Raw genomic sequence first — 57671 nt, forward strand, 5'->3', positions numbered from 1 at the left:
GCCGCAAGGCGCACACATAAAAGAGCTTTGATATGGTTTAATACCAGTCAAAGCTCTTTTTTATGTTTCAATCTATTTATGATTTTTTTATCAGGAATTTCTGCTTAGCTGCAGCTGTAATTTTCAAGAAACTTTCTTGACCACTCTGCGTTATCCGGCGTACTATCCTCGATTGTCATCTGGATATAAGGCTTGTCTTTCTTTGCAAAATTCAGGATTGTATCATATTTCATGACTCCGGTTCCTGGTGCTCCGGAAACCACCTTATCGCCTTCTATTACAAAATCCTTCATATGGAGGACATCGGTATACTCTCCCAGATCCTCAATAGCTTCTTTTATCACCTTGTCATATTCACTGCTGTTCTCCACAGACAGCAAATTAACCGGATCAAGAATAATTCTTAAATTCGGGGAATTGATTGCTTTTAACACCTTAAGCGCCTGCTTGGAATTGTATACGATATGGCTCCATACCGGTTCGATTGCCATGATTACACCGAATTTTTCCGCACATTCCACTACCGGACGAAGGTTGGTAATAAATGTCTGAAGCGCTTCTTCTGTATGGGATGCAGGTTCAAAACGGTATTCTGCATTAGGGTTGCCTGTCTCTGTTCCCACTACGCTGCAGCCTAAGATGGAGGCAAAACGGAGGTGGGCAAAATAACGCTCCTGGATCTTCTTAATCTCTTCCGGATCGGGATGTGCCAGGTTTAAATAGCAGCCCAGAACAGCGATGTCCATATGATGCTCCGCAAATTTACTGCGCAGATATGAAGCAAATCCCGGTGTCAAGGCGGAATTCTCCACCGAATGATCCTCAATTGTCTTTGTCAGCGCCAGGTGTACACAGCAAAATCCCTGTTCGCCGGCTATTTTTAAACGTTCCTCTATGGTACCTGGTGCCACATCGTGTAACCGAATTCCAATCTGCATTGTGTTCTTCTCCTTTAGATGGTTTCGTAATGATTGATATTGCTTAATTCAAATGCTTCCCCTTCCTGTCCGGAAATATGAACATTTTCACAGATCAGGGTGTCCACATTGCTGATATAAAAGCCTTTTCTGGTGCATTCTCCCACTCCGCTTAACATGGCGGGAGCTCCTGACTTCGCCTCTTTTGCAAAGGAAATGTCAACGTTCTTAAATTCAATACGCTCAATCTTCTTCTCCGGAAGCCCATAGAGAAAGGAAGCAGCTACATGACAGTTAACCGCCTTTATATTGGTAAAGCGGAAGCGGCCGATCTCAGGCGTCCTGTCGTCAACCGGAAGCGGTTCCCGGCACTGAACGTATTCGGATTTGCCATCGGGATCACAGAAGTAAAATCCATTGACTACAAAGGGAGTCATCACATGATCCATGTCAATGTGGTCAAAGGTAATATCCGTAAGAACGGAGTCCTTCCCTCTTCCTCTTCTGGTCTTGATCCGCAGCCCCCTGTCCGTGTGACGGAACAGACAGCGTTCTACCCGGATGTTTTTCACACCGGCACCCACTTCGCTTCCTATGGTAACAGCTCCGTGACCGTTCTCCATCAGGCACTGACGAATGGTGATGTTCTCAGAAGGTGTCTTATATCTGCGTCCCATATAAATTTTACCTGACTTGATGGCAATGCAGTCATCACCCAGAGAAAAATGTAGTCCCAGTATCTCCACGTTCTTACAGGATTCCGGATCCAGACCGTCTGTGTTCGGGGAATCTGCCGGATTGCTGATACTTAAATTTAAAAACTTTAAGTCCTCACTGAAGTAGGGATGAAGAACCCAGGTCGGACTGTTTTTCAAAGAAAAGCCCAAAAGAGTGATCTTCCTGCATCTTTCTAAGAAAACCATGCGGGGACGGAATGCCCCCTTCATCACTCTTACATTGTCCCACCAGTTGTCAAAGGAAGCCTGTCCGTTGATGGTTCCCTCTCCATAGATTACAACATCTTCCACATCAATGCCGGTTATGATGCCTGCAAACATGGGAAGGGGATTGCCCTCCCAGGTACCCAGGTTATAATCGTCTTTTTCATCATAGCTTTCGATCATTCCGGGGAATCTGGGAAACTGATACCGGTCAGTAAGTGCAAGGAGCTCCGCTCCTTTGGAAAGTTCAATCTTTATATGACTCTTTAAAAAGAGACTGGTGACTTTGTATTTTCCTGCAGGAATTAAAACTCTTCCGTCTTTGGGACATGCCATGATTGCAGCCTGAATGAAAGCGGTGTCGTTCTGGATTCCGTCTCCAAGGGCTCCAGCTTCCCTGACATTGATTGTGACAAATTCATAATCCGTATGGAAGTTTACTTCTGCCTTTTCTCCATTTCTTTCCAGAGAAATATTATAATCCATATCCGGCTTTAAGTCAAACAAAGTAAACACAACCTGCTTTGTCTCTCCCCGGCTCTCACCATTTAAAAGAATCTGGCCCGGAGTGTCGAATTCATAAATTGTTTCCGTGATTGTCTCTATGGTTACAGAACGCGCTGTCTGAAATGCAACTCTTAATTCCATACTGTTAAACCTCACCTGTCAAGTTTTCCTGTGTTATTTGTTTTTTCTATTGAAAAAGAGCGCAGCAATTGCATACCACGCCCTCTTTTGACCATTAACCTTTTACTCCGCCTGCAGCAATACCATCAATGAAGGAATCCTGCGCACAGAAGAATACAATCAGAGAAGGAATAATGGAGATGAGTGACATCGCCAGAATTCTGTTCCACTGAAACCCTACATCACCGTCCATTGACATACGTAAGTAAATGGAGTTTGTGTATTTCGGCATGTCGGAAACATAAATAAGGGGTCCCATAAAGTCATTGGAAGTCCACATGAACTGGAACAGTGCAACAGATACCAGTGACGGTTTTAACATGGGAACAATGACATACCATAATGTTTTAAGTGAATTACAGCCGTCGATCTTGGCTGCCTCTTCCAGCTCCCTCGGCACACCTCTTAAAAACTGAACCAGCATGAATAAGAAGTATGTATCACCTGCAAATAAAGAAGGTATAACAAGAGGAAGATAGGAATTTGTCCAGCCCCAGTTGTTAAACATGATGTACTGTGGTGCATTTAAAACTACCTGTGGAAGGAACAGAGTGGAAATCATAAGAGAAAAAAGGATTGCTTTTCCCTTGAATTCAAACCGTCCGAAGCCATAAGCAGTAATGGTTGCTGAAATTACAGTGAAAATAACCTTGGGAACTACGATTTTATAAGTGTTTAAAAGCGATTTAATCAGGTTAATTTTCCCGCCGTAATCAACGAAGGCATTGGCATAACCGTCAGTAACCGGATTTTTAGGCCAGAACCATGCGCTGGTAAAAATCTCTGAGTTGGTCTTAAATGTCGCACCTACCATCCAGATCAGGGGATATACCATAATGAACCCGATTACGAGGAGAAGGGTATAACGGATCACTGTGCTTATTTTTCTTTTTGTCTCTTTCGTCATGTCATCTACCTCCCGTCTTCATCTGAGTAATATACCCATTTCTTCTGGCTTACAAATGCAACTGCCGTAAATGTCATGACAATCAGGAACAGAATCCAGGCCTGGGCACTTGCCATACCCATCTTATGACGAAGGAACGCATTGTTGTAAATAAGAATGGAAATCAGTGTAGTAGCACCGTTTGGTCCGCCCTTTGTTACAAGGAATGGTCCGTTGAATTCCTGGAATGCCTGACATAACTGAGTGATCAGGTTGTAGAAAATAACCGGTGTAATTAAAGGAACTGTAATTTTAAAGAACTGGGTCCATTTTCCTGCTCCGTCAATGGAGGCAGCTTCATATAAATCTTCCGATACACCTTTTAAGGCTGCAAGGAAAATTACCATGGCTGAACCAAACTGCCATACTCTTAACATGATGATAACAGCCAAAGCACCGTTGGCAGATGCCATCCAGTTGATTTTTTCTCCGCCAAGCGCAACAACAACCGCATTGATCAGACCGTCTGTATTAAATACAGCTCTCCACAAAATGGCGATGGCGATGGAGCCTCCCAGAATAGAGGGAATGTAATAAGCAGTTCTGAAAAAATTAACTCCCTTTAATTTGAAGTTCAGAATATAAGCAATAAATAATGCGAAGGTCAGCTTTAAAGGAACGTCAAAAATCGCATATTTAAAAGTTACCAGAAATGCTCTTGTAATATCAGAATCCGTAAAAATCTTATTATAGTTCATCATACCTGTTTTCGTTACGCCATTAAACAGATCGTAATTAGTAAAGCTATAGTACAATGAAGAGGCGAATGGATAAACTTTAAAAAGTATAAATCCAATCAGCCATGGCAGGACAAAGAAGAATCCCGCATTATCAGCCAGGAACTTACGTATACCCTTTGACTTCATAGTGCTCATACCTCCTGTTTATTAAAAATTATATGCTGCGCACAGATCATATCTTTTAAACCCGTACATGTATTCTTATCAATCCCCGCAATATTTTTCCATACAAGTTCCCCGAAATTACCGTATTTCTCTTTTTGAAGCACGCCAATGTTGCATGCTTTCAGAATGGAATAACCAATTTCCATAATTTCAGAAGAATTGGGGAGGTCTTTCATCTTCTCCTTGACTATAACCTTAAACAAATCCCTTAATTCCCTATAATATTCATAGATCTCTTCTGACATCTGAGCAATCGTATCAATCAGTGACACCAGATCATCTCCTGTAAACTGCTGTTTCTCCCGAAACATGGCCGCAATCTCATTATAATGCTCTTTTCTTTTATACTTTGTGTCATATGCTGTTATAAACGGCATAAGCTCCAAAGTCCACTCCGGGGCTTTCATGACATCTTCTATCTTTCGACTGTATTTTTCATTACCGGTTTGTTCCAAAGCGAAAAAATAAGCGGAATAATCCTGCGCCGGCAGACTGTCTGCCGTCCCTTCCGGGGCTTCCATTCTGCTTAACTGATCCATTACAAACTTTTTAAAAGCATCTTCTCCGGTTGCTTCATACATTTGTACTGCTCCCATAAGCTGATATGGTTTTAATGTCTCATTTCTGCATTCCATGACGTTTTGTCTGCCCTTTTCTTTATGGGAGCCGCCATAGAACTATGGCGGCTCGTATGAAATATGAATATCTTATCTTTTTAAAGACAATTAGTTCTCAAGTGTATCAGTTACACCCTTGATCAGTTCTTTTGCAGCAGTAGCAGAATCAGACTCTTTTGAGCTTAATTTGCCAAATACTTTGTAGTAAACGCCGTCTGGGTTAGCCTTTAAGTCATTGTGCTCAAATTTGCTGTCCAGAGTGAACTTGCTGTAATCCATAACCTTTGTATTTGCTTCAATGGTAAGAGGATCGCCAAGCTTGTTGTCCTGAAGGATCTTTAAACCGGCTGCTGAGCAGGGAATACCTCTTTCAGTAGAGCAGATCTTAACGCCTTCTTCATCATTTAACAGGAAGTTGATCAGCATAGCTGCTTCCTTCGGATGCTTGGAGTTTGCAGCAACTGCAAATGCCATGGAGATCTTTGTAAATCCGCCGTTGTTGTTGCCCATCTTAATGAACTCGCCAACTACGAATTCCTGACCAGGTTTGTTAACGCTGCCTTCCAGAGCTTTTTTGAACTTGGATGCAGAGGAATCCCACTCGAAGATACCTGCATATTTGCCGTCAATCCATTTTGCATTCTTGTCAAGAGAGTCAGCCATATCGCCGCTGATCGTAGCCAGAGTAGGAATTACGTGTTTCTCTTCCAGTCCTGTAATGAAGTCCATACCGTCTTTTACTTCGTCTTCGGTATAGTTCACTGTGCCGTCTTCTACCCAGTTCTTGCCGTATTTGGATTCCAGATAGTAAACCATAAGGATCATACGGTCATATTCGCCAAGTGCCAGCGGATACATATCAGGATCTTTTGCCTTGAATGCTTCTCCTGCCTTGTATAAGGAATCAAGATCAGTAGGAAGTGCAACACCAACCTCATCAAATGCTGTCTTGTTCCAGTAGAACAGACGGCCTGTTAAGGAAATCGGAACTGCCATTAATTTATTATCTACCTTGCAAAGGTCAAGGCTCTCCGGTGTGAACTGTTTTAAATCAAGAACATCGGAGTAATCCTCCAGGTTTGCGAAAGACTTTCCGCCCTGGCTGTAGGAATCAATCCAGTTCCAGTTAATCTGCATAACATCAGCCGCATTGCCGCCTAAAATATTTAAGGACTGCTTCTCTTCCCAACCGGTCCATGCACCATATTCTGGAGTTACAGTTATGTTTGGATATTTTGCCTGGAAAGCTTTGATTGCTTCTTCTGTTGCAGCATGTCTTGTGTCGCCGCCCCACCAGGAAAATTTCAGTTCTACCGGCTCTCCGGAAGTTGTAGCTCCTGCAGCTTTAGTTTCTGCTGCAGCAGTAGTAGTTTCTGCAGGTGCAGCAGTGGTTGTCTCAGCAGTGTTGCTTTTGCCGGACCCGCAGGCAGATAGAGACATTGCCATAACAGTCGCTAACCCCATTGCTGTCCACTGTTTGATTTTTCTCATCTTTTTCTCTCCTTTTTCTCTCCCTCATAAATGAGTTCTTTAAAAGTCAGTGTAAATGTTTCCGCATTCTGATGATAGATTTATGTATTTTGCGTAAGCGCTTACACAACACTTTTTTAATATTATAACACCTATTACCTTATAATTCATTTCAAATTCAGCACAAAACATTGCATATTTTGACATCCTATGATATTATTTTAGTAGTATTAGCCAAGGAGAATACACATAATGAAAGTACTTACTTCATATTCGGAAGGAATTGACCGCTGTTTTGAAAGCCATTATTTTTCCATTGCACATCTTCACAAAGAAAGCAGCGTTTTAAGCATGCACAGTCACCGCTGCTGCGAGTTTTATTTCTCCATAAGCGGCGGCCGTACTTTTTTAATTGAAGACAATAATTACCGCATAGAACCTGGCGATTTATTCATGATTAATCCCCGGGAAAAGCACCAGATCCTTCAGATGGATTCGTCCATTCCCCATGAACGGTATGCTGTTTTTATTGATCCGGAGTATTTAAAGACCATTTCCACCGACCTTACGGATTTGACCTACTGTTTTACACACCGTCCGGAGAATTTTTCCCACCGGATCCATTTAAGCCAGGGACAGCAGCGGAGGTTTACTTATTATTTTAATAAACTGGCTGTGGAAGATGGTTTTGGACATGACGTGGAAGAACGTTCGGCATTCGCAGAGTTCCTGGTTTTTTTAACGAAATGTGCGGCAGAAGCAGATCTGGGTGAACAGCCGTAAGAACAGAGACAGTATTTTAACAGCAAGGTGGCAGATATTATCACTTATATTCATCATAACATTGATTCTTCCTTAAGCATCGGGGAGATTGCTGCCCATTTTTATTTGAGCACCTCCTACCTTTGCAGGCTTTTTAAAAAAGGAACGGGAACCACCATTAACTCCTATATCACAACCAGAAGAATTGAGCTGGCCCAGACGCTGCTGGCAGGCGGTTACAGTGTGAATGAGGTATACAGCATGTGCGGCTTTAATGATTACAGCAACTTCTTTAAAGCATTTACAAAGAAGACGGGTATTTCACCGAAGAAATTCGCACAGAACAGTTTAAGTTAAAAAGGGAATGAGGCCGGCTGCCTCATTCCCTTTTTTATTCTATGACTGATACTGCCATCCGCACCGTTTCATCTCTGTATATGCAAGAAGGAACGGTCCTACTCCCTTTGCATCATCTTTTACCACCGGCTCAGACATATAATACTGGAATGTTCCGTCTCTTCTGTCCTTGCCTCCCAGACCTGCCACCAGACAGATTCCGCCTAAACTCATATTTCCTTCTTCCATATGAAGATAAGTTCTGCAGATTCCTTCAAATGCCTTCTTTCCGTATTCTGCATATGCTTCAGGCAGATAACCCAGGCGCACGCCTTTTAAGATCGCATAGGAGAAGATCGCGCTGCCGCTGGTTTCCAAATAGTTCTTCTCCATGCCGCCCAAGTTGACCACCTGATACCACATGCCGCTTGGGTCCTGGTAGTTTAACATGGCATCAATCAGTGACTTAAATGCATCTTTCATCTGCTGCAATGCCTGCTGCTCGTTATGATTGTCTTTATCCATGGTATCAAGAAGCGCCATGGAATACCAGCCCAGTGCTCTCAGCCAGAAATTCTGGGAAAGTCCGGTCACTTTATCACACCAGAACATCTCTCTGGAGGAATCATAGGCATGATAGTATAATCCCGTCTCAGAATCCCGCATATGCTTTGTTATATTGGCAAACTGGCGGTAAATATCTTCACAGTTTTTTCTGTCATTAAACCGGGTTTCATATTCCATATAAAATGGCTGGCACATGTAGAGACCGTCAAGCCACACCTGATTGGGGTAAATATTTTTATGCCAGAAATTTCCTTCTTTGGTTCTTGGCATCTTTTCAATCTGGCTGTAAACCAGGTCGATTGCCTTCCTGTACTTTTCCTTGCCGGTCAGATCATAAAGTTCAAACAGGGTTTTTCCTGCATTCACATTATCAATGTTCAGTTCTTCTACATCATATCCATCAATGGATCCGTCTTCCTTTACACGGTAGTCAATAAACGTATCTGCAAACTCCAGATATTTGGAATCCTTCGTAATGGAATACATCTCTAAGACCGCCTTGATCATGCAGCCGTCAATGTAATTCCAGCCGGCTTTCTCTCCCTGAAGAATCTTCTCAATGTTCCAGACCGGACGGTCCGGTGTGCTTTTTTCCATCAATTCATTGATATACCTTTCAATTACATCCATGGTTCTTTTCCTCTCTTCGTTCAATATCAATTTCAGCTTTGTCCATTGCGAACCTGTTTTTTATCATAGCATGGTTTTTCTAACTTGTCACTTATGAGATTGAAGTGTTATAAATGACTGTGCAATATCTATAATATATTTTTCCATTTTTATGAACTTTTTCTCTTACTTCTTTTCAGACTTATGATAAGATAATCTGGATTACATAAGTTTGGGCTGACAAAAAACAGTTTAGAAAAGGGAGTATTACAGACTATGAAGCAGTTTACAGAACAGATTAATATCACGAACAAGCAGGCCGGCAAAGAAAAATTAACTGCCGGCGCATCACTAAGTGCCTATCTCTTAGCCCCCGTTTCTGTTGCACCTGACCGCATGCGTCCGGCAGTCATCATCTGTCCGGGAGGCGGTTACGAACACCTATCTGACAGGGAGAGTGAACCCATAGCCATGCAGTTTTTATCTATGGGCTGCCATGCATTTGTTCTCCGCTACAGCATTGCTCCTGATTCCTTTCCCTATCCCCAGATGGAACTGGCCTGTGCTGTCTCTATGGTCCGTTCCCACGCAGAGGAATGGCTGGTTGATCCGGATAAGATTATTGTCTGCGGTTTTTCGGCAGGAGGTCATCTTGCCTGCAGCCTGGGAGCATTCTGGAATCAGGAGTTTTTATACGGGCCGTTATCGCTTACCCCTGAGAATATAAAGCCAGACGGCATGATTCTGGCGTATCCGGTAATCACTTCCGGTCCTTACTGCCACAAGGGTTCCTTCCTTAATTTATTGGGTTCAGATGCAGACGACGAAACACTGCGCCGCCTGGTCTCTCTGGAACATCAGGTCGGTTCCCACACACCGCCTGTTTTTTTGTGGCACACCTCTACCGACGATGCCGTACCGGTAAAAAACAGCTACTTACTGGCGGATGCACTCACGGAGCACGGAGTCAGCGTGGAAATGCACATCTACCCCACAGGCTGCCACGGACTGTCTCTGGCAAACAGTGAAGTTTCCGGCGATGACGGCCGCTGTATCGTGCCCCAGTGCCAGAACTGGATCTCTCTGGCTAAAACATGGCTGGAACATCTGTAAACATAGGTAACATCAAAAAGGCGGGACAACCGGAGTATCACTACTTCCGGCTGTCCCGCCTGTTCTATGAATTTCCGATTCTCATTAACGAACCAGCATCTTACTGATCTGATACTGATCTTCCGGAATATCCTTGGTCATTGCCAATGCTTCCTGAATATCGAAATCAACAAATTCTCCGTGCTTATAGCCTACTACGCGGTTGCTCTTACCTTCGCAAAGCAGTTCCACCGCTCTGGCTCCCATGATGGAAGCATACACGCGGTCTTTACAGGTAGGTGCTCCGCCTCTCTGCATGTGACCCAGAATGGTAGCTCTTGTCTCAATACCGGTAGCTGCCTCGATTCTCTTAGCCATGGATGAGGAATGACCAATTCCTTCTGCATTGATAATGATATGATGCTTCTTACCGCGTTTTCTGTTCTCAATAATGCGGTTAATCAATGCCTGCTCGTCTCCGTCATACCGCTCCGGCAGAAGAATATCCTCTGCTCCGTTAGCAAAGCCGCACCAGAGTGCAATATATCCGGCATTTCTTCCCATTACTTCAATAATGCTGCAGCGCTCGTGGGAAGTGGATGTATCCCGGACTTTATCAATGGCTTCCATGGCAGTGTTCACTGCTGTATCAAAGCCAATGGTGTAATCCGTACAAGCAATATCCAAATCAATGGTTCCAGGAAGTCCGATGGTGTTAATTCCAAGTGCAGAAAGCTTACCGGCACCGCGGAATGAACCGTCTCCGCCGATTACTACGATTCCGTCAATGTTATGTTTTTTACAGATCTCAGCACCCTTTTGCTGTCCTGCAGCTGTGGTAAATTCCTGACATCTGGCTGTATATAGAATGGTACCGCCCCGATGAATGATGTCCGATACACTGGTGCTGTTCATATCGACAATCTCTTCCTGCAGAAGGCCCGCGTATCCCCTCATAATTCCCTTTACTACCAATCCCTTATGGATTGCAGTTCTGACAACGGCACGGATCGCAGCATTCATACCTGGTGCGTCGCCGCCGCTGGTTAATACGCCAATGGTTTTCACTTGTTTTGCCATAGTAACTTCCTCCTGATTCACGGATATCTATATTTGTAAGTTTTACATTTCATACATGTTGTATTCTAATTCATTTTGCCAATCTTTTCAAGTTTTTTTTCTACAAGTCTGACATTTATTTCACCAAGTTTTTTGGTTAAAATATCAATAAGTCCATCGGAAGCATTTACATTCCAGTTGGACGGGAGCACTTTTTTGGCCCGTTCACTCTCCAGATAGATGATTACGGTATCACTGCCTTCTGATTCCCTTAACAGTTCAAGAATCTCCCGCTCCGACTTCACATACGTTTCCTTATCAGGGAATTTCAGCCACAGTTCTTTGGGTACTGCTGAAAATGGGATCACTCTCTCGCAGATCAGCTTGCCAACCGGATCATCTCCAATTGATGCCCTTCCCTGGATAAATACCTTGGAATCCTCTACAAACAGCTCTCTCTTACTCTCATAGTCCTTTGGAAATACAATGACCTCCACGGAACCAACCAGATCTTCCAGGGTTATGAATGCCATCATTTTATTGTTTCTGGTAGTTTTTACGGTTTTACCTGTAATCATACCACCAATGGTCACATAAGACCCGTCCTGCACATTGGTTTTCTGGGTCTCCTCATCAACAATAAAATCCACAGTGACTGCCGTAATGTGATTTCTCCATGTCTCCTCATATGCTTCCAGAGGATGGCCGCTTACGTAGATCCCAATAGTCTCTTTTTCAAAGGCCAGAAGGTCTTCCTTCTCAAACTCTCCCACCTCAGGAAATGTGATCTGGTAGTTGCTTTTTTCTTCCTCACCGGCAAGATCAAACAGGGTGATCTGCCCTTCCATGGAATTCTTGCGCTCCTTGCTTCTCTGGTCAAGAAGCTCGGGAGCAATTAAAAGCTTCTGCTTCCTGGTGCCGGGAAGTGTATCAAGTGCACCTGATTTGATGAAATTCTCCAGTGTCCGCTTATTAACCTCCTTGTTGCTCATCCGGTCTATAAAATCCTCCATATCGTGATAAAGACCGTTTTGCGTCCGCTCCGCCACAATCTGCTCCACAACGGATTTGCCTACGCTTTTAATGGCGGAAAGCCCGTACCGTATGGACTTGCCGGAAACGGAAAATCCGCTTTCTCCTTCATTGATGTCCGGCGGGAGAATGGAAATTCCCATCTGCCTGCAGCTTAGAATATACTCTGAAACCTTTGACACATTGTCCATAACAGAGGTCAGCAAAGCCGCCATAAACTCCTGTGGATAATAGTATTTTAAAAATGCAGTCTGATAGGATACCACTGCATATGCCGCAGCGTGGGATTTATTAAAGGCATATTTTGCAAAATCAATCATCTCATCATAGATATGATTGGCTGTCTTTTCGTCAATTCCATTGGAAACACATCCGGATACGCCTTCTGCCATATTCCCGTATACGAAGTTCTGGCGTTCTTTCTCCATGACGTAGGTTTTCTTCTTTGACATGGCACGGCGCACCAGATCGCTTCGGCCCATGGTATATCCGGCAAGGTCGCGGACAATCTGCATAACCTGTTCCTGATATACAATACATCCGTGGGTGGGGCTTAAAATGTGTTCCAGCTGAGGACAGTCATAAGTGATGGAATTCCGGTCATTCTTGCCTTTTAAGTATTTGGGAATAAAATCCATGGGACCCGGACGGTAAAGGGAAATTCCGGCGATAATATCCTCCAGATTCTCCGGCTTTAATTCCTTCATGAAGCTCTTCATCCCCGAACTTTCCAGCTGGAAGACCCCGTCATCCTTTCCGGAACCGATGGAATCAAGCACTGCCTTATCATTGTAATCGATCTGGTCCATGTCAAGAAGAATATCCCGGTTCTTCTCCACTGCCGCAACCGCATTCTGAATGACTGTAAGAGTCCGAAGCCCTAAGAAGTCCATCTTCAAAAGCCCCAGTTCCTCCAGTGTAGTCATGGTGAACTGAGTGGTTATGGTTCCGTCCGCAGCTCTGGACAACGGTACATATTCATCTACGGAGGTCCGGCTGATTACGACTCCCGCCGCATGCATGGAAGTGTGCCTTGGCAGCCCCTCCAGACGCATGGACATGTCGATTAAATATTTTACCTCAGGATCGTCATTGTATGCGCTGCGAAGGTCAGGGCTCTGTTTCAGTGCCTTTTCCAGTGTCATGCCAAGATCACCCGGTATCATCTTGGCAATGGCGTCACAGCGGGCGTAAGGCATATCCAGCACCCTTCCTACGTCTCTCACCACACCCTTGGCTGCCAGGGTACCAAAGGTAACAATCTGAACCACCTGATCCTTGCCGTACTTCTCCACCACATAGTCAATGACTTCCTGACGCCGTTCAAAGCAGAAGTCCACGTCTATATCGGGCATGGAGACTCGTTCCGGATTTAAGAACCGTTCAAAGAGAAGGTTGTACCGGATGGGATCAATGTCCGTGATCCCCAGACAGTAGGAAACGATGCTTCCTGCTGCAGAGCCTCTTCCCGGTCCCACCATGATGTCTTTGGATCTGGCGTAATGGATGAAATCCCAGACAATCAGAAAGTAATCCACATACCCCATGGAATGTATTACATCCAGTTCATAGGCAAGACGGTCCTTTAAGGTTCCGTCATCTTCCGGATAGTGGCGTTCAAACCCTTCCGTGCAGAGTTTATTTAAATAGGTCCAGGAATCAAACCCTTCCGGAACATCGTACTTGGGAAGCTTTGTTACTCCAAACTCAATCTCCACATTACACCGCTCTGCAATCTTGTGGGTGTTCTCTACTGCCTGGGTTGCATAGGAAAAGAGAGTCTTCATCTCCTCTTCTGATTTGCAGTAATACTGTCCGCCCTCATAGCGCATCCGGTTCTCATCTGCCACTTTCTTACCGGTCTGAATGCACAAAAGAATGTCGTGGGGCGTAGCATCCTCCGCATAGGTATAGTGGATATCATTGGTAGCTACCAGTTCGATTCCGGTCTCCCCGCTCATACGCACCAGGCCCTGATTCACGGTCTTCTGCATGGGGATTCCATGATCCTGAAGCTCAAGGAAGAAATTGCCCGCTCCGAATATCTCCTGATAGCGAAGTGCCGCTTCCTTTCCCTGCTCATACTGACCTCTGCCGATATAGCGCTGCACCTCTCCCGCCAGACAGGCGCTGAGGGCAATTACGCCCTCATGATACTTTCTTAATACTTCATAATCCACTCTTGGTTTATAATAAAATCCATCCACAAATCCTTTGGAAACAATCTTCATTAAATTCTGATAGCCCTGATTGTTCTCAGCAAGAAGTACCAGATGGTAGTAACGGTCTTCCCCGCCTGCAAGTTCTCTGTCAAATCTGGAACCGGACGTCACATACACCTCACAGCCGATTATGGGTTTGATGCCCGCATCCTGCGCGGCTCTGTAAAAATCAATCACACCATACATAACGCCATGGTCAGTGACTGCCATACTGTCCATCCCCAGTTCTTTTGCTCTGGCTGTCAGCTCCTTAATCTTGCAGGACCCATCAAGCAGGCTGTATTCTGTATGGACATGCAAATGTGTAAATGCCATCTGTCGTTTCTCCTTCTATCCTCATTTCTTCCATTATAGCATAAAAAGACAGCCCCTGAAAATAATTTGCACCAAATTAAAAAGGGAGATATATAAGAGGCGGAGCTTCCATTGTCAGGCAATGGGAGTCTCCGCCTCAAAAACACGTTATATTCCAGTTATTATTCCTGATTGCTTAAGTATTTCTCGATCTCACTGACCGCATGCTCTTCATCGGTTCCGTCAGCCGTAATTGTAATCTGCTCTCCGGCTGCAAGGCCGAGAGTCATCATACCCATAATACTTTTGGCATTCACTCTTTTTGATTCAATTTCAACATAAATGTTGCTTTCATACTGGCTGGCAACCTGAACCAGCATAGCAACTGGTCTCGCTTCCAAACCTGATGCAAGTTCCACGGTGACTGTTTTTCTTACCATAATTATCCTCCTCATTCCTCTGAACGGATCTGTTCCGTTCCGCTGCCCACGCCTGTCCCGCGCAGCCGCCCTGCTAAATCACAAAGCTTTCTAAGTCGGTGGTTCACTCCTGATTTGCCCACAGGAGGGTCCAGAGCTTCTCCAAGCTCTTTTAATGTTGCGTCCGGTCTTTCCAGTCTCTCTCTGGCAATCTCCGCTAAATTATCCGGAAGATTATCAAGTCCGATTGTATCTCTGATATATTCTATATCTTCTATCTGCTTTACCGCAGCTGATACCGTTTTATTAATATTGGCAGTCTCACAGTTGACCTGTCTGTTCACGCTGTTGCGCATGTCCTTTAATATCCTGATATTCTCAAGCTCCATTAAAGTGACCGGCGCTTCCATGACATTCAGTATATCAACAATCTGGTTTCCCTCCTTGATATAGACAACAAAATATCGCTTTCTCTTTACTATCTTTGCATCAAGTTCAAAGGTTGCAATAATTGATTTCAACTGCTCTGCTTTTTCTTCTGTGGCACATACGATTTCATAATGGTAAAACTTCTCCGGATCACTGATGGATCCTGATGAAAGGAACGCCCCCCGTATAAATGCTCTCCTGCAGCAGGACTGCTGGATCACCACGTTCTTCACTACATTTAAATTCTCTCCTACCTCTCCGTTCTCGTCAAGGAGCTTGGTCGCATGAAGCACACGAATGGCATCCTCATGTTCCCGGATAGTCACCGTATAGGTACGGTTCCTGTTTAAGTAGGCGTTTCTTCGAATAGAGACATCAGTACTTATATTAAATGTTTTTTTCAATAATGTAAAGTACTTTCTTGCAACTGCTACATTTTCCGTATGGATTTTAATCGTATAGCGGTCTTCTTCCGATATGATTATCTTACCGCAAAGGCTGATGATCGCAGCCATTTCCGCGATCTGACAATGTCTTGCCGGGCTGATCTGCCTGGAAAGCTCTTCTTTTAATTTGGAAGAAAATGACATATCTAGACCACCCTTTTTCCTGTATTATCCTTATCAATATCCCGGTGTTCGATTTTTATACCGAATTCCGCCCTGGACTTAAATTTCTCGTAAACCGCTTTCGCAATGGTTACGGAGCGGTGTTTTCCGCCTGTGCAGCCAATGGCGATCACCAGCTGGTTTTTGCCCTCCAGAACATAATTTGGAAGGAGAAACTCCAGCATATCATAAAGCTTGTTCAAAAACAGATCAGCGGTTCCATGCTGCATCACATAGTCCCGCACCGCTTTTTCTTCTCCCGTCCTGTTTCGCAGCCCCTCTACATAATAGGGATTGGGCAGAAATCTCACATCAAATACCAGATCAGCATCGGATGGAATTCCATATTTAAATCCAAAGGAAAGAACTGTAATGTATAAATTACGGTAAGATTCATGATTCATGAAAATCTTCTCCAGTTCCTGTCTCAGTTCCTTTGTGAGAAGTTTGCTGGTATCGATGATATAATCCGCTTCTTCCTTTAAAAATGCAAGCTTCATACGCTCTTTTTCAATTCCGCTGTCAATTCTGCCGCCTGCTGCGAGAGGATGGGCTCTTCTGGTTTCTTTATAACGCTTAATCAGTATTTCATCTCCGGCATCCAGGAAAAGAATCTCAAAGGGCACCCGGTTTCTGGACCATTCATCAAAAATCCGGTCTAAAACCGACAAATCTTCCCCGCTTCTGATATCAATTCCCAAAGCAGCGTTCCGGATTCCTTCCGGATTTTTAAGAGTAAGCTCTGCAAACGTCTCGATCAGCGGTATGGGCAGATTATCCACACAGTAAAATCCCATATCCTCCAGCATCTTGAGCGCCTGCGTCTTCCCTGCGCCTGACATGCCTGTCACAATTACAAGCCTCACTGTATACTCCTTTGCACCGTTAAAATTTACCCAGTGTCTTTACTTCCATCTCAAGCATCACTCCGGTTTTTTCGTATACCCTGTTTTTTATCTCTTCACATAAGGCTATAATGTCCGCCGCTGTTGCCTGATCCTTATTAATCACGAATCCGCAGTGTTTCTCTGAAACCTGGGCTCCTCCTACGGAAAATCCCCGAAGCCCTGCGTCTTCAATCAGCTTCCCGGCAAAATGTCCTTCCGGGCGTTTAAAGGTACTACCTGCACTTGGAAATTCCAAGGGCTGTTTTTCTTTTCTTCTGCGTGCCAGTTCATCCATACGGCTTTTAATAGAAACCGGATCGCCTTCTTTTAAGCGTATGGAAGCCTCGAACACAACATACTGCTTTGGTATAATGCAGCTGGTCCGGTATCCCAGGGAAAGTTCGCCTGCGGGAATCTCTCTGATGGCTCCATCCCCTGTGACCACTTTCACACTGCGAAGTACCTCTTTCATCTCCGAACCATATGCACCGGCATTCATGACTACGGCTCCCCCCAGAGTTCCCGGAATTCCGGCAGCAAACTCAAAGCCTGTCAGTGATGCCTTATATGCTTCCTGTGCGATTCTCGCCAGAGAAAGTCCTGCCCCGGCTTTTATCATCCCCATCTCCTGATTTACGTCACAGCTGTTAAAGCTGTCCATAGAGATAACCACCCCGTCAAAACCCTGATCCCCCACCAGAAGATTGCTTCCATTGCCTAATATGAAATAAGGCACTTCTTCCTGCTTACAGATTTTGACAACTGCTGCAAGCTCGTTCTCATCTCCAGGAGTTACAAAGCAGGCTGCCGGTCCCCCAACCCGGAAGGAGGTATGCCTTCGCATCTCTTCCCCTGCTTTTATATGGTTTTTATCGGCTGCACCAAGAAGTTTTTCATAAATTCCAGTCATCAGACACCTCAATCATCCTGTTTTCTTGATAAGTTTGCCTGGACGCGGTTGTATAATTCCTGTGCCGCGTTGTACCCCATCTTCTTCTGTCTGTAATTGACGGCAGCTGACTCAACGATAATGGCCAGATTACGGCCCGGACGAACGGGAATGGAATGGCATACAACCTGATTGCCTAAAAATTCCGTGTAATTGTCCTCGATCCCCAGTCTGTCGTACTCTTTATCCTTATCCCAGTCTTCCAGCTTAATCACCATATCGATGGACTGTGTGTCCTTTACGCTCTCCACACCGAACAATGTCTTCACATCGATAATTCCTATTCCCCGTAATTCAATAAAATGCCTTGTAATCTCCGGCGCACTTCCGATTAATGTATCATCACTCACCTTGCGGATCTCTACCACGTCATCGGTTACAAGACGGTGTCCTCTCTTAATCAGTTCCAGAGCCGCCTCGCTTTTACCGATGCCGCTCTCTCCCATAATCAGCACACCTTCACCGAAAACGTCAACTAAAACGCCGTGAATGCTGATACATGGTGCCAGTTTTACCTTCAGCCAGCGGATCACCTCTGCCATTAAATCAGATGTGGTTTTATCTGAAACGAGGCATGGGATTCCATAATGATTGCAAAGTGCCAGCATATCCTCATCCGGATTCTGGCTGCGGCTGTATACCAGGCAAGGAATCTGATAGGAGAGCAGTTTATCGTACATCTCCATCTTTCTTTCATGATTCATCTGGTTGATATATTCCTGCTCTACATATCCGATAATCTGAACCCGTTCATTGTCAAAGTGATCAAAAAAACCGGTCAGCTGAAGAGCCGGACGGTTTACATCCGGATGGCTGAGCACAATTTTCTCCGCATCGATCTCCGGCGTCATATTCCGGAGATTCATTTTTTCAATCAGATCTGTGATTGCTACTCCATGCATGGTGAAATGCTCCTTTTCATCTGTTTTTTTCATACTAACACAGATTTGGTGTTTTGAAAAGCAGTGGGCACTAATTATGAAAGAAATCGTATACGCTTTTTGCAGAACGGGAATTCATGCCCTCAGTGGCTTCCAGCTCCTCTAAAGTGGCTTCTTTCACAGCTTCCAGCCCCTTAAACCGGCGCATCAAAGCCTTTCTCCGCCCTGGTCCGATATTGGGTATATCGTCCAGAATGGATTTTACCTGCCCCTTGCTTCTTAAACTTCTGTGATACTCAATGGCAAACCGGTGGGCTTCATCCTGAATTCTTGTGATCAGTTTAAACCCTTCCGAATGCCGGTCAATGGGAATTTCCACATTGTTATAGTATAACCCCCTGGTCCGGTGATTGTCATCTTTTACCATTCCGCATACAGGAATGGCAAGCCCCAGCTGCTCCATAACCTCCAGAGCGATGTTCACCTGGCCTTTGCCTCCATCCATCATGATCAGATCGGGAAAACGGGTAAAGCTTCCAAGTTCTTCTTCTACACCCTTTTCCCTTAAGCTTTCCGCTTCCTGTAATCCATGGGAAAACCTTCTGGTCAGAACCTCATTCATGGAAGCGTAATCATTGGCACCCTTTACCCATTTTATCTTAAATTTCCTGTAATCATTCCGTTTAGGCCTTCCGTTTTCGTAAACGATCATGGACCCTACCGACTCAAAACCGCTTATATTGGAAATATCAAATGCTTCAATCCGTTTTACATCAGAAAGTCCAAGCAGACTTCCCACCTCATTCATGGCTCCTACTGTACGAAGCTCCTCACGCTTGATCTTTTCCTTATCCTGGGAAAGCACCAGAGCCGCGTTCCGTTCCGCCAGCTCCACGAGACGTTCCTTCTGCCCCTTTTTCGGTATGATGAGTTTTACCTTCTGTCCCCGTTTGGCAGACAGCCACTCTCCGATTACCTCTTCCTCCTCAAGCTGGGTCTGAACCCATATCTCTCTGGGAACAAAGGGGGTTCCTGAATAAAACTGCTTGACAAAGCTGGTTAAAATCTGGCCGTTGTCTTCCGCTGTCGCCACATTTACATGGAAATGCTCTCTTCCGATCAGCTTTCCTTCACGCACAAAAAAGACCTGGACCACAGCATCTTTTTCATCTTTTGCCATGGCGATGATATCCCGGTCTTCCATACCGCTGTCTGTGATCTTCTGTTTTTGGGCGATCTGCTTTACACTGGTTAATAAATCTCTGTATTCAATGGCCTTTTCATAATCCATCTCATCGGATGCAGCCTGCATCTTTTCTTCCAGCATGGCAATGACCGGCGCATATTTTCCTCCAAGAAAATCAAGTACCTGACTGATGGACTTCCCATAATCTTCCTGACTGATATATCCCTGGCAGGGCGCCTGGCACTGCTTGATATGATAGTTTAAGCAGGGTCTTTCTTTCCCGATATCTCTTGGCAGATTCCGGCTGCAGGTTCTGATCTGATACAGCTTATGGATCAGCTCAATGGTATCTTTTACCGCTCCTGCACTGGTATAGGGGCCAAAATATCTGCTTTTATCTTTTTTCATATCTCTGGAAAACAGGACCCGCGGAAATTCCTCGTACATCGTGACCTTAATGTAAGGATAGGTTTTATCATCCTTTAGCATGGTGTTATAACGGGGGCGGTGCTCCTTGATTAAATTGCATTCCAGCACAAGCGCTTCCAGTTCCGAGTCTGTTATAATGTATTCAAAACGAGCGATTCTCGACACCATCTGTTCGATCTTTGCCGTTTTATTTCTGCTGCTTTGAAAATACTGCCTGACCCGGTTTTTTAAGCTGATGGCCTTTCCTACATAGATAATTTCGTCCCGCCTGTCGTGCATGATATACACACCAGGCTGGGACGGCAGTTTTTTTAATTCTTCTTCTATATTAAATTCGATGTGGTCCACCTGGTACGAATCACCTCAATCTTGTTCCGTCGTATTTGATCTGCAGTTCCAGATAACGCTCCACTGCATAGTACTTTTCTTCCGGCTCGGAATCCGTCCTCCCGATCTCCATGATCTCACAGATGGCAAGCAGCTCTTCCGCCGTAAATTTGTCTTTACAGGTTTTTAAGACCTCCAGTTTCTCATGATACGTCTCCGCGTCAAGAAATGCAAGCAGATTTTTATTGGGACCGTGGTGTTCTTCTTTATTTGCCTCTTTTTCCCATTGGCTGACCGGCTCTTCCTGCAAAACGGATTCCTTTAAATCCACCCGTTCAAACCGGTACTTTTGAAGAACATCCGGATATTTCTCATGATCCACCTCACTGATAAACATGGAGAGAGGACGTACATAAACATCAAAGGTTCCGTACAGAGCCTGATATACCACCATCTTTTCTCTGGTTTCGGAATGAATCGCAACTGCTATCACCTGATACATCTTATCCTTAAAATGTTTGTAAAATTCTCCTGGTCTTGGTGTTCTCTCCATTGATTTCCTCACTTTTCATTCATTTCTGGAGCCGCCTGTCGTTACAATCACGACTGGGGGTTTATTCCTTTTTTCTTTTTTTTCTGAAGCTTCACCGGATTGTGTTTCCTGCCCGGTTGTCTCTTCTTTTGCAACCGCTCCTTCCAGACTCTTCTCAGCCTGGCTTTGGTCTTTGACAGAAGCGGGCTCCGTCTTAGCGGCTGCAGTTTCTGTCTCTTCCTCTTCTGTGCCTCTTAGCTGGGCAATCCTGGCCGCTTCCTTTTCTGCCTCTTCCTCAGACAGCAGGGCATCCCAGGTATATCGGTTGGAAGCGCTCCAAAGAATCCACTCATCATAACCTGCATCGTAAACTGCCTGGATCTGGTCTCTTACTTCCTTCTTCCCATAAGAAATGTGGTGATCCAGATAAGATGCCGTAAAATCCTGAAGCCACGGACGGACAACTGCCTGTCTGGCCCCCTCTGGTTTTGTCTTTTCCAGATCAGTCCTTGAAAGCTTTAAGGCTGCCCGGATCGTGTCATAAGGCTGGGTGTCCGGATGGTCGATTCCAAAATTGCCGTCACCGTAGTGGGACGGATAGATCATCGGGCAGATATAATCAAGATGGTTTGCCATATCACTGTAAACCTGTCCCACTGCCTGGGCATCCACATTACTGCCGATGATGGTTCCAAACACATCGGCTGATACCGGAATATTCCGGGCAGAAAGCTTCTCATAGGCATATTCAATGAATTCCGTTATAATATCTGTCTTGGAACGTCCCTGGGTATCCTTTTCGTCAAAAACCACCTGCTTCATGGAGCTGTCTGTAGCAAAGCGGATGTAATCAAACTGGACCTCGTCAAAGCCTGCCTCAGAGGCAGCTTCCCCTACCTCCACCAGATAATCCCAGACTTCCGTCCGGTATGGATTGACCCAGGCAAGTCCCTTATTATCTCTGTGCAGGCTTCCATCCTTGTTCTTTAAACTCCATTCCGGTTTCTGTTCCGCCAGATAGGGGTCTCTGAATGCAACCACCCGCGCAATGGTATAGATCCCTTTTGCCTTCAGCTGCGCCATCATGGCAGGCATATCCTGAATATACTTTTTTTCCGCTCCGATTTCCTTCACAGTGGGGGCATCGTCCATTACAAACGTAATTCTGCCGTCATCATTTTTAACGTCAATTACCACTGCATTGATCTCCGTACCCTCAATCTTATCAAGGATGTCCTGAAAGCCTGCCGATCCTGCCATATATCCGGAGATATAAATCCCCTTCACTTTCACCGGAGCTTTCTTCGGAAGCACCGACGCCTCCGCAGTTTCATCCTGCCTGTCCTCACTCACGCTTTCACTGGAACCCCCAGTCACCCCGTCACTGGATGGACCGGTCCCTGAAGTCTCTGGAATTCCTTTATATCTGCTGCATCCGGCTGCTACTAATGAGCATACAATTACTGCCAAAAGCCATCTTTTCATCGTTTCACTTTCACTTTCTTTATGGTTTTCAGTGTCTCATTGTAATAATTATTTAATATTTTACCACATTTTGTAAAATTTTCCAAATAAAAATTAATATTCCGGATGCAGCGGTATGCTGCGCGATTTAATAACCAGTAATTTCGTAAACCGGATACTCCCGGTCAAAATGATATCCAAGCTTTTCGGCAAGTGCCACAGAGCCCGGATTATGGGCATCCCAGCTGGGGTAAAGTCCTCTCTTTAAGCATTCCAGAATGAGCTTTGCGCCGCAGGAAAACGCCAGCCCCTGCCGCCTGTATTCTTTCTTTGTATCGATTTCAATTTCGATTCCGCCATGATAGACCGTATAGGAGGATGCGCCGGAAACTACCTCTTCACCCGAAAGAGCCACGACTCCGATTCCCCTTTTCCTGTAATCTTCATAGTCTGAAAACTGGGAGCATAAATCTCTGGACCAGTCCTGCTCCATCACCCGTCTGTAAAGCCCCTCGTCAATCATACGGAGGGAAAATGAAGGTGAAAGACTTTCCACCGCCCTGTTTAACAACTCTCTGTCAAAAACATCCGGCTCTTTTTTTATGGCGTAGCGGCTCCTTCTGCTGGCAGAAGATTTCCAGACCTTCTCAATGGCTTCTGACCACGCCTCATCGTTTGGAACCATAATGATAAAATCCGATTGTCTTCCTGATGGCTTATTTGCAATTAATTCTGCGTCCGGCTTCCCTGATAAAAAGCAGAAATCTCCGATAACAAGCTGCGCGGAGCAGGGATCTTTCTCCCTGTCAGCAAAGGCCCTTCCCATGACATTTTGCAGACAGGACCAGATGAGAGTTTCCTCCCAGCCGGAAAACAACGGCTGCAAAATGGATTTATCCTCAATTTCAATTACTCCCATATTCTCTCCTGTTCCTTATGGATGCTGTCTGCAGATACACGCCAGCTCGTGGTCATTGACAACTCCCACCGCCTGAAGATAGGAATAAATGGTTACAGATCCCACAAATGACATCCCTCTTTTTTTCAAATCTTTCGATATCCGGTCAGACAGGTCTGTTTTTACTGAAAAATTATCATCCTGGTTCACAATGATCTTCCCGTCTGTAAATCCCCATAAATAGTTTGAAAATGATCCGAATTCCTTTTGTATCTCCATAAATATGCGGGTGTTTTTCACCGCAGCCTCGACTTTTCTTCTGTTTCTGATTATGCCGGGGTTCTCCATCAGCTCATTTAACTTTTCTTCCTTATATGAGGAAACCTTTTCCGGATTAAATCCGTCAAAGGCCTCCCGGAACGCTTCCCGCTTTTTTAACACGGTAATCCAGGAAAGCCCTGCCTGAAAGGTTTCTAACAGAAACATCTCATACAGCTTCTGGTCGTCGTAAACAGGGACTCCCCATTCCTCATCATGATATTTCACGTAAATGGGTGATGATTCATCCACCCAAAAGCAGCGTTTCATCTCCATTATCTGGCAAGCACCTCCGGTCCATCCTCTGTAATTAATACGGTATACTCCCATTGTGCCGACAGGCTTCCATCTTTTGTATAGATCGTCCAGCCATCGGTATCGTCCTGCACCACATCGGCCTTTCCTGCGTTAACCATGGGCTCAATGGTAAAAATCATTCCCGGAACCAGAAGCATATCCGTTCCTCTTGTTCCGATGTGGCTGACCCACGGCTCCTCATGAAAGTCCAGTCCCACTCCATGACCGCCGATTTCTCTCACAACTGTAAACCCATTGGCATAGATGTATTCGGAGATCACGGCTCCGATATCTCCCAAATGCCCCCACGCTCTGGCTTCCTTTAATGCCAGATCCACGCTTTCCTTTGTAACGCGGACCAGCTTTTCGGCTTCTGCAGATACGTTTCCCATACAGTACATTCTGGAGGCATCTGCATAATAGCCGTCCACTATGGTGGTCACATCCACGTTAATGATGTCCCCTTCTTTTAAAATCCGTTTCGGATCGGGAATCCCATGGCAGACCACCTCATTAATGGAGGTGCAGACGCTCTTGGGATATCCCTCAAAGTTAAGGGGTGCCGGAATTCCGCCCAGACGAATGGTAGTTTCGTGAACCAGGGTATTTAAATCCTCCGTACTGATTCCCGGACGGATCTTCTCTCCCACCAGGTCAAGAATCTGATTATTAACAACGCCTGCGCGGCGTATTCCTTCAATCTGGGCCGGTGTCTTAATCATGGAATGATCCGGCACCTCGTCTCCCATAATTTCATAGTTCTCAAGCTTTCTGTCAAACTCTAAATGACAGGTTTTATATTTCTTTCCGCTGCCGCACCAGCACGGGTCGTTTCTTCCTATTTTAAACATATTTCTCCTCCTTCTTACTACAACGTTTTAACACGTTTAGAGCGTGTTGTAAAGAGTTTCTGCCAAATAAGGACAGATAAAAGCCATGGCATTTTTAAGGCTTCTATGTTACAATCTTAAGTATTGTGAAAATGAACAAGTTACGGAGGGACAAATGAAACCAGGATTTGATAACAACAAATATTTAACCATGCAGTCAGAACACATCAAGGAGAGGATCGGCCAGTTCGGGGACAAGCTCTATCTGGAATTCGGGGGAAAACTGTTTGACGACTACCACGCTTCCAGAGTGCTTCCAGGGTTTGAACCGGACAGCAAGCTTCGTATGCTGATGCAGCTTTCTGATCAGGCAGAGATCGTGATTGCCATCAGCGCCGCTGACATTGAAAAGAACAAGATCCGCCACGATCTTGGCATTACCTATGATGTGGATGTATTCCGCCTCATTCAGTCTTTTACCGACAAGGGGCTGTATGTGGGAAGTGTTGTTATCACTCAGTACTCCGGTCAGAAGGCAGCAGATGTATTTAAAGGGAAGCTGGAATCAATGGGGATTAAGGTATACCGCCATTATATCATTGACGGTTATCCTTCCAACATTTCGTTTATCGTCAGTGATGAAGGTTATGGAAGAAATGACTACATTGAAACCTCCAAACCTCTGGTGATCATCACCGCCCCGGGACCTGGCAGCGGAAAGATGGCAACCTGCTTATCCCAGCTCTATCACGAGAACAAGCGGGGAGTAAAAGCCGGTTATGCCAAGTTTGAGACCTTCCCCATCTGGAATATTCCGTTAAAGCATCCGGTGAATCTGGCTTATGAAGCTGCCACTGCTGATTTAAATGATGTGAATATGATCGACCCCTTCCATTTGGAAGCTTATGGGTTAACTACAGTAAATTATAACCGGGATGTGGAAATTTTCCCGGTATTAAGCGCAATATTTGAGGGAATCTATGGAGAATGCCCGTACAAATCACCTACTGATATGGGCGTGAATATGGCCGGACACTGTATTGTGGATGATGAGATCTGCAGGGAGGCCTCCCGTCAGGAAATCATCAGACGGTATTATCAGGCGTTGTCCCGGCTGGCTAAGGATATGGGCTCCAAAGATGAGGTCTATAAAATCGAGCTGGTGATGAAGCAGGCTAAAATCAACACGGAGATGAGAAAAACCGTAGTCGCTGCAAATGAGCTTGCGCAGAAAAACGGCTCTCCTGCAGCTGCACTTTCGCTGGGTGACGATACCGTTGTGACAGGCAAAACCACGAATTTACTGGGAGCCTCGGCTGCTCTTTTGCTGAATGCAGTGAAGGTTCTGGGAAATATCCCTCACGATGTCCATCTGATTTCTCCCTCAGCCATTGAACCGATTCAGAAATTAAAGGTTAACTATCTGGGAAGCAAAAACCCCAGGCTTCATACCGACGAAGTGCTGATCGCCCTGTCTGCTTCTGCAGCCACAGATGTGAATGCACAGATTGCGTTAGAGCAGCTTCCCAGGTTAAAAGGGACTGATGCCCACACGTCTGTCCTTCTTTCTGATGTAGATGTGAAAACCTTTAAAAGACTGGGAATCCACCTTACCTGCGAGCCAATCTATGAGCAGAAGAAAATTTACCATTAATATACATAGGGTTGTTTATTGATAAAAACAATCACTGCTGCTACACAGATAGAAAAACACGATTGGAAGTTCTGTATGCCCTATGTTAAGATTAATATAACAAATTTTACAAAGGGGCGTTTAATCATGGAAATGAAAAAAGAAGTCAGTGTACAGAAAATCAAAAAAGAGGCAGAGGAATTATTCCGCGGTGGATTCTTTTGTTCGGAAGCCGTCGTTTCTTCCATCCGGGACAACTTTGAACTTGATGTTCCAGATACGGTAATTGCCATGGCCTCCGGATTTCCCGTTGGAATCGGACGCTCCAAGTGCGTATGCGGTGCAGTGACCGGCGGCGTTATGTGTCTTGGACTTTTCTTTGGACGTACCAAACAGGGGGATCCAAAGGTGGAAAAGAACCTATTATTGGCCAATGAGCTTCACGACTATTTTAAAGCAGCCAATGGAAAGAATTCGCTTTGCTGCCGCGTCCTTACAAAAGAGTTCGATATGGCCAGAGGAGAACACAAGGAGCAGTGCATTGCGTTTACCGGAATGGTTGCAGAAAAGGTAGCGCAGATTATCATACGGGAATTTGATCTTGTAAATGTGGATGTGCTTGTATAGCGAGGTGATCATATGAGGTCCTTAATAAAACGTGTACCAATACCGATGTCCGGCGTTATGCTTGGGTGTGCTGCCCTTGGAAATTTACTTCAGAGTTATTCCGAAGGCATTCGTTATCTGTTTGGAGTCATATCCTTTTTGATTTTTACGCTGCTTCTATTTAAAGCAGTCTTGTATCCTAATGCGGTTAAGGAAGATTTGAAAAATCCAGTCATGATGAGTGTGTCAGCCACATTTCCTATGGGTACTATGTTGTTGTCTGTCTACATAAAACCATTTTTCAGTACGGTGGCTGTTATCATCTGGTTTTTAGCGGTCGCACTTCATCTTTTGCTGATTCTCTTTTTTACTTATCGGTTCATGAAAAAAGTGGATATGAAGAACGTATATGCAAGTTATTTTATTGTGTATGTAGGCATAGCCGCTGCAGGAGTCACAGCTCCGGCTTACCATATGATACTTATAGGAACAGCCGCCTTCTGGTTTGGGTTCATTAGTTTCATTGCTTTACTTGCACTGGTTGGATACCGCCATATAAAATATTCTGAAATACCAGAACCGGCACAGGCACTGTTTTGTATTTTCACAGCTCCTGGAAGCCTCTGTCTGACAGCCTATCTGCAATCGGTGGAGCAGAAAAGCCTGGTTCTTGTGACAGGGCTGGCTGTAATATCCTTAGTATTGTATGTAATGGTACTGGCTGGACTAATTCCTCTTTTAAAATTGCCATTTTACCCAAGTTATTCTGCCTTTACGTTTCCATTTGTCATTAGCGCCATTGCATCGAAACAGACTGCTGGCTTTCTTATGAAAAATGGAATCCAGGCCTTATACCTGCAGCCAGTTATATGGGTCCAGACAATCCTTGCTGTGCTGCTTGTCTGTTACACTCTTTTGCGATACTGTATGTTTTTATTACAGGTTAAGGTTTCACCTGTGAAAGCGCAAGCAGCTAATTAATATAAGTTCAGCCAACAATAAATAATAAACAATCATACAAAGAAACTTAGAAATAAACGAAGGACGTCCCCCCAGTCACAGCGGGAGGACGTCCTTTTAATTTGCATCATCTGAAAAGACACGGCTCATCACCATATCCTTGATTCCATCTTTATCCACTTCCAATGCTGCTGCCAGCTCACCATACAATAAATCCTCTGCCTTAGTAAAATAGAAATCATCCTTTGCAGTATTCTTTTTTCCCTCTGCAAGTCTCTTTCTCTTTTTCAAATACAGTGTCTTTACAATCTGCATCCATCCGGTACATTCACATTTCAGCATGATCTCTTTAAAAATCCCGTCCCGCTCTCTTTCATCCATTACCCAGATGACATCAATGCTGGGGATCTGATCAATGAGATCCATTGCTTCCTCCCTGGTTGCAGCGGCTCTGATGGTTGTTTTCCGGTTATCCACAGGCGTGTAGACGGCACTCTGGTGCTCCTCATATAGAGGCTTTAAGGTATAATAGGTCCTCTCCTCATCCGCCTCATACATGCGCAGATTCCCGATTTCCTTTACCTCACAGATCCCATGGCTGCCGAATACTACTAAATCATTTACCTGAAACATCATTCATTCCTCCTGTCAGAATACCAACACACTGTTACAAAAAAACTTTTTACGCTATATAACTAGTGTAACACTTTTAGAGGTGTTTTGTCAGTGTTTTTTGTTATTTTACACATTTTCGTGAAAAATAGCCAAGGAAGACCGGGACGTTATTAGTGCATTTTATATATTTATCAGAAAACAAATGCCCAAAACTGTCTGATTTTTAATACTGTCAGACAGTTTTGGGCATCTCTTTTGTCTCTTTAATTTTTACTTATTCCGGGCTGCCAGCTTTACAGCTGCACTTGCACCCACACGGCTGCATCCTGCTTCAATATAAGCCCTTAAATCTTCCAGCGTCCGGACTCCTCCGGCCGCTTTGATCTTCACATCCGGTCCGATGTACTTTTTAAATAATTCAATATCCTCCAGCGTCGCTCCGCCAGTCCCGAATCCTGTGGAAGTCTTGATATAATCTGCTCCTGCTGCAGTAACAGCCTTGCACATGGCAATCTTTTCTTCCTCTGTTAAATAACAGGCTTCAATGATAACCTTTAAAACCTTATCACCGGCTGCTTCCTTCAGTTTCGCAATCTCTTCCTCAACCTTTTTGTATTCACCATTCTTCACATCACTGATATTAACAACCATATCGACTTCCAAAGCTCCGTCTTCAATGGCTTTTTTCGTCTCCAGCACCTTGGATTCTGTCACGGAGTAGCCAAGAGGGAAGCCAACGACAGTACAAATGACAAGAGTTGGAAATTCCTTGTGCACACGGCTGATATAGCAGGGAGGGATACATACCGTCGCAGTTTTATATTCCACAGCCTCCTCACACAGCTCTTTTATATCTTCCCATGTGGCAAAAGCCTTTAACTGGGTATGGTCTACATAACTTAACATTTCTAAATCGGTCATCGTTTTATCCTTTCTATCCTATCAGGTTTTTCACGCCTTCTCTGGTTACTCTCGCATAAATAAGAGGCTCCGGCTCCGGCCTGCCGTCTGCAATGGTGACTGCTTTTACAAATTCTTCTTCTGCAGCATCAAACAGCTCCTGCTTTGAGGTGTAGAGCACAGCAATGGTCTCGCCTTCCTCCACTTCCTGACCCACCTTTTTCTTCAGCGCAATGCCTGCTGTATAATCGATGAGACTTTCCTTGGTAACTCTTCCTGCCCCCAGCATGGAAGACGCGATTCCGCACTGTTCTGTGTTCATATGGACCAGATATCCCTTCTTCACTGCCTTTACTTCCCGTTCAAAAGGTGCTTTTGCAAAAAGAGAGGGGTCTAAAATCACGGAGGGATCTCCGCCCTGAGCTTTCACCATGGCTGCCAGGCGGTTTAAGGCGCTGCCATCCGCTATGGCCTTCTCCGCCATAGCCATACACTCCTCCGGGGTTCCCTTACCTGCAAGCCATAGCATTCCGGAAGCCAGATTCAGACAGACTTCCGTTAAATCCTTTGGTCCCCTGCCTTTTAAGGTCTCTACGGCTTCAATCACTTCCAGGCTGTTGCCGATTAAATTGCCCAGGGGAATATCCATGTTTGTAATCAGAGCCATGGTCTTTTTTCCTGCATGCTCTCCGATTGCCACCATCTTTTCTGCCAGAGTGACAGAGTCTTCAAGCGTCTTCATAAACGCTCCGCTTCCCGTCTTCACATCAAGAAGAATACAGTCACTTCCTGCTGCCAGCTTCTTGCTCATAATGGAGGCTGCAATGAGAGGAATGCTTTCTACTGTTGCCGTCACATCTCTGAGTGCATACAGCTTTTTATCTCCAGGTGCCAGATTGCCGGACTGCCCGATCACAGACAATCCGGTAGTATTGACAACTTTAAAGAATTCTTCCTCTGTGAGCGTTGTTCTCATGCCCGGAATGGATTCCAGCTTATCCACGGTACCGCCTGTATGCCCCAGTCCTCTTCCTGACATCTTTGCCACTTTAACGCCGCAGGCAGCTACAATGGGTGCCACAACCAGAGTGGTCTTATCTCCCACGCCTCCGGTGGAATGTTTATCCACCTTGATCCCCTCAATAGGGGTTAAATCAACCATATCGCCGGAATGTGCCACTGCATCGGTGAGAATGGCCGTCTCTGTATCTGTCATCCCTTTCAAATATATTGCCATCAGCATGGCTGACATCTGATAGTCAGGGACCTCTCCTTTTACATAGCCATCTATCATGGAACGGATTTCTTCCTCTGTTAAGATTTCTCCGTTACGTTTCTTTGCAATTAAATCATACATCCTCATAGTTCTAAAACCTCCCTCGTTTTTTCAGTTGGAATTTAAATCTTTCTTTGTAAATCCCAGGGGAAGCAGTTCCTTTAATGTATAAGTAACGGTTTCATCTTCTGCTGCCAGGATTACTTTAAATTCATCCGGGTCACAGAATTCTGCCATCACCTGACGGCAGACTCCGCAGGGAGGGCAGATGCCTCCCTTTTCCCCTCTTTTATTACCTACAATGGCAATGGCATCAAACTCAGTCACGCCCTCAGACACTGCCTTGAAAAATGCAGTGCGCTCCGCACAGTTGGTAGGTGAAAAAGATGCATTCTCGATGTTGCAGCCAAGATAAACGGTTCCGTTCTTTGCAAGAAGTGCCGCACCTACCATAAAACCGGAGTAAGGAACATAAGCTCTTTTTTGTGCCCGCCAGGCTTCCTCTGTCAGCATCCTGACTATCGTCTCGTTAAGCTTCAATCAAACACCTCCTGCTATTTTGCCACTTCACCTAAAAAGCTGGTTCCGGCAATCTCTCCCTTTACTCCGAATAAATCCAGTACCGTCGCTGCAATATCAGCAAAGGTATCTCTTGTCCCAATGGAAACTCCTGCTTTGATTCCCTGTCCGTAAATCAGCATGGGGGTATACTCCCTGGAATGATCGGTGCTTGGGGTTCCCGGATCACAGCCATGATCCGCAGTAATAATCAAAACGTCATCCGGCTTCATGGCCTCCATAAACTGTCCAAGCTGAATGTCAAACTCCGTGGCTGCTCTGGCATAACCCTTTATATCGTTGCGGTGACCGTAAACCATATCAAAATCCACCAGATTTACAAAGCAAAGTCCATGGAAATCATCCTGCTGCGCTTTTAATGTCTGAATCATTCCATCAGTATTGTTAACAATGGATGTGGTTTTCTGTATGCTCTTTCCTGCGAAAATATCGTAGATTTTTCCCACTCCGATGGTATCAAGCCCTGCCTCTGCCAGGCAGTCCAGCATGGTAGTCTCAGGCGGAAGAAGGGAAAAATCGTGGCGGTGGGGCGTTCTTTTATAATCCGGATATTCGCCTGTAAATGGTCTGGCGATCACTCTGCCCACACCGTGCTTTCCTTTTAAAATCTCTCTGGCAATCCTGCAGTAACGGTACAGTTCTTCTAACGGCACCACTTCCTCATGGGCAGCGATCTGAAATACACTGTCTGCAGAAGTGTAAACAATTAAATCTCCTGTCTTAACATGCTGTTTTCCAAAATCCCGGATTACATCTGTGCCGGAATAAGGTTTATTGCAGAGAATTCCTCTTCCTGTCTGCTTCTTAAATTCATCTAGAATCTCATCAGGAAAGCCTTCCGGATAGGTTGGAAGAGGCTCCTCAGATATAATACCTGCAATCTCCCAGTGGCCGATGGTGGTATCCTTACCCTGGGACCGCTCGGTCATTCTGCCATAGGAGCCCGCTGGTTCTTTCTCTTTCTCACCGGCTGTTACACCGTCAATATTAAACATACCAAGCTTTTTCAGATTCGGCGTATGAAATTCCTCTGCTTTTGCGATGGTTCCAAGGGTATTGCTTCCCTCATCGTTAAACTTCGCAGCATCCGGGGCTTCGCCGATTCCAAAACTGTCCAGTACAATGATAAATACTCGTTTGGTTTCTGACATATTCATTCCTCCTGTTACGAAAAGGGATTGCTGTGCAATCCCTTTGTCACTACATCAAATTTTCTCAAAACGCTCTACATCTGTTACAAATATGGTAGCCCCGCCAAGCTCGACTGTCATGGGCATCATCATATATCCCGCCGATACTGACGCGATATTGGGTGCAGGAACGTTGCATGTAATTTTCTGGCGCTTTCCGCAGGTATCCTTGATCAGTGTGATGACTTCTTCTACCTGTCCGTCTTCGGTACCGATCATTAATGTTGAGTTGCCTTTTTTTAAGAAACCGCCTGTTGTGGCAAGTTTTGTGACACTGAACTGGTGTTCATTCAGAACGTCGGTCACCCGGTTTCCATCATCGGAACTGACGATTGCATAAACAATTTTCATATCTAACACCTCGCTGTCTTATTTGGCAAAACTTCATCCATTCAGATACCATTATTATAAATCATAATCAAAAAAATAGAAACAGCTAATCATAAAATAATTGCCAATTTTCTGTTAAATTTTCAGATTTTCCATCTTTTCTATCAGCTTTTTGTAAATCCGTTCCTTCATCCAGGGCTCGTTCACCGCCTCCAGACAATCGCTTAACGAGAACCAGCCGACTTTACTGTTTTCGTCTTCCTTGTTCCTGATCTGTTCTCTGTCATCCCCCTTCAATAAGTAGGTCACATTCAGATGCAGGTGGGAAGAGACGTAAGCTCCGTTCTTCTCATGACCGTCCACGGTCAGAATCTCAATGGAAAATATTTTATCTGTTACCGGTGTCACCGTCTTAATTCCCGTTTCTTCCCTGGCTTCCCGCACAGCAACAGACAAAAGATCTTTTTCTCCGTCTGCATGGCCGCCGGTCCATGCCCAGGAATGATAGATGTTATGATATGCCATCAGAACCTGATCCATGGTCTGGTTCACTACCCAGCCGGAAGCAGAGATATGAGCTGCCTCATTTTCCCGGAAGAAAATGTGATCTCCTTCCGATAAGCACTTAAGAAACAGCCTTTTATCCGCTTCTTCCTGTTCGTTGCAGGGTACAAACTCTTCCAGTTCCTTTCGTAACGTTCTTTCGTCCTTCATCCAATCACTGCCTCACTTTTCCTTTGATTATTTCAGTCATACTCCCTCCGTCTGCTGATATATTTAAATAGAACAACTTTATGGGAGGTACGTAATGGATCTTTCTGCACTTGTTTTTTCCGACAAATCCCCATGGCCCGATATTGAAATCGTAACAGCCAATGAACTTTATGCCACAGCCATGCTATCCAACATCGGTGCCTGCAATTCGGAAATGTCCGCAATCAGCTTATACGTTTACAACAGCATGATAACAAAACGGTATTTTTACGACATCGCAGAATGTTTTCACAGAATCAGCGTTGTAGAAATGCACCATCTCAATATTTTCGGTGAGCTTTGTATTATGCTGGGAGCAGACCCCCGGCTGTGGAGCTGGCAAAAAGGCCGCATGAAATACTGGAGCCCTGCCTGCAACCGTTATCCTACCAACATCAGCGCTCTGGTATCCAATTCCTTAAACGGAGAACTGGAAGCAATCAGAAAATACCAGTTACAATGCCAGTGGATTAATGACTTCCGTATCAAATCCATCTTAAACCGGATTATAGCAGATGAATTGTGTCATGTACAGATTTTCCGGCTTATTCTGGCTGAGTTAAACGATGATCCGTTTGAACTGCCTTACGCTTACCGAGTTTGTGAGGAGGACCGCACAAAAGACTGCGATCCCCCAAAACCATGCTGAAACCATTACTTAGGGAAGGTCTCATCCGCAGCACTGCGGATCTCCAGACCTTCCTGATACCCCTTTTCCATCTTGTGTCTCGCCTTTCTGTTTTCCACCGTATCAAACAGAATGGAAAAATCATAATCCTCCGGATACAGCTCTGCCGCCGCAACTAACAGCTTAATCCGTTTGTGGTTAATCCAGATTTTCTTATCCGGCATCTGAACCCGGACCACTCCCTTATCGTTCACCGCGGTGCAGACAATCCCCACTTTTTTATCTGGTAAAACAAGCACACTGTCTCCAATGGTAAATTTCGTCTGCATGGCGATCTGATTATCTGATGTCTTCTTTATCTTTTCAATTCGGGGACCGTTTGACCTTTTACGGGCTTCCCTGTTTCTGTCTGACTCCGGTTCTGTCTCCTGCATCCCATAAGCATACCGTTCTGCCCGTTTTATCATGTGCTCCGGCATTCCCAGCCTTCCTGCTATATATAAAGCGCAGCTCTCTCCCGCTTCTCCGATCTCCAGCCTGTATAAAGGTCTTAGGGATTCCCGGTCAAACGCCATTCGTGCATTGGTGATTCCCTCCGCCTCTTTCGCGTAAGTTTTCACTTCCGGATAATGGGTGGTTGCAAGAAATAAGCATCCGCATCTTCTTAACTCCTCCAGTATGGAGATTGCAATTCCCATGCCTTCTGCCGGATCTGTCCCCGACCCAAGTTCATCCAGTATGACCAGGCTTTCCCTGTCTGCCTTTTCAAGGATATCCAGTACATTTACAATATGGGATGAAAAAGTGGATAAATTTTCAGTTATGTTCTGGCCATCCCCGATGTCGCAGAGCACCTGGTTAAACAGGCTGAGCTGTCCTTCTTTGCATGGTATATGAAGTCCGCACTGGGCCATGATGGAAAATAAGCCTACTGTCTTAATGGAAACGGTCTTGCCTCCTGTGTTAGGTCCTGTTATAACAATTCCTCTGCCGTCTTTGCCCAGTTCAAAGTTTAAAGGAACCACCTGGTCCGGGTTCATAAACGGATGACGCCCTTCGGCAATCCGTATGATCCGTTCTGTATGAATCTCCGGCTCCACCCCGTTCATATCTGCACTGAGCTTTGCTTTTGCAAAAAGAAAATCCAGTTTCTCTAAAACCTGCATATTCTCTGTCAGGACTGGAAGCTGTTCTTCTACCAGGGCTGTAAGGGTATATAGAATTCTCCTGGTTTCATTCTCCTCTTCGATTCTTAAATTCTCCAGTTCTCCATTTAACGACGCTATGGCAGATGGTTCTATAAAAAGGGTGGAACCGGTAGAGGACTGGTCAATGACACTGCCCGGCACCGCCGGCTTATACTCCTTTTTCACCGGCAGGCATACCTTGCCGTTTCTGATGGTAATATAGGAATCAGAAAAATACTTTTTATTAGTCCGAAGCATGGTCTCAGCCTTTGTTCTCAGCTTCTCTTCCATTCGGACTATGTCCTGGCGAACGCTTCTTAAATACTTGCTGGCCGTGTCATCCACCCGTTTGTTCCTGATACTTTCATAAAGTTCCCTGGCGAGATCCTCTAAAGGATTTAAGTTCTCTTCATAATAGGCCAGACTCAGTTCTAAATATTTGCATCGGTTTAAGAAATCCTTATACCGTTTTACTCCTGTTAACATCGTTCCGATGAATTCCAGCTCCTCCGGCATCAAAAAACTTTCCTGCGTGACTGTTTTAAATATCGCCAGAAGGCCGTTCATGGCTACTGCCGGCGGCTGCCCCATACGGTCCAGGATCATTCTTGCCTGGGTCGTGTCCCGAAGATTTTTCCTTACCTCTGCTTCTTTTAATTCAGGAGTTAAATTCCTGATCCGCTCTTTTGCACCATCGGTATGTGCCAGTTCTTCCAATCTTTCTAAAATACGGTTAAATTCTAATATCTGAAATGTGTGATTCATGTTGTTCTCCCTGTTTCGTCTTTTTCAAGTTTCCAAAAGATTCATGGAGCAATCAGCCAGGCCTGTTTTGATACACAAAAAAGACCTGTAAGACTACAAATCCTCGTCTTACAGGTCTAAAATCCTGTCAGTCAGTTTTGTATCTTCATGGGCTAAACAGGTACACAAAACAAAGGAATGCAAAGACTGCCTTCCTGCCTGGGTATTCCTGTTCACATTATGATTCTGATTTACGCTCCATGATTTGACACAATTAACATAAACACACTTCCTGTTATCTTTGATAGTTTTACTATATCATAAATCCTGCAGTCCGGTCAATCTCTTTTTATTGTACCACTGTGCAAGCATGTGTAGTTCTTTTTCGTTTAAACAGTTTACCAAAGTTCCATCTTTCATCCGGCTTAAGCATTCCCCGTAATCCATCCAGAGTACGGATTCCACCTCGTCTTTCTGAAGCACAAGATTGTTCTCATCCACCGGTTTTTCATAAACATAGACATGACTGATTTCATGATTGCGAAATGGCCGTCCGTAAAAGACTGCTTCTTCCTGTTCCTCATGAAGTCCTGCATAGGAAAGTTCTTCCGGTGCGGCATCAATCCCCAGTTCTTCTGACAGCTCCCTGACAGCCGATATAAGGAAATCATCACCTGCCGGAATATGTCCTGCAGAAGAGATGTCATAGCAGCCTGGATAGGCATCCTTACCTGCGCTTCGTTTCTGCAGAAGCAAATCAAATCCGCTTTTATCATTGGGTCTTACTACCCATACATGGGAAGTTCCATGAAGCATCCCGTCCCGGTGCATCATAAAACGGGCCCGTATTCTCCCGGTAGTATTGCCGTTCCTATCCCGTTCCTCCAAAAGCTCTAACGGTGTTCCGTCTAACGAAGCGGCCTTTAATTCGTTTTTCCGATACTGCAGTTTCAGAGAAAAAAATGGAATCTGATCCTTTAGCAGTTCAAAAAAGATCCGGTCCCCTTCCCATATGGGAAGACTGTCGATTTCCTCAACCGGCACCCATTCAAGAACTCCCTCCTGACAATTAATAATTGAGCCCTCATAACTGTCAGCTGTATATAAAAACATATATTCATCAGGATACTGATCTGACACAAAGGTTATAAATCCCCTGAGTTTATAAGACAGCAGCGTCAGTCCGGTTTCTTCTTTTACTTCTCTTAAAAGACACTCTTCCGGGCTTTCCCCTTCTTCCAGATGACCGCCCACTCCCAGCCATTTGTCCTGATTGATATCATTTTTCTTCTTAATCCGGTGAAGCATGAGATAGCGCCCCTCATGTTCAATGTAGCAGAGGGTTGTTAAGTTCTGATGCGCCATATCTCTTTCCTCCTTACTTCTTCTCTGTTAAAACTGCGTTCTCATTGATATCTGCAGCCGTCTTTGTGATCTCTTCCCCTGAGGCCAGTACTTCCACCTGCACCACACAATTCGTTTTCTTTCCATCATAGATGACCGGAACCCGGTATGTGCCCGCTTTATTCCAGTCACACTGGCTGACATCAAAGGTGAAGCCGGAAAGATCGTAATTCTCTGTATTAAAATACCGCTCTGCCTGCAGATCCGGTGCTGTTCCAAGGGTAGTCTTTGCATAATACGTAGTTGCAGTATTATCATCAAAGATCGGCTCTGCTTTTCCCTTTAAGGTCTGGAACAGAAGAACCAGTACCAGTGCTAATACGATCGTTCCGAACAATGTAAAGTGTAAATGAAATTTCCTTTGCTTCATCTGGGCCTCCATACTGATATCCGCTTGTTTTCCCTGCGGTAGCTGCAGGGAACCTCTTGTTCCATGAAAAAAGCTGCGTTTAAGGCAGCGCAGTCCTATATTATATTACCATATAATTTCCATCCTGGCATCCACTGAATTATTACAATTTCATAAAATTATCGTAAAGAAGTTCCTTTCATGTCACTGTGTTACGGTGAAGTGAAAAACTCCCCGCTGGTTGTGGCAACCGGTGAGGAGTAATCAGTATTAATTATAAAATTTTATTTGTTTTAGCTGCGCTTCCGGCTGTCTGCATAATATCCCATAGCTTTACTTAAAAATGCGGATAATCCCTCTGCATACTGATCTATATTCTGAGTAAAGCGTGAGTCTGATATATAAAGCTGTCCCAGCCCTGCAAATGCTTCCAGGGTATAGGTAACACCAAAGTTCTCATTGAAAAAACGGTACATGTTATTGATCGCATTTTGTACCACTTCCGATTCAGGTGATTTCCTGCAAAGCTTTGCCAGCTCACGAAACATCTGATCCATATTTTCAAATACCTGATTCTGCTCCTCTTCGGTCATGGAGCCCAGCTTTTCATTGCTTTGGTCCACGGCTTCATTTCCCCAAAGACGTCTGGCTTCTTCTTCATAAGGGTTCTGTTTTTTCCAAAATCCATAAAATTTTTCCGACTGCGTCATTGTTTTATCTCCCTTCCATGATTTCATTGTGTCATCAAGAGTTTTCAGCATGGCATTAATACGCTTTCGTTCCTGCAGCAGACAGTCCCTTTGCAGTACAAACGCTTTTTCCCGGTCGAAATTGGGATTGGTAAGAAATCCCTTGATTTCTGTAAGAGTAAATCCGCATTCCTTGAAAAATAAAATCTGCTGCAGCAGATCTAAATCTTCATCGGAATAGTTCCTGTAACCGTTATCCGGATCACGGTCCGGACACAGCAGACCAATCTTGTCATAGTGATGCAAAGTACGCACACTGATACCGGTAATACCGGCTGCTTCCCTGGTGTTCATAGCAGATACCTCCTGACATATACAATCATAGAGTATGACGCAGCGTTGTAGTCAACCCTTTATTTCCTAATTATAAAAAAAGGAACCTCCCACCCAATAAATAATATCGGACTGAGCGAGCGGTTCATTTCAATTTCCAATTCAATTTTATAAATTTTTTATTGCCTTTAAATATGAGTCCATATGGTTTTGAAAAGCGTTTAACGTTTTGTCAAGAGATCCTGAACGGCATGCTTCAATAATTAACTTATGCTCGTCAAATTTTTCTTTCTTAGTGCCTAATGTAGAAATATCCTTATTCATTGCGATCAGCAATTGGAAATATTGGTTTTCTAAAATTTCAGCCCGTCGGAAACTCCTTGACTTTTTCCAGAAAAATTCATGGAAAGCCAGGTCATTTGAATTAAAAATAAAAATCTTTTCCTTGTCCTCAATGTCACTGTCACAATCCGGCTTCATCATATCATTATTTAATGTCTCCAGGTATTCTAAATCCTGCTCCTGCAGCAGGGATTTTTCAAAAATTATGGTAAGGATCTGCATTTCAAGTGGAATCCTTATAGAAAAGACCTCTGTAATATCCTGATAATCCATCTCAAGAATCTGACTCCCTTTCTTAGGAGAGAAAGTGAGGATCCCCCTCATATTAAGTTCTCTTAAAGCTTCTCTTATAGGAGCCCTGCTGATCTGTAGCTCTTCCGACATATCTGTTTCCACTAACCTGTCACCGCTTTTTAATTCTCCAGTCAAAATCTTGTTTTTTATATAGGTAACTACAATTTCACTTAGATTTGCCTTTGAATATGTAATCATATGGCTTATTCTATCGTATGAATTACTTATCATAATATCCACCTTTCAATATAGATTCTATCACTAACAGAATATTATACTATAGATGTAAGACAAATCATATGATTATTTAAATATTCTGACAATATTTTTTCGCAAAATTAACAAACAATTCCTGTGCAGGAGTTAAAATCATATCTTTTTTCTGCACACAAAAAATATTTCTGCTTAATAATTCCGATTCGACTTCCACAACGTTAATGAGTTTCAATTGATTGTATATCTGTACTGCTGCTTTTGAAACAAAAGAAATTCCCATTCCCTGTACAACTGCTTCAATAATTCCCTGAGTATTACTAAAATATGCGATCGTTTTTAAATCTTTTACCGAGAGACCATGCCTGATAAAGAACGCTTCCATCTCTGTTCTGGTACCAGATCCGCCTTCCCTCATAATAAAATTTTTTTCAGCAATGAATCTAATGACATCATCTGCATTCCGGCTGCCGTCATACTTCATTTCTATAGGCAATATCAAAACCAATTGATCCTTGTATAAAGGCGTCTGCGTATAACGGTTGTTTTCATTTTCCGTTCCTACAAATCCGATATCATACTGGTATTTAATCAATTCCTCAAACACTTCGCCGCTGTCTTTCTGATACAAATGGAAAACGATATTTGGATACTCCTTATTAAAATCCGCTATCACCTGAGGCAAAATATACTGAGCCGGAACACTGGAGGCCAGAATGTTGACTTCACCCGTACATTCTCTTGAAAACTTACTCATTTCATACAAGGACTGATCCCTTAAAGCCAGCATTTTCTGAGCATACTCATAGAAATCGATCCCTGCTTTGGTCGGAAATACCTTCTTCGTGGAACGGATAAACAATTGAGTTCCAATATCTTTTTCCAATGCATTAATCTGGCTGCTCAGTGCCGGCTGAGTTAAGAATAAGGATTCAGAGGCCTTTGAAAAACTTTGAAGCTTTGAAATCTGCACGAATGCTTCTAATTGTTTAAATTCCATATGACCCTCTTCTTTCTAAAAACACAGCCCGACTGCGCCTGCACTTTAACAAAAAACAGAATGCAGGCGCCTCAGGCGTTTTAACGTTTAAAATTTTTATTCCTTTTTTGGGTGTTCCTTTCTCAGTTCCTTTATCAGGCATACACAGCATAAAAGCATGATAATGGCCAGCGGAAAAGCCGCTACTATGGAACAGGTCTGAAGTGCACTAAGTCCGCCTGTCATTAACAGAACCAGTGCCAGCAGGGCCTGAATCACTCCCCAGAATATTTTTTTACTATTGGCTGGTTCCATGTCGCCATCAGAGGAAAACATTGATAATACAAAGATTCCCGAGTTGGCTGATGTTATAAAAAATGTTCCTAAAAGACAGATTGCTATAATTGAAAAGATAATGCCAAGTGGATACTGTTGTAAAACCACAAACAATGCGGTTTCTGTTGTTTCAATTGCTTTTGAAATAATGTTGGTATCCAGATTTAAACCAAGGCTTCCGAATACGGAAAACCAGATAAAGGATACTAAGGATGGAGCCAGAATAACGCCGATCACAAACTCCCGAATGGTCCTCCCTTTTGATATTCTGGCAATAAAAGTGCCTACAAAGGGTCCCCATGCAATCCACCATGCCCAATAGAATATGGTCCATGAACCCAGCCAGGATTTATCTCCGAATGGATTTATGGCAAAACTGTCTTTTACAAAATCATTTACATAATTACCTATGGAATTTGTAAAAACATTCAGAGTCAGAAGTTTAGGTCCAACGATAAACGCACCAGCCAGAATTGCAACTGCCAGTATCAGATTGATATCGGACAGCAGTTTGATGCCTTTGTCAATTCCGCTTACGGCTGTCCAGGTGTAAATAACCATCAGAACAAGGATGATAATGATCTGGACTATTCGCGTTGTGGGAACATGGAACAGGAAATTCAACCCGGAATTAATCTGCATGGTCCCTTGTCCCAGAGAAGTTGCTATTCCGGCTACCGTCGCAAAAACCGCAAAAACATCGATCATTTTTCCGATAGGTCCTTTGATTCCTTTTTCACCGAGAATTGGTAAAAAAACACTGCTGATCAGTCCAGGAGCATTTTTTCTGAACTGAAAATACCCAAGTGCCATACCAATGATAGCATATGCGGCCCAAGGATGAAATCCCCAATGCATAAAAGATTTTTTCATTGCAAAGTCTGCTGCTGCTTCCGTTGCTCCAAATTTCATAAAGTGATTGAGTGGTTCCGCAACCCCCCAGAAAACCAACCCAATACCCATACCTGCACCAAAAAGCATGGCAAACCACGATCTGTTGCTGAATTCCGGAACGGAATCATCCGGTCCGAGTTTAATATTTCCATATTTGCTAAATGCTATTCCTAAAGAAAATGCAACAAACACAAACATGGAAATCAAATAAAACCACCCAAAATTATTAACAAGAAAATCATTTGCTACCGATGTAGCCTTTGCAAATGGCTGGGGCGCAGCCAGACCAAATGCAACTATTATCATAGTGATAAGAAACGAAATATAAAAAACCTGATTCTTTTTCATTTTTTGTCCTCCTCTTTAAAATTACCCCACGCTGTTTCTCTGCAATCAGGTTTTATGTGACAGGAAATACCTTCTGGCATAAGCAGGTTTCCCTGTCACATAAAAATTCAAATTTAGATTTTAACTTTAAAGAGTTGAGGTTCTTTTATATCCGTCGTTATCGCATCAAGAGCTACTCCCACTCTATGATAGCGAAGCTTAAACTGCTCTTCTTTCGATGTCGCAGGATCTCCCAGCGGATATGGAATGGAGATGGTTGGGACCAGTCTGTTTACTCCAACCGTTTTAGCTACCGGAATCAGGTTTGCCATTTGAACGATAGTGATTCCTTCTCTTTCAATTTCTCTTGTCATCGTTGCACCGCAACGTGTACAGGTCCCTCAGGTGGAGGTCAGAATTGCAGCTCTGATTCCATCCTTTTTCAATTCTCTTGCAATTTCTTTTCCCATTCTCGCAGCTTCAGCCTGAGTTGTACCCGTACCAACGGTTGAAAAGAAATACTTATATACTCCGCCTATTTTTCCCTCTTTCTGATAGCGTCTCATTGCATCCAGGGGAACAATAACATCAGAATCATTATTTGCCGCAGCCGGATCAAAACCGGCATGAATGGTCATATATTCTCCTTTTACAAGGTCATCCGTTCCGGAGATATCGTATTTGCCCCACTTAGTAGCCGAAGCTGACTGAATGCGGTCCGGATTTCCTACCGGAACGATTCCTCCGGAGGTAATAAGGGCAACCTCCATATGGCTAAGTTCTTCCGGAGTGATAGAAGGAGCAATCGCCACTCTGTCTGACTTGGGTATGGGAAGCTCCGTATTAAATGGCTCTCCCTTGATTTTCTTTAAAAGCATATCAATTACCCTGTCTGCTGCCGTTACAGGAGGATCCAGCCAGATCTGATCCCGGATTCCTCTTCCAAAGTAACCCTCTTCTGCTGCGGGAAGCAGTTTCTCTCCCTTTAACAGCTTAATCGCAAACTTTGCCATGGCTTTTACGTCTTTTTTCATGGCAGCCGCACTTGCACCGCCTTTAAATATATACATTTCCTTTTTAAACATCTCAACCCCGGGGTTTTCGTCATTCATAGAGGTGAGAACAGGCACACCGAATTCCTTTTTTACAGCTTTGCAGATGTGGCCGCAGGCTGCTCCGTAACGTCCCGCCCGGAACGCCGGTCCGGCAAAAAAGACATCCATTTCTTTATCCTTTAACATGGAAATGATGGTCTCTACCGCTTCCTCCGTGTTTGAACCTATAAAGTTATCGCCGCAGATAATGGTATGTGTAATCTGAACTTCATCGCCCAATTCCTGCTGCAGTGCCATCGCCGGGCCTACAAGACCCTCTCTGATTTCCGGTTTAACATCAGCTAATTCTTCCCCGCCGATCTGACCAAAAAACTGATTCAAGTATAAAATACCTTTCATATCGTCCCTCCTTCTAGAATTCTACCATTCTCTTAACCGACCAGCCTACCACCTGGTCTCCGCAGAACATGGCGTTGTTTTCCATAATGATTGAGCCATCCTCTTTTACAGAAGCTCCCAGAATTTCATCATTGGACCAGCCTCCGGAAAGCCCGTCTCTTGCAAGCGACTCCAGTTCTCCCAGAACCGTTTCCATCTTGGGAAGCCGGATCAGCGTTGATACGTTTCCGCAGGATACGATGGCATCTTCTTTCTCATCCAGGGAAACCAGCGGCTGGCTTGCGCCGTCTCTTCCCGTACATTCATTTGTCAGGCCTACCGTCTTAATACCTGCATTTTCAAGAGCAACAATACAGCCTGTAAAGTCCGCATCCGGATTACCATATCCTTCTTCTGCAACGACGGCTGAATCAGCTCCCAGGGTTTTGGCCATCTGTGCCACAAATAATGCAGCCCTATCCTTCTGCTCCAAAGCAACGTTTAAGTTAGACATAATAACACCAAGGAAATTAATGGTCTTTCCATGTTCTTTGTAAAGTCTCCGGATCATGGGAAAGTTCTGGAAATCATAGGTGGACCATTTGGAAGAACATGGCATAAAGGATCCGCTGATCATTGCCCCATCCAGTACTTCATTGGGATGCATAAAGGTAGGAAGCATACGGTTTGTATCCCAGCCATAATTCAAATCATTATAGCCCCCTTCTTCCATCTGGGACTGAGGCTGCAGCACCAGTACCACACTTGGAAGCTCATTTAATTCTTTACTTCTTTTTGTAATTGGTTCCAGCTCAAAGGTTTCCACCTCATCCGGTGTTAAGTCCTTAACTGCCGCACCGATATACTCGGCCAGTCGCATGCCGGCCCATCTTAATGCCCTGTTTTTCTTCTGCTGTTCCTTCTGCTCAAAAATCTCATCGGTATCAGCTACCAAAACCAGGTTTTTCAGTTGTGAGTAGTAGGTGTATTTTGCACCCTCCCCGCTCATATCAATCAGTCCATCCTGGAAACCGCCGTAATGTCTGCCTACAACCAGTACACTCATATCCTTCAGAGCATAGGTGGTTCCGTTTCCTGCCTGCATTAAATCTCCAGTCACTCCCGGGAATACAGGACCTCCCCCTACGCGGTAACGGGGTTCTATGGCTTCCTTTACAGGAACAAGCCTGACACGATCCCCAGGCGACACAATATAAAGTTCTGCTTCCGTGATATGCTCGTCTTCTTTTACCACTGCAAGAGCTTCTTCCTTATTCACGGTGAGAATCCCGTCTTTTAAAGAAGTCTTATCGCCAAAGCAAATCTCTTTTACATAAAAATTTCCCAATTCCAGCTTCATTCCATATCTCCTTTCAAATTAATTATTTTGTTTAAAAATTCTGCTGCCTCAAAAAGATCTTCCTCGCTCATGGTTCTTACATCAAGCAATACTTTATTTTTGTAAATTCTTGATATAATGGGGACGGAATTATTTCTCAGCATTCGTTCCAGCATATCCGCCGAAACATGTTCCATGGTGATACTTATTGCATAAGAAAAAAGATTAACTCCCGGCATGGATCCCCCCCCGATCTGTCCGGTGGTTTCGATTACCTCATATTGTACATCCAGCCGTTTTACCAGCATACCATGTAATAACTCAGCCTTTTTCTTTAAGTTTTCCAGTGGCTCCGTAATCATTTTCAGAGTAGGGATTTGCTGAACTGCCGTCTCAGGCGTTAAATATTGTCTGAGCGTAAGTTCAAGAGCAGTTAAGGTCAGTTTGTCAATCCGCAGCGCCCGAAGCAGATGATTTTTCTTCATCCTGTTTATATACTCGGCTTTGCCCACAATGATACCGGCCTGAGGTCCCCCAAGAAGCTTATCTCCGCTGAAGCATACAATATCCGCTCTTTGTTCCAGGCAGCTTCTGACTGTCGGTTCATCCCCGATTCCATATGCTTTAAGGTCCGTCAGCAATCCCGATCCCAGATCATAAATCAAGGGCAGTCCATGCTTTTCCCCAACCGCTTTCATCTGCTCCAGAGAAACCTCCTCCGTAAAGCCGATAATCTTATAATTGCTGGTGTGGACTTTTAATAATGCACCGGTATTCTCATTGATGTTCTCTTCATAATCCATTTCATGAGTTTTGTTTGTGGTTCCCACTTCTACCAGCCTGCAGCCGCTGGCCGTCATGATTTCCGGAACACGGAAAGCGCCTCCAATCTCCACCAGCTCTCCTCTTGAAACGATAACCTCTTTTCCTTTCGCCACCGAGTTTAACACCAGATACACGGCTGCCGCATTGTTATTGACTACCAGCGCCGCTTCAGAACCGGTTAAAAAGGTAAGCAGCTGCTCTACATGTTCGTACCTGGTTCCTCTTTCCCCCGTTTCCAGATCATACTCTAAATTAGAATAAGATCCGCAAATTTCTTTCATGCTTTCTGAGACTATTTGAGAGAGTCTGGCCCTCCCAAGGTTCGTGTGCAGTACAACACCAGTCCCATTGATTACTTTTCGCAGATGGGGCTGGTTTAGCTTTTCAATTTCCGCTTTGATACGCCTGATTAAATCTTCCCTGGAGTACTGATATGAATTGCCGGATAAAATTTTCTGTCTTTCCAGTTCAATTTCTTTTTGACAGGCAAGCTTTACCAGAACCGCGGGTACATTGGTCATACCTTCTGATGTAATGCATCGTATCATTTCATCCACTTTTGGAAGCTGCCTCATAGAACTGTTTTTATCTGTCATCTTATCATTCCTCACTAATTAGTTTCAATCGTTCAAAGCAGTCTTATGACCGTGTCAGCCAATGTACTTCTTATCAGTAAGAATTTCCCTGGCCTTTTTCAGATTATGTTCCGCTATCAGAACCACCGGGCCTGTACAGCCCATTCCGCTCTCGGCATAAATACCAGACGCCCATAAGCAGGATACCGCATCCTCCAGATCCATGATTTCAATCCCAAGGATTTCTTCGGTCACCACTTCTTTTGGGGGTGCTTTTACTTCCTCTGCTGACTCTGAATTTTTATTTTGCCTGCATTCATTCAGTATCTGCTCCAAGCCTGCCTTCTTTGCCTTTGCGAATTCATCGGCAAGAACCTTCTGATAATCACCGTCAAGCAGTTCCTTTGCAAATTCTAAGGCTCCTGTTATGAGAGGAATTCCGGATGCCCTTGAGACGATCAGGATCAGCTTTTCAAACCCTTCTCCGATTCCCGGACCATATCCAAAACCAACCGACTCATAATTGCCGCCAGTGGTATAAGCAGAAAACATCTTGGTCAGGACATTACCGGTCAGAGAATCCATAACCATTACATCTGCAGAGGCTGTCAGGAGATCGTTGCCTCTCATGACAATTCCTCCATCCGCCCTGTTGGACGAAGCAAATTGGATGTCATAACCATTTTTTTTCAGCTTTTGCAGTGCGATCTCTGTCTGCCGTGCTCCGTCAACATTCAAAATGCCAACCGTCGGGTTTGCCACTCCGCTGGCTTTAGCAGTAATGATTCCGTAGATGGCGTTCTTTATCATGCTTTCGATCCTGTTTACGGATGATGTTCCTGTGGTAGAAGCAAGATACATCTTTCTCCCGGCTGCCGGCGTAATCACACGTCCAACCGTAGAGACTCCGATGGGAAAAGGATAGTGCATGGTCACCGCCGCACAGGCTTCTTTTTTCTGGAGCATATCGTCCATCTTTTTATGCCCCTCTTCTTCCGAGGTGACCGGTATGACCTCCACATTCTCCGCTTCCATCTGCCTGCTTCCAATCACCTTCACAGATATCCCTTTTTTTGCCGCCTCACAAGCTGCCTGATAAATGGTTTCTTCTCCATGCTCACTTCCCATTGCTGTTATTGCGATGGGCATTTCCCTGCCGGATTGACCAGTCTCAAGCATATGAGCCATTTCAAAAAAGGTCTCTGCAATTAACTGTTTCATCTTACCTTCAGACATATGATCACCCCTCGTCTTCCTGAAGATGCTTTGCAAAATCCTTTAAAGATGCGGCAATCAGTTTCCTGATCTTGTCCTCAGACACCGTCTCCTCCTGTCCTGCACCGCTGTTTTGCTGAAGAATAAAGGATACTCCATCAAACAGATTGGTCATTCTTCCAAGAAACAGACTTCCTTTTCCAATAACCATGGCTCTGGTGATTTTTTTATCCATCAGTTCCTGTCTGGCAAAGCCAAGGTAAGGAACTCCGGAAGGGATATGTCCCTGAGTAGGGGCCCAGCCAACCATGCCATGCTCAGATACAAAATCAGCCAGCTGAGATTTCTCAATCTCTTTGCGCATGGCGGCAAGCGCTCCTATCATCTTATAATTTGCCTCGGGCACATTACCGGCTCCTGCGGGCTTCGTAATATCCGGATTCTGCATTTCTACCGTATACTTATCAATATCCGTCAGCTTCAGCCCTGCTTTTTCAAGAGCTGATGCTGTCAGCGAAGAAATCACGTTCTGAGGAGAAGACCCGGTTCCTACCGTATGCCTGCCCACGATATCGGTATTAATCTCCGGGCTGACTCCGTCATTGGCGCTGACGAGAATAGCAAAACCAGCCACACAATCCTCCAGTATCGGCATTCCTTTTCCTACATGATCCTTTCCGTTCATACCAAGCTTTGCGGTAGATCCTCCGGCGGCAACGATTACATGCTTAAATGTTCCTGCCTTCACCATGGCAGCCGCATGAATCAGGGCATGGGTCGGACCGGCACAGAAACCTCTTACATCGCACCCTGTGGCGTTTTCAAGACCTGCGATTTCCGCTGCTGCTTTCGCAAAGTTTCCTCCGCCTCTCTGATTCATATCACCGCATGCCTCTTCCGAACACTCAATCACATATTCAATTTCTTCTTTCCTGATATCATTCTTATCAATTAAATGTAACAATGATAAAACGCAGGAAGCCTTTGAAACAAGGTTTTCAAAAATGACATGGGCGGAAAGAGAATGGTCAATATCATGTGCCGCTTTGATGCAGCCGACAATCGTTCCTCGGTAATACAAAGGCTCTGCATGTTCGTCTGCGATTAAACCGTTAATTTCTGACAACTCAAAGTTTTTTTCAAAGACACTCAAAAACTTTGGATCTATAAGACTGTGAGACTCTAATTTTTTCTTCACGGAAACAGCAAATTGTGATTCTAATTTTACAAGATCAAATACATCACAGATTGCAATCAACCCGATAAATTCATCTTCCGGCATGATTTCCCCAAATCTGCCTTCTCTATTGCTGTAATCGGATTTCTGCTGATACCATGGCTGTGCATAGCCAGCCAGTTCATCAGGCGTAATGTTTCCAATGTAAGTCTGATTAGGCAGATACGCTTTACATTCTTCATAAGACCGCAGACTCTTATCCAGATTTTTCAGATATTCAGAATCAGGGTCAATGGTTCGCTGAGTTGTCTGTGTTGTGCCATTATGAATTACCATATCTGGCGTATGAGCAAGTATGTAACTTGCTCCTTTTAAGACGCTGTACATATTTTGCCTCCTATAATAAATCAATTCCTGCAAAATGTGGTGCTGTGTACCATTCGCATTTCACAAGAATTGATCTGTGAAGGGATGAATTTTAAAATTTACAATACTCGTCCCTTATTGTTGACATCTCTTTTCGGATATCGTCGACATCCAATACCATTTCCATCATACTGATCTGCTCGTCGTAAACATCGCTATCTACTTCATCTTTGATTTCCGGCTCACAGGCATGGTATACTTTTAGTCCCAACTGGACTCCTGCCAAAGGTCCTGCAAAAGTAGGGTCTCCTGCCGTAACAGTTTCAGCAGCAAGGCCGGCAGCCTCACCTTCTGCGGCTCCTAAAATAACAACAATATTTTCAGGACCGTACTGTTCCGCTAATGCTTTTACCCTCTTTTGATTTTCCAGGTCCATGGCACCCGCAGCCGTTCAGACAAAGCATTCTGTTGACGAGAATACTACTTCTGCACCGGCCGTTTTAACACACTGCTCAATAGCAGGACCAGGAATGCCGTCTCTGTCGCCGATAATGATCGCTTTTTTGTCTTTAAGCATATTACTTCCTCCTTTTTTTTTCTATATTATAACGTGTGCCAGCAAAATAAATATTTACTCTGCAGACTAAAAACAGATTTCCACGTTATGTACCTAGTTGTTTTACTAAAATGCATATCGTTTTATCATTTCCTCAATTTTTTCAGGTGTTGCATCATCTTTTACTAATTCTTCAACTTTTTCACCGTTTTTATAGATAGCCATAACGGGTAGTCCCAAAATTTTCTGAGAAATGGCAAGCCTTCTTGCCTTTGTGGTATTCAGTTTAGTAAATTTGATTTTATCGCTGTATTCTTCAGCAAATTTCTCGACATGAGGGAGCAGAGCCTGACAGGGTACACACCCATCTCCAAAAAAGTCCACAAATACAATTCCTTCTGCCTTCAGCACTTCTGGTTCAAACGTATCTTTATCCACAACTAACATTCTAATTACCTCCTTCGTTTTCTATATATTTCTCAGCCATGACGGCCGCAATCGCACCATCTGCACAGGCAGTGACAACCTGTCTTAAACTCTTTATTCTGATATCCCCGGCAGCAAAAACACCCGGTACATTTGTTTCCATATTTTCATTTGTTCTAATATAACCGTATTCCATATCCAAACTGCCCTCAAAACATTTTGACTGGGGCAGATATCCGATAAAGCCAAAGATTCCGAATGTTCCGTCTTCTTCATCGGCAACAATTTCCGTCACTTCCCCTGTCTTGACGTTTTCAACCGACATACTCTGGACCATACCGTCTCCCTTTATTTCTTTCACCACAGAATCCCACATAAAATCTACTTTAGGATTTTTAAATGCTTTTTCCTGAATGGATTTTGCGGCACGAAGCTCATCTCTTCTATGAATAATGGTCACCTTACGGCCAAACTTTGTCAGATAAAGAGCCTCTTCAACAGCAGTATCTCCACCTCCGACTACAAATATTTCAAAATCCTCAAAAAAGTTTCCGTCACAGGTTGCGCAATAAGAAACTCCTTTTCCGATCAGTTCCTTTTCCCCCGGACAGCCGATAGGCTTTGGGTATGCACCGGTGGCAATAATTACCGTTTTCGTGTGGTACTCTTTCCCCTTACCTTTCAATACCTTGATATCTCCGGAGAAATCTACTGATTCAATACAATCAGACGTTCTTTCAATTCCAAATTTCTCTACCTGTTTTGACATTCTTTCTACCAGAGTACTGCCTGACTCCTCCGGAAGACATCCCGGATAATTTTCAATCTCGGAAGTAATAACAATTTGTCCCCCATCCTTATCTTTTTCAATAAGCAGCGCATTCAGCCTGGCTCTTCCTGCATAAAGACCAGCGGACAGGCCGGCAGGTCCTCCACCAACTATTACAACATCATAAACTTTCAAAGCGCACCTCCATTTATTTTTTAGTATTTAATACCCTGTCTTCTCCCTCGCGTCTGGTAAGTTTTTCCTGATCAAACCTTTCCAGAAGCATTAATGCAAACTTTCTGCTGGTTCCGATAGAATCCCTGAAATCCGGAAGCTTTAATATTCCCTTTTCCAAAAAAAGTCTTTCTGCTGATTCTTTGGCCTCTCTGTACTGTGTTTCCGTCAGAATATATTGTCCGGGAAACACTAAGAAATCACTCTGCAGCATAAATTCAAGCACCTGCTGCTTTTCTTTGATATTCTCCGTAAGCTCTGCAGCTGTCAGCAGAGTATAGCCGCTTTCCATGACCTTTTTCTTCAATTCATCACTGATTTTCTTTTGGCCTTCTGTAAGCACCGGTTCAAAATCACAACACGAAACCAGATTCTGCTCAAGCTTAACTTCATTCTTTGCGACCAGATATTTTAACATGGTCTCACACTGTTTCTTATTGGACATATCAAGCTTTTCCAGTAATTCTGCCTTAGGAATCCCTTTTCGCAATCTGTATTTTTTATGATAATCTTTTAAGACTGCCTCTGCCATATACTTGTAATGCATCAAATATTCTGCATGTATAAACTGCTTTTCGATTAATAAAATAATTCCATCCTCTTCAAGTTCTTTCAGTTCTTCTTCTTTAATGTCTTTATTTAAAAAAGCGGATATCTTAGAAAAATCAGTAAATGGATTGTTTTTAATATATTCTTCTATAATTTCCTTGTCAGAAGCCGAGTCCTTCATCTGAAGCGACCGCAATCGTTCATCGGGATCATTTTTATATCTCAAAGCTTTCGGATCTATGATTACTCCCCCGCCGATAGTTGTGACCGGAGAAATGGTTCTTAACACAAAACGGTCACCCTTCAAAACAGCTATTTCATGATCCAGCAGAATCTGAGCATAGCCTTCATCCCCGGCTTTTACTTTTTTATGGGTGATAGGTACAAATCTTGCCACTTCCTCCGATGCTCCGGTATATAGCTTCAGTTTATAAAACTTACCGATTTCAAGCTTTGTTGATTTAACGATGGAAAATCTGACATCAATCCTGTCCGTTACGTATACACCGTCCCTTGCTGCAACCGTGTTTCCTCTCTTTAATTCATCCACCGTTACATTGGATAAGTTAATTGCCGTTCTCTGTCCGGCATATGCTAAATCCACGTTATGCTCATGAACCTGAAGATTCCGGACTTTCGTAGAAATTCCCTGGGGATAAACCACCAATTCATCTTCTGTTTTTAATATACCTTCCATTAAAGTCCCGGTAACTACAGTTCCGTACCCTTTAACAGAAAAAACCCGGTCTATATTCATTCGGGGTTTTTTCGTGAAGCTGCGTTCCCGGATATCCGAAGTCAGGATCTCAAGCTCGGTTATCAACGTATCAAAGCCTGTCCTGCTGACAGAATCAACCTCCACGATCTTTGTCCCTTCTAAAAAGGTTCCTTTTGTAAACGACCGGATATCTTCTATTACCAGTTCCTTAAAGTCCTCATCTACCAGATCGATCTTAGTAAGAACAATCAGAAATTTTTGTATTCCCAGGTAACTGAGGATGTCGATATGCTCTCTTGTTTGGGGCATAATTCCTTCATTCGCCGCAATAATAATCAGAGCAGCATCAATGCCTGTGGCGCCGGCCAGCATATTCTTAATAAACTTTTCGTGCCCCGGAACATCAACAATTCCAAGCGTACGTCCGTTAGGAAGCTGAAAACCGGTAAATCCAAGATTAATTGAAATTCCTCTTTTCTTCTCTTCCGCAAGCGTATCCGTATCATGGCCTGTAAGTGCTTTAACCAGTGCCGTTTTGCCATGATCGATATGCCCTGCCGTCCCTACAACTATGCTGTCCATTCATTCCTCCCCAATAGGCAGATTGTTATTTTTTTAACTATACAGGCGCAATTTATATAAATGTAAATTATTTTTGGCGGAAGCATATGGGAATCGAACCCACCCACGGATACAATCCGCAACACGGTTTTGAAGACCGGTAGGCACACCAGTTACCTGTCTGCTTCCATTTTGTATTGTAGATTGTCTACAATCTACTTTTACATTATAACTATTTTTTTGTACTATATCAACATAGTATTTTTTATATTTAGAACTCACTTTATTTATTATTTTTATATATTCTGAATTTTGGCAAAAAAAACATACAAATAAACTAATTATTAAAAGGAGAAACTTATTAATTTATATTATCCAAAAAAACAGGTTCTATACTCCAGCTAAGGCAAAGAGCAAAAAACACAAGCCTTATATCACTTGTGTTTGTGTTTTTGCTTATTTAACAATTCAATTTTTTTGTCTGATGCTGTTTTGACCATACCTATCTTAAATCCGTTTACCCCATCAGCTTTAAGCCTGTTTAATAATATATCTGCCTCATCTTCCGGTAATGCAATGCACAGGCCTCCTGATGTCTGTGCATCAGAAGCAATATCAACCAATGTCTGGCTCACATCCGGCATAATTTTGACAAACGATTTGATATAATCAAAATTACGGTAAGCACCTGCAGGTACCATTCCGGTAAGTGCCATCTCCTCTGCTAAAGGAAATAACGGAAGATCGTCTGCAAAGACTGATATAGTAACTTCACTTCCTGCTGCCATTTCGTAGAGATGACCAAGAAGGCCAAAGCCTGTGATATCAGTACATGCATGAACGGAAAGGCCGCTCATGGCCGCTGCCGCCTCCTTATTTAATGCAGCCATAGAATCAAGCATTAATTTAACGTCACCGGACTCGATAAATTCCGCTTTCAGCGCAGTCAAAAGAATTCCAGAGCCTAGTGGTTTGGTTAAAACCAGTACATCACCAGGCTGTGCTCCTACATTTTTCAGTACATTTCCAGGATTCACGAATCCTGTAACGCTTAAACCATATTTCGGGACATTATCCTCAATCGTATGTCCGCCGGTTATAATGCACCCTGCTTTAATTGCCTGATCCGCACCCCCTCGTAAGATTTCTTTTACTACCTCATCTCCAAGACAAGGGTTTACGCATAGCAGATTTAACGCCAGCCGCGGCTCTCCTCCCATGGCATAAACATCCGAAAACGCATTAGCAGCCGCAATTTTACCGAACATATAGGGATCATCCACCATAGGCGGAAAGAAATCCGCTGTCTGTATGATCGCCAGATCCTCACTGATCTGATAAACACAGGCATCATCTGACGTATCAAATCCAACAATCAGCGCCGGATCAGAAAGCTTCGGCAGATCGCTGATAATATTCGAAAGAGCTCCCGGCCCTAATTTTGACGCTCAGCCTCCACCTGAAACAAATTTTGTAAGCAATCCTTTCTGCTCCAAATAAACACCTTCTTTCAGAAAAATCATACTATGAATGGCCTCGTACCAGTTCGGTCACCGCTCCTGCGGCGTATTCAGCTTCTTCCAAAGTATTATACCAGCCAAAACTAAACCGTATGGTTCCCTGAGGGTAAGTTCCCGGTGTAGGTGTGCTTCCGGTGCACAATGCAAGCCGCAGCGTACCTGTATACCGTATTCATGTTCCAGCCGGTATGCCGCATTGTCTCCAAATGAGAAAAACTCCCTGTCCCGCCTAAAACAAGCGGTTCCATTTGGGCTGCAAACGAATCCGTCATCAGAAAACCGCCGATTCCGTACATGGAATCCTTTCAAACAAAACTCCGATCTGCGCCAGCTGGGTCAACGGTCTTATGACAGCATTATGTTCGAATGAACCCGGATCCATGCATGCACCGGTGATTTTGTCTCTTTGCTCCGGTTTGATCGTCGGAGGACTGGCTCAAAGAACCAATTTATGGCCGGTGGTATCCAAGATATCTTTCTCTTTAACGAATCTAATTTTGAACCTGACGATCGGCGATTACTTTACGCCAGGCTTTTTCCCACAACCGGTTGCACACAAAGATAGGGAAAATTGCTGTGATTACAGGATTGGCTGTATTGCTTATCCTGTCAGTTAATAATTCTGCGTCCATAAATGAAAAATTCAGAAAAAGCTTCCATATGAAAATAATAGATGTTCTTTTTAATTTTTATTCTGGCTGCATTTAACAGCATCAATAGCAAGAACCACCATCAGTGCTAAAAGAGCATCCTGTTCTTCAGCCACATCAATGATATAAGTATCCGTTAAGCGTAACAGCTGTTTTTCTATCTGTGCCACAACCCCGCCCTCTCTGGAATATATGGAATAATCCCATTCAAAAAAATCTCCTTTTACCTCCCACCCATTACAGTCGATGTTAAATGAGGGCCTGAAAAAAGTAAATTCTTTTGTTATTGTGCCAACTGTTTCACCGTTTATAATGATATAAAACCGGGGAAGAAACGTGAATATCTGCTCTTTTAAAGTTGCCAGATGACTGCCGTTTCTGTCATAGATTTCCAATTTGTGTCCCCAGGCAGGTTTTCCGCTGACTGTAAAAACAGGACTGCCAGCCTCGTCATAGATGTCATAACTGTCAAACCAGGAAAAAAAGCGTTGTTTGAACATTAATTTCATAGTTTCGTCTCCTTTTATGCTTTGTCGGTCACTTTCATAAATTTCTACAGCTTTCTCTCACACCATTCCCCCAGCACACATTCCCCGCACTTAGCCTTCCTGGCTGTGCAGATCTCTCTCCCATGATAAATCAGCTGAAAGTTAATCCGGTTCCAATGTTCCTCAGGCAAAACCTTCTGAAGCTCCAGTTCCACTTTTAGCGGATTGTTCCCTTCTGCCCATCCCAGCCGTCTGGATATCCGGAATACATGGGTATCTACGGTAACTCCCGGAATATCATACGCATCGGCAAGAAACAGGGTGGCTGTCTTCCTTCCCACTCCTGCCAGCTTTAACAGCTCTTCCATATCTGCCGGTACCTCACCGTCATATTCATTTACGATCTGAGTACAGCATTTCTTTAAATTCCTTGCTTTATTCTTATAAAGGCCAATGGAACGGATAGAAGCTTCAATTTCTTCCAGAGGTGCATGGGCAAGCTGGTCAGCAGTCTGAAACCGTCTGCAAAAGTCAGGCAATACCTCTTCCACCTGCTTATCCGTACTCTGGGCGCTGAGCATAATGGCTGCAAGCAGCTGCCAGGGCTGATCGTGATAGAATCCTTCTTTTGTCACTCCGTATATTTCATCCAGCTTCTTAAGAATTGCTCCAGTTTTTTCTTCTGTCATCTGTTGTAGTCCTTTCCACATGTTTTACCAGCTTAGACCTCATCAGGATCAAACAGCTTTATTATTCCGTATTCCCCGTCATACCCTGGTATCCGCTTCACTTTCCCCTGCCGGAGCCGGCTGACTCCTTCTGCAATCAGCGGGTCCGATATCCGTCTGATATCTTCCGGAGGTACCTCCCTTAAGATTTCAAACTCAGATCCCAGTCCCCGCAGCAGTTCAAAATACTGATTCTGAACCTTTTTGCTTGCGGCGGAATACCCAAGACAGGCAGCGATCACCTCCGGCAGCGGTACCAGACTTTCAAAGGGTTTGCCCTGTGGAAGTACAAAGCCCTCTTCCCTGTCGGAAAGCTGCATAATCCGATGAGATACTCCCATGGTCAGATTCCCGCCGCAGACCGGGCACTTACCGGAATGCTGTTCTGCCTCTGCAGGCGAAAAACAAATCCCGCATTTTCTATGACCGTCATGGTGGTATTTCCCTTCCTCCGGGAAAAATTCAATGGTTCCCATTAATCCTCTGCCAGTCGTTAAAGCACGAGAAAGTCCGTCAAAGGACAGCTCCATGTTTAAAAGACTGGCTTCCCTTCCCAGCTTTGCGGGAGAATGGGCATCGGAGCTGGATATCAGCTGAAAACGGTCCAGCGCAGATATCCCCCATATCATAGAAGGATCAGAAGAAAGTCCGGTCTCCAATGTATGTATATGCGGAGTCAGATCCTCAAAACATTCTTCTATGGAATCAAAGCCGGAACATGCCCCAAACAGGGAAAAATGAGGCGTCCAGATGTGAGCGGGTATATAAACTGCCCGTGGGTCTGTCTCCAGCATCATTTCCAGAAGGCCGTGACAGTCAAGGCCTAAGATGGGCCTGCCGTCAGAACGGATATTGCCCACAGTCTCAAGCTTCCCGGAGAGTTTCTCTGCCGTTTCCAGTCCGGGCAGCAGAAGGAGGCTGTGTACCTTTCTTGTCCTGCCATTTTTTTTATAAATAGAACTGATTTCTCCTGAAACAACAAAACGGGGAATCAGGGTATCGGAGGTATTTTCTCCCTCCAGACGGTATTCTGCCTTTAATACATAAAGCCCTTCCTCCGCCGGAATCAGT

Annotated in this window: 53 protein-coding genes, 1 tRNA gene and 2 pseudogenes (1 of these 56 running past the window's edge); 8 read left to right on the forward strand and 48 right to left on the reverse strand. The window is 44.2% G+C overall.

What is annotated here, in order from left to right; all coding sequences use genetic code 11:
- Positions 1-104: 104 nt before the first annotated feature.
- The 6 genes from DS742_RS02030 to DS742_RS02055 form a co-directional block, all read right to left on the reverse strand.
- A complete protein-coding gene (locus DS742_RS02030) occupies positions 105-938 on the reverse strand; it encodes a sugar phosphate isomerase/epimerase family protein (RefSeq protein ID WP_117415378.1) in 834 nt (277 codons plus the stop codon).
- A gap of 14 nt (positions 939-952) precedes the next feature.
- Positions 953-2506, reverse strand: coding sequence for a glycoside hydrolase family 28 protein (locus DS742_RS02035; RefSeq protein ID WP_117415379.1), 1554 nt, complete (start codon positions 2504-2506; stop codon positions 953-955).
- A gap of 94 nt (positions 2507-2600) precedes the next feature.
- A complete protein-coding gene (locus DS742_RS02040; RefSeq protein ID WP_117415380.1) occupies positions 2601-3452 on the reverse strand; it encodes a carbohydrate ABC transporter permease in 852 nt (283 codons plus the stop codon).
- Positions 3453-3457: 5 nt separating this feature from the next.
- Complete coding sequence (locus DS742_RS02045; RefSeq protein WP_117415381.1) at positions 3458-4357, reverse strand: carbohydrate ABC transporter permease; 900 nt, start codon at positions 4355-4357, stop codon at positions 3458-3460.
- 5 nt (positions 4358-4362) lie between these two features.
- Positions 4363-5031: a glycoside hydrolase family 88 protein gene (locus DS742_RS02050; protein WP_117415382.1), complete on the reverse strand. Its 669-nt coding sequence runs from the start codon at positions 5029-5031 to the stop codon at positions 4363-4365.
- Positions 5032-5121: 90 nt separating this feature from the next.
- Complete coding sequence (locus tag DS742_RS02055) at positions 5122-6504, reverse strand: ABC transporter substrate-binding protein (protein WP_117415383.1); 1383 nt, start codon at positions 6502-6504, stop codon at positions 5122-5124.
- A gap of 231 nt (positions 6505-6735) precedes the next feature.
- Here DS742_RS02055 and DS742_RS29355 point away from each other — a divergent pair, with 231 nt between their 5' ends.
- Both DS742_RS29355 and DS742_RS29360 read left to right on the forward strand, forming a co-directional pair.
- The gene (locus tag DS742_RS29355) at positions 6736-7266 is read left to right on the forward strand and encodes an AraC family ligand binding domain-containing protein (RefSeq protein ID WP_242996360.1); all 531 of its coding nucleotides are present in this window, start codon (positions 6736-6738) and stop codon (positions 7264-7266) included.
- Positions 7267-7293: 27 nt separating this feature from the next.
- Positions 7294-7602 carry a helix-turn-helix domain-containing protein gene (locus DS742_RS29360; RefSeq protein ID WP_242996361.1) on the forward strand — a complete coding sequence of 103 codons (309 nt, stop codon included), beginning with the start codon at positions 7294-7296 and terminating at the stop codon, positions 7600-7602.
- 39 nt (positions 7603-7641) lie between these two features.
- Here the strand turns inward: DS742_RS29360 and DS742_RS02065 are convergent, their stop codons facing one another.
- Entirely contained in the window at positions 7642-8778 is a 1137-nt protein-coding gene (locus tag DS742_RS02065; protein WP_117415384.1) for a glycoside hydrolase family 88/105 protein, read from the reverse strand.
- A gap of 255 nt (positions 8779-9033) precedes the next feature.
- Between DS742_RS02065 and DS742_RS02070 the strand changes: the two genes are divergently transcribed.
- Positions 9034-9870, forward strand: coding sequence for an alpha/beta hydrolase (locus DS742_RS02070; RefSeq protein ID WP_117415385.1), 837 nt, complete (start codon positions 9034-9036; stop codon positions 9868-9870).
- An 84-nt stretch (positions 9871-9954) separates the two neighbouring features.
- Here DS742_RS02070 and pfkA read toward each other — a convergent pair whose 3' ends face one another.
- The 13 genes from pfkA to DS742_RS02135 form a co-directional block, all read right to left on the reverse strand.
- Positions 9955-10929, reverse strand: a complete 975-nt coding sequence (gene pfkA / locus DS742_RS02075) for a 6-phosphofructokinase (protein WP_117415386.1) — start codon at positions 10927-10929, stop codon at positions 9955-9957.
- 65 nt (positions 10930-10994) lie between these two features.
- Positions 10995-14477, reverse strand: a complete 3483-nt coding sequence (locus DS742_RS02080) for a DNA polymerase III subunit alpha (RefSeq protein ID WP_117415387.1) — start codon at positions 14475-14477, stop codon at positions 10995-10997.
- Between the two features lie 161 nt (positions 14478-14638).
- Positions 14639-14896: an HPr family phosphocarrier protein gene (locus tag DS742_RS02085; RefSeq protein ID WP_104437007.1), complete on the reverse strand. Its 258-nt coding sequence runs from the start codon at positions 14894-14896 to the stop codon at positions 14639-14641.
- An 11-nt stretch (positions 14897-14907) separates the two neighbouring features.
- Positions 14908-15894 carry a DNA-binding protein WhiA gene (gene whiA / locus DS742_RS02090; RefSeq protein WP_117415388.1) on the reverse strand — a complete coding sequence of 329 codons (987 nt, stop codon included), beginning with the start codon at positions 15892-15894 and terminating at the stop codon, positions 14908-14910.
- 2 nt (positions 15895-15896) lie between these two features.
- Complete coding sequence (rapZ, locus tag DS742_RS02095) at positions 15897-16778, reverse strand: RNase adapter RapZ (RefSeq protein WP_117415389.1); 882 nt, start codon at positions 16776-16778, stop codon at positions 15897-15899.
- A 19-nt stretch (positions 16779-16797) separates the two neighbouring features.
- A complete protein-coding gene (gene murB / locus DS742_RS02100) occupies positions 16798-17709 on the reverse strand; it encodes a UDP-N-acetylmuramate dehydrogenase (protein WP_117415390.1) in 912 nt (303 codons plus the stop codon).
- A gap of 8 nt (positions 17710-17717) precedes the next feature.
- Entirely contained in the window at positions 17718-18650 is a 933-nt protein-coding gene (gene hprK, locus DS742_RS02105) for an HPr(Ser) kinase/phosphatase (RefSeq protein WP_117415391.1), read from the reverse strand.
- Positions 18651-18720: 70 nt separating this feature from the next.
- Positions 18721-20592 (reverse strand): excinuclease ABC subunit UvrC, encoded by a 1872-nt coding sequence (uvrC, locus tag DS742_RS02110; RefSeq protein ID WP_117415392.1) that lies wholly within the window; start codon positions 20590-20592, stop codon positions 18721-18723.
- 10 nt (positions 20593-20602) lie between these two features.
- Positions 20603-21124, reverse strand: a complete 522-nt coding sequence (locus DS742_RS02115) for a DUF1653 domain-containing protein (RefSeq protein WP_117415393.1) — start codon at positions 21122-21124, stop codon at positions 20603-20605.
- 15 nt (positions 21125-21139) lie between these two features.
- Positions 21140-22588: a putative glycoside hydrolase gene (locus DS742_RS02120; protein ID WP_117415394.1), complete on the reverse strand. Its 1449-nt coding sequence runs from the start codon at positions 22586-22588 to the stop codon at positions 21140-21142.
- 127 nt (positions 22589-22715) lie between these two features.
- Positions 22716-23486 carry a GNAT family N-acetyltransferase gene (locus tag DS742_RS02125; RefSeq protein ID WP_117415395.1) on the reverse strand — a complete coding sequence of 257 codons (771 nt, stop codon included), beginning with the start codon at positions 23484-23486 and terminating at the stop codon, positions 22716-22718.
- Positions 23487-23501: 15 nt separating this feature from the next.
- The gene (locus DS742_RS02130) at positions 23502-24059 is read right to left on the reverse strand and encodes a DNA-3-methyladenine glycosylase I (RefSeq protein ID WP_117415396.1); all 558 of its coding nucleotides are present in this window, start codon (positions 24057-24059) and stop codon (positions 23502-23504) included.
- Positions 24059-24931 carry a methionyl aminopeptidase gene (locus DS742_RS02135; RefSeq protein ID WP_117415397.1) on the reverse strand — a complete coding sequence of 291 codons (873 nt, stop codon included), beginning with the start codon at positions 24929-24931 and terminating at the stop codon, positions 24059-24061. The genes DS742_RS02130 and DS742_RS02135 overlap by 1 nt, the downstream gene beginning before the upstream one ends.
- A gap of 154 nt (positions 24932-25085) precedes the next feature.
- Here DS742_RS02135 and DS742_RS02140 point away from each other — a divergent pair, with 154 nt between their 5' ends.
- The 3 genes from DS742_RS02140 (at position 25086) to DS742_RS02150 (ending at position 28130) form a co-directional block, all read left to right on the forward strand.
- Positions 25086-26564 carry a DUF1846 domain-containing protein gene (locus DS742_RS02140; protein WP_117415398.1) on the forward strand — a complete coding sequence of 493 codons (1479 nt, stop codon included), beginning with the start codon at positions 25086-25088 and terminating at the stop codon, positions 26562-26564.
- Positions 26565-26690: 126 nt separating this feature from the next.
- Positions 26691-27170, forward strand: coding sequence for a C-GCAxxG-C-C family protein (locus tag DS742_RS02145; RefSeq protein WP_117415427.1), 480 nt, complete (start codon positions 26691-26693; stop codon positions 27168-27170).
- A 12-nt stretch (positions 27171-27182) separates the two neighbouring features.
- The gene (locus DS742_RS02150) at positions 27183-28130 is read left to right on the forward strand and encodes a TDT family transporter (protein ID WP_117415399.1); all 948 of its coding nucleotides are present in this window, start codon (positions 27183-27185) and stop codon (positions 28128-28130) included.
- Between the two features lie 96 nt (positions 28131-28226).
- Here DS742_RS02150 and DS742_RS02155 read toward each other — a convergent pair whose 3' ends face one another.
- The 7 genes from DS742_RS02155 to DS742_RS02185 all read right to left on the reverse strand — a co-directional run bounded on the left by DS742_RS02155 (position 28227) and on the right by DS742_RS02185 (position 33713).
- The gene (locus DS742_RS02155) at positions 28227-28745 is read right to left on the reverse strand and encodes a CarD family transcriptional regulator (RefSeq protein WP_242996362.1); all 519 of its coding nucleotides are present in this window, start codon (positions 28743-28745) and stop codon (positions 28227-28229) included.
- Between the two features lie 249 nt (positions 28746-28994).
- Positions 28995-29645, reverse strand: a complete 651-nt coding sequence (gene deoC, locus DS742_RS02160) for a deoxyribose-phosphate aldolase (RefSeq protein WP_117415401.1) — start codon at positions 29643-29645, stop codon at positions 28995-28997.
- A 13-nt stretch (positions 29646-29658) separates the two neighbouring features.
- Entirely contained in the window at positions 29659-30987 is a 1329-nt protein-coding gene (locus tag DS742_RS02165; RefSeq protein ID WP_117415402.1) for a pyrimidine-nucleoside phosphorylase, read from the reverse strand.
- Positions 30988-31011: 24 nt separating this feature from the next.
- Positions 31012-31413 (reverse strand): cytidine deaminase, encoded by a 402-nt coding sequence (locus DS742_RS02170; RefSeq protein ID WP_117415428.1) that lies wholly within the window; start codon positions 31411-31413, stop codon positions 31012-31014.
- Between the two features lie 41 nt (positions 31414-31454).
- The gene (locus tag DS742_RS02175; protein WP_117415403.1) at positions 31455-32630 is read right to left on the reverse strand and encodes a phosphopentomutase; all 1176 of its coding nucleotides are present in this window, start codon (positions 32628-32630) and stop codon (positions 31455-31457) included.
- A 54-nt stretch (positions 32631-32684) separates the two neighbouring features.
- Positions 32685-33020 carry a cyclic-di-AMP receptor gene (locus DS742_RS02180; protein WP_104437025.1) on the reverse strand — a complete coding sequence of 112 codons (336 nt, stop codon included), beginning with the start codon at positions 33018-33020 and terminating at the stop codon, positions 32685-32687.
- A gap of 114 nt (positions 33021-33134) precedes the next feature.
- Positions 33135-33713 (reverse strand): NUDIX hydrolase, encoded by a 579-nt coding sequence (locus DS742_RS02185; RefSeq protein WP_117415404.1) that lies wholly within the window; start codon positions 33711-33713, stop codon positions 33135-33137.
- 94 nt (positions 33714-33807) lie between these two features.
- Here DS742_RS02185 and DS742_RS02190 point away from each other — a divergent pair, with 94 nt between their 5' ends.
- The gene (locus DS742_RS02190) at positions 33808-34401 is read left to right on the forward strand and encodes a ferritin-like domain-containing protein (protein ID WP_117415405.1); all 594 of its coding nucleotides are present in this window, start codon (positions 33808-33810) and stop codon (positions 34399-34401) included.
- A 5-nt stretch (positions 34402-34406) separates the two neighbouring features.
- On the opposite strand, the gene DS742_RS02195 is transcribed toward DS742_RS02190, so the two are convergent.
- From DS742_RS02195 to selD, 18 genes and pseudogenes are all read right to left on the reverse strand, one after another.
- Positions 34407-36332, reverse strand: coding sequence for an endonuclease MutS2 (locus DS742_RS02195; RefSeq protein WP_117415406.1), 1926 nt, complete (start codon positions 36330-36332; stop codon positions 34407-34409).
- A 297-nt stretch (positions 36333-36629) separates the two neighbouring features.
- A complete protein-coding gene (locus DS742_RS02200) occupies positions 36630-37676 on the reverse strand; it encodes an NUDIX domain-containing protein (RefSeq protein WP_117415407.1) in 1047 nt (348 codons plus the stop codon).
- 13 nt (positions 37677-37689) lie between these two features.
- Entirely contained in the window at positions 37690-38085 is a 396-nt protein-coding gene (locus DS742_RS02205; RefSeq protein WP_117415408.1) for a ty transcription activator TEC1, read from the reverse strand.
- A gap of 272 nt (positions 38086-38357) precedes the next feature.
- The gene (locus DS742_RS02210; RefSeq protein ID WP_117415409.1) at positions 38358-39107 is read right to left on the reverse strand and encodes a MerR family transcriptional regulator; all 750 of its coding nucleotides are present in this window, start codon (positions 39105-39107) and stop codon (positions 38358-38360) included.
- A gap of 147 nt (positions 39108-39254) precedes the next feature.
- Positions 39255-39953 carry a GntR family transcriptional regulator gene (locus DS742_RS02215; RefSeq protein ID WP_117415410.1) on the reverse strand — a complete coding sequence of 233 codons (699 nt, stop codon included), beginning with the start codon at positions 39951-39953 and terminating at the stop codon, positions 39255-39257.
- 76 nt (positions 39954-40029) lie between these two features.
- Complete coding sequence (locus DS742_RS02220; RefSeq protein ID WP_117415411.1) at positions 40030-40935, reverse strand: selenium metabolism-associated LysR family transcriptional regulator; 906 nt, start codon at positions 40933-40935, stop codon at positions 40030-40032.
- Positions 40936-41031: 96 nt separating this feature from the next.
- Entirely contained in the window at positions 41032-42492 is a 1461-nt protein-coding gene (locus tag DS742_RS02225) for a glycine betaine uptake BCCT transporter (RefSeq protein ID WP_117415412.1), read from the reverse strand.
- Between the two features lie 113 nt (positions 42493-42605).
- Positions 42606-43925, reverse strand: a complete 1320-nt coding sequence (gene grdH / locus DS742_RS02230; RefSeq protein WP_117415413.1) for a betaine reductase selenoprotein B — start codon at positions 43923-43925, stop codon at positions 42606-42608.
- Between the two features lie 13 nt (positions 43926-43938).
- A complete protein-coding gene (locus DS742_RS02235; protein ID WP_117415414.1) occupies positions 43939-45264 on the reverse strand; it encodes a glycine/sarcosine/betaine reductase component B subunit in 1326 nt (441 codons plus the stop codon).
- Positions 45261-46664 (reverse strand): L-seryl-tRNA(Sec) selenium transferase, encoded by a 1404-nt coding sequence (gene selA, locus DS742_RS02240; RefSeq protein ID WP_117415415.1) that lies wholly within the window; start codon positions 46662-46664, stop codon positions 45261-45263. The genes DS742_RS02235 and selA overlap by 4 nt, the downstream gene beginning before the upstream one ends.
- 54 nt (positions 46665-46718) lie before the next feature.
- Positions 46719-47879, reverse strand: a complete 1161-nt coding sequence (gene grdD / locus DS742_RS02245) for a glycine/sarcosine/betaine reductase complex component C subunit alpha (protein ID WP_117415416.1) — start codon at positions 47877-47879, stop codon at positions 46719-46721.
- A gap of 4 nt (positions 47880-47883) precedes the next feature.
- Positions 47884-49422 (reverse strand): glycine/sarcosine/betaine reductase complex component C subunit beta, encoded by a 1539-nt coding sequence (grdC, locus tag DS742_RS02250; protein WP_117415417.1) that lies wholly within the window; start codon positions 49420-49422, stop codon positions 47884-47886.
- A 91-nt stretch (positions 49423-49513) separates the two neighbouring features.
- Complete coding sequence (grdA, locus tag DS742_RS02255) at positions 49514-49978, reverse strand: glycine/sarcosine/betaine reductase complex selenoprotein A (protein WP_117415418.1); 465 nt, start codon at positions 49976-49978, stop codon at positions 49514-49516.
- A gap of 105 nt (positions 49979-50083) precedes the next feature.
- On the reverse strand, positions 50084-50404 hold the full coding sequence (gene trxA, locus DS742_RS02260) for a thioredoxin TrxA (protein WP_117415419.1): 321 nt from the start codon (positions 50402-50404) through the stop codon (positions 50084-50086).
- A gap of 1 nt (position 50405) precedes the next feature.
- On the reverse strand, positions 50406-51347 hold the full coding sequence (gene trxB / locus DS742_RS02265; RefSeq protein WP_117415420.1) for a thioredoxin-disulfide reductase: 942 nt from the start codon (positions 51345-51347) through the stop codon (positions 50406-50408).
- 13 nt (positions 51348-51360) lie between these two features.
- Entirely contained in the window at positions 51361-53235 is a 1875-nt protein-coding gene (selB, locus tag DS742_RS02270; protein WP_117415421.1) for a selenocysteine-specific translation elongation factor, read from the reverse strand.
- Between the two features lie 74 nt (positions 53236-53309).
- A tRNA-Sec gene (locus DS742_RS02275) sits at positions 53310-53403 on the reverse strand.
- A gap of 245 nt (positions 53404-53648) precedes the next feature.
- Positions 53649-54662 (reverse strand): annotated as a pseudogene (gene selD, locus DS742_RS02280) (selenide, water dikinase SelD); the annotation flags it as partial.
- Between the two features lie 320 nt (positions 54663-54982).
- Between selD and DS742_RS28580 the strand changes: the two are divergent.
- Positions 54983-55351 carry a hypothetical protein gene (locus tag DS742_RS28580; RefSeq protein WP_170313340.1) on the forward strand — a complete coding sequence of 123 codons (369 nt, stop codon included), beginning with the start codon at positions 54983-54985 and terminating at the stop codon, positions 55349-55351.
- A gap of 65 nt (positions 55352-55416) precedes the next feature.
- Here DS742_RS28580 and DS742_RS02290 read toward each other — a convergent pair whose 3' ends face one another.
- The 3 genes and pseudogenes from DS742_RS02290 to DS742_RS02300 form a co-directional block, all read right to left on the reverse strand.
- Positions 55417-55893 (reverse strand): LURP-one-related/scramblase family protein, encoded by a 477-nt coding sequence (locus tag DS742_RS02290; protein ID WP_117415423.1) that lies wholly within the window; start codon positions 55891-55893, stop codon positions 55417-55419.
- A 44-nt stretch (positions 55894-55937) separates the two neighbouring features.
- Positions 55938-56561 (reverse strand): endonuclease III, encoded by a 624-nt coding sequence (gene nth, locus DS742_RS02295; protein WP_117415424.1) that lies wholly within the window; start codon positions 56559-56561, stop codon positions 55938-55940.
- 35 nt (positions 56562-56596) lie between these two features.
- Positions 56597-57671, reverse strand: a pseudogene (locus tag DS742_RS02300) (endonuclease Q family protein) (its annotated part continues 161 nt past the right edge of the window); the annotation flags it as partial.

Source organism: Lacrimispora amygdalina, from assembly GCF_003432035.1.
In the GTDB taxonomy this organism is placed as follows: Bacteria; Bacillota; Clostridia; order Lachnospirales; family Lachnospiraceae; genus Lacrimispora; species Lacrimispora amygdalina.

What these genes read in the sequence shown, in the direction of transcription:
- DS742_RS02115 (WP_117415393.1), bottom strand. Translation starts at nt 21,124, where the DNA reads ATGGAGAGAACACCAAGACCAGGAGAATTTTACAAACATTTTAAGGAT.
- DS742_RS02030 (WP_117415378.1), bottom strand. Translation starts at nt 938, where the DNA reads ATGCAGATTGGAATTCGGTTACACGATGTGGCACCAGGTACCATAGAG.
- DS742_RS02175 (WP_117415403.1), bottom strand. Translation starts at nt 32,630, where the DNA reads ATGTCAGAAACCAAACGAGTATTTATCATTGTACTGGACAGTTTTGGA.
- DS742_RS02150 (WP_117415399.1), top strand. Translation starts at nt 27,183, where the DNA reads ATGAGGTCCTTAATAAAACGTGTACCAATACCGATGTCCGGCGTTATG.
- DS742_RS02215 (WP_117415410.1), bottom strand. Translation starts at nt 39,953, where the DNA reads ATGATAAGTAATTCATACGATAGAATAAGCCATATGATTACATATTCA.
- grdD (WP_117415416.1), bottom strand. Translation starts at nt 47,879, where the DNA reads ATGTCTGAAGGTAAGATGAAACAGTTAATTGCAGAGACCTTTTTTGAA.
- DS742_RS02290 (WP_117415423.1), bottom strand. Translation starts at nt 55,893, where the DNA reads ATGAAATTAATGTTCAAACAACGCTTTTTTTCCTGGTTTGACAGTTAT.
- DS742_RS02050 (WP_117415382.1), bottom strand. Translation starts at nt 5,031, where the DNA reads ATGGAATGCAGAAATGAGACATTAAAACCATATCAGCTTATGGGAGCA.
- DS742_RS02155 (WP_242996362.1), bottom strand. Translation starts at nt 28,745, where the DNA reads ATGATGTTTCAGGTAAATGATTTAGTAGTATTCGGCAGCCATGGGATC.
- DS742_RS02145 (WP_117415427.1), top strand. Translation starts at nt 26,691, where the DNA reads ATGGAAATGAAAAAAGAAGTCAGTGTACAGAAAATCAAAAAAGAGGCA.
- DS742_RS02065 (WP_117415384.1), bottom strand. Translation starts at nt 8,778, where the DNA reads ATGGATGTAATTGAAAGGTATATCAATGAATTGATGGAAAAAAGCACA.
- DS742_RS02055 (WP_117415383.1), bottom strand. Translation starts at nt 6,504, where the DNA reads ATGAGAAAAATCAAACAGTGGACAGCAATGGGGTTAGCGACTGTTATG.
- DS742_RS02125 (WP_117415395.1), bottom strand. Translation starts at nt 23,486, where the DNA reads ATGGGAGTAATTGAAATTGAGGATAAATCCATTTTGCAGCCGTTGTTT.
- DS742_RS02180 (WP_104437025.1), bottom strand. Translation starts at nt 33,020, where the DNA reads ATGAAAATTGTTTATGCAATCGTCAGTTCCGATGATGGAAACCGGGTG.
- hprK (WP_117415391.1), bottom strand. Translation starts at nt 18,650, where the DNA reads ATGCATGGAGTAGCAATCACAGATCTGATTGAAAAAATGAATCTCCGG.
- DS742_RS02080 (WP_117415387.1), bottom strand. Translation starts at nt 14,477, where the DNA reads ATGGCATTTACACATTTGCATGTCCATACAGAATACAGCCTGCTTGAT.
- DS742_RS02190 (WP_117415405.1), top strand. Translation starts at nt 33,808, where the DNA reads ATGGATCTTTCTGCACTTGTTTTTTCCGACAAATCCCCATGGCCCGAT.
- DS742_RS02170 (WP_117415428.1), bottom strand. Translation starts at nt 31,413, where the DNA reads ATGCTGACAGAGGAAGCCTGGCGGGCACAAAAAAGAGCTTATGTTCCT.
- DS742_RS02035 (WP_117415379.1), bottom strand. Translation starts at nt 2,506, where the DNA reads ATGGAATTAAGAGTTGCATTTCAGACAGCGCGTTCTGTAACCATAGAG.
- DS742_RS02225 (WP_117415412.1), bottom strand. Translation starts at nt 42,492, where the DNA reads ATGAAAAAGAATCAGGTTTTTTATATTTCGTTTCTTATCACTATGATA.
- DS742_RS02205 (WP_117415408.1), bottom strand. Translation starts at nt 38,085, where the DNA reads ATGAAGCAAAGGAAATTTCATTTACACTTTACATTGTTCGGAACGATC.
- DS742_RS02120 (WP_117415394.1), bottom strand. Translation starts at nt 22,588, where the DNA reads ATGAAAAGATGGCTTTTGGCAGTAATTGTATGCTCATTAGTAGCAGCC.
- pfkA (WP_117415386.1), bottom strand. Translation starts at nt 10,929, where the DNA reads ATGGCAAAACAAGTGAAAACCATTGGCGTATTAACCAGCGGCGGCGAC.
- DS742_RS02040 (WP_117415380.1), bottom strand. Translation starts at nt 3,452, where the DNA reads ATGACGAAAGAGACAAAAAGAAAAATAAGCACAGTGATCCGTTATACC.
- murB (WP_117415390.1), bottom strand. Translation starts at nt 17,709, where the DNA reads ATGACTGGAATTTATGAAAAACTTCTTGGTGCAGCCGATAAAAACCAT.
- DS742_RS29355 (WP_242996360.1), top strand. Translation starts at nt 6,736, where the DNA reads ATGAAAGTACTTACTTCATATTCGGAAGGAATTGACCGCTGTTTTGAA.
- DS742_RS02140 (WP_117415398.1), top strand. Translation starts at nt 25,086, where the DNA reads ATGAAACCAGGATTTGATAACAACAAATATTTAACCATGCAGTCAGAA.
- DS742_RS02235 (WP_117415414.1), bottom strand. Translation starts at nt 45,264, where the DNA reads ATGAAGCTGGAATTGGGAAATTTTTATGTAAAAGAGATTTGCTTTGGC.
- whiA (WP_117415388.1), bottom strand. Translation starts at nt 15,894, where the DNA reads ATGTCATTTTCTTCCAAATTAAAAGAAGAGCTTTCCAGGCAGATCAGC.
- DS742_RS02070 (WP_117415385.1), top strand. Translation starts at nt 9,034, where the DNA reads ATGAAGCAGTTTACAGAACAGATTAATATCACGAACAAGCAGGCCGGC.
- nth (WP_117415424.1), bottom strand. Translation starts at nt 56,561, where the DNA reads ATGACAGAAGAAAAAACTGGAGCAATTCTTAAGAAGCTGGATGAAATA.
- DS742_RS02195 (WP_117415406.1), bottom strand. Translation starts at nt 36,332, where the DNA reads ATGAATCACACATTTCAGATATTAGAATTTAACCGTATTTTAGAAAGA.
- DS742_RS02210 (WP_117415409.1), bottom strand. Translation starts at nt 39,107, where the DNA reads ATGAACACCAGGGAAGCAGCCGGTATTACCGGTATCAGTGTGCGTACT.
- trxA (WP_117415419.1), bottom strand. Translation starts at nt 50,404, where the DNA reads ATGTTAGTTGTGGATAAAGATACGTTTGAACCAGAAGTGCTGAAGGCA.
- DS742_RS02220 (WP_117415411.1), bottom strand. Translation starts at nt 40,935, where the DNA reads ATGGAATTTAAACAATTAGAAGCATTCGTGCAGATTTCAAAGCTTCAA.
- DS742_RS02185 (WP_117415404.1), bottom strand. Translation starts at nt 33,713, where the DNA reads ATGAAGGACGAAAGAACGTTACGAAAGGAACTGGAAGAGTTTGTACCC.
- DS742_RS02085 (WP_104437007.1), bottom strand. Translation starts at nt 14,896, where the DNA reads ATGGTAAGAAAAACAGTCACCGTGGAACTTGCATCAGGTTTGGAAGCG.
- DS742_RS02045 (WP_117415381.1), bottom strand. Translation starts at nt 4,357, where the DNA reads ATGAAGTCAAAGGGTATACGTAAGTTCCTGGCTGATAATGCGGGATTC.
- DS742_RS02130 (WP_117415396.1), bottom strand. Translation starts at nt 24,059, where the DNA reads ATGGAGATGAAACGCTGCTTTTGGGTGGATGAATCATCACCCATTTAC.
- DS742_RS02135 (WP_117415397.1), bottom strand. Translation starts at nt 24,931, where the DNA reads ATGTTTAAAATAGGAAGAAACGACCCGTGCTGGTGCGGCAGCGGAAAG.
- selB (WP_117415421.1), bottom strand. Translation starts at nt 53,235, where the DNA reads ATGGACAGCATAGTTGTAGGGACGGCAGGGCATATCGATCATGGCAAA.
- deoC (WP_117415401.1), bottom strand. Translation starts at nt 29,645, where the DNA reads ATGACCGATTTAGAAATGTTAAGTTATGTAGACCATACCCAGTTAAAG.
- grdC (WP_117415417.1), bottom strand. Translation starts at nt 49,422, where the DNA reads ATGTACAGCGTCTTAAAAGGAGCAAGTTACATACTTGCTCATACGCCA.
- DS742_RS02200 (WP_117415407.1), bottom strand. Translation starts at nt 37,676, where the DNA reads ATGGCGCATCAGAACTTAACAACCCTCTGCTACATTGAACATGAGGGG.
- DS742_RS02165 (WP_117415402.1), bottom strand. Translation starts at nt 30,987, where the DNA reads ATGAGGATGTATGATTTAATTGCAAAGAAACGTAACGGAGAAATCTTA.
- selA (WP_117415415.1), bottom strand. Translation starts at nt 46,664, where the DNA reads ATGACAGATAAAAACAGTTCTATGAGGCAGCTTCCAAAAGTGGATGAA.